This window comes from Salinicola sp. CR57 (assembly GCF_003206585.1).
GTDB classification, from domain to species: domain Bacteria; phylum Pseudomonadota; class Gammaproteobacteria; order Pseudomonadales; family Halomonadaceae; genus Salinicola; species Salinicola lusitanus.
Map to the genome: position 1 here is coordinate 114133 of NZ_PZJL01000007.1, position 57671 is coordinate 171803.

Below are 57671 nucleotides of genomic sequence, written 5' to 3' on the forward strand. Positions count from 1 at the left end.
GCGATACCCTAATAAGTGAGGGTGCCTCGCCGGCTTGCCCGCGAAGCGAAGCGAATTCATCTCTAAGGGACGCAGCATGAAGGGATCCATCCGTGTGGGGCTGGTCGGCTACGGCATGGCCAGCAAACGGTTCCACGCGCCGCTGATCGACGCTCAGGACGGCCTCTCTCTGGTTGCCGTGGCAAGCCGGGACGCCGGCAAGGTGAATGCCGACTGGCCGAGCGTGCCGGTGGAGGCGACACCGCAGGCGCTGTTCCAGCGCGCCGATATCGATCTGGTCGTCATACCCACGCCCAACGCAACGCACTATTCGCTGGTCAGCGAGGCGCTGTCGGCAGGCAAGCATGTCGTGGTCGACAAGCCCTTCACGGTGACGGCGGACGAAGCCCGCAAGCTGTGCGACCAGGCTGACAAGGCCGGACGCCTGCTGTCGGTCTTTCACAATCGACGCTGGGACTCGGATTTCCTGACGGTGCGCAATCTCATCGACAGCCAGTCGCTGGGCAGGATCGTCCATTTCGAGTCCCATTTCGATCGCTTCCGGCCCGAGGTCGCCCAGCGCTGGCGTGAGGATCCCGCTCCCGGTGCCGGTGCCTGGTTCGACCTCGGCTCACACCTGCTCGACCAGAGCCTGGTGCTGTTCGGTGTGCCGGAGTCGATCTCGCTCGATCTGGCCCGCCAGCGAGAGGGTGCCAAGGTCGACGACTATTTTCACGCCGTGCTGCACTATCGGGAGTGCCGCGTGATTCTCCACGGCGGTACCCTGGTTGCCGCGCCCGGCGCCCGCTTCACCGTTCACGGTACCCGCGCCAGCTATGTCAAACATGGTCTCGATCCGCAGGAGGACATGCTCAAGCGCGGTGATCGGCAACCGTCGCCCCACTGGGGGGAGGATTGGCGCCACGGCATGCTGACGATCGGCCAGGTACGCGAAGGCATTCAGCCGGAACTGCACGAGGTGCCGACCCTGCCCGGCGACTATCTCGCCTACTACGCGGGCGTTCGCGACGCCATTCGGGGTGACGCGCCGCTGCCCGTGACGGCAGAAGCCGCATTGGACGTGATGCGCTTGCTGGAAGCGGGAATTCGCAGCGCCGAGTCGGGGCAGGTCGTCACGCTGTCGTGAGATCGTGCTGACATCTCGACCTGGGGACAATGACATCGAGCCAGCGAATTCGCTGGCTCGATGCGTCGTGATACCGGTGGCGACCCGCGGCATGGCTCATTTCGGGATAAGATCGCCCGCCAGGCGATCGGAAGACTTGTCATGGGTGCTCGCTCTGGCGGGTATTTCCTCCGGAGATCGCAGTTCGCCATTGCGCTTGAGCAGCCACGAGGCGATCGCCGGTGCCATCAGCGCCGAGACCAGCACGCAGGCCGCGACCTGGGTCGTGGCGACACCGACGTAGGATTGCAGCGAAGGGTCGGCCGCAGCGGCGATTGCCGGTGTGGCGATGGAGTTGCCCGCGGTGGTGCCGGCGGCAAAGCCGATTCCGCTGCGCCTGCCGCGTTTCAGCAGATATCGATAGCCGAGATAGACCAGTCCACCGGTGAACGGGGCGGCGAGCAGGCTCTCGTGTAAATCTCTACACCATGCGCTTCGCGCCTAGCCATGAAGCGAAATAGACATCGTCGCGGCGATGTAATCAGCGGAATCAGCCTCCGGCCATGAACGCCATGGCGCCGTCCTTGAACAGCGCAGTGGTGAAGCTGCCGATCTCCAGCGCGGCGGGTGCGAGCGTGCCGACGATCGATCCGAGTATCAGCGGAATGATCATCAGACCGCCGGGGATGCGGTTGAGCGTGTCGTAGATGGGAACGCGCGATACCGGAATCGACATGTGATCTTCTCCATGCCAGAGCGAGAGGGGGCGCCGTCGACGACGACGCCGGTGGAGATGGCCTGCGGGGTGAGGCTATCTGGGGGCTCGATGGCCTTGCGAACTCAGGTGATGACGCCGATCTGCCAGGGCACGAACTCCTGCTGGCCGTAGCCGTGGCGTTCGCTGCGGCTGCGCTCGCCGGAAGCCAGGGTCAGGAAGCGCTGGAAGATCTGCTCGCCGAGCTGCTCCATGTCGATGTCGCCATCGATCAGCGCGCCACAGTTGATATCCATGTCGTCCGACTGGTGGCGCCACAGCGCGCTGTTGGTGGATAGCTTCATGGACGGCACCGGCGCGCAGCCGAAGGCACTGCCGCGACCGGTGGTGAAGGCGATCAGGTTGCAGCCGCTGGCAACCTGGCCGGTGACCGAGACCGGGTCGAAGCCGGGGGAATCCATGAACGCCAGACCGCGCTCGCGCATCGGTTCGGCGTACTCGAGCACTTCGACCAGCGGTGTGGTGCCGGCCTTGGCCACCGCGCCCAGCGATTTCTCAAGGATCGTGGTCAGGCCGCCCGCCTTGTTGCCGGCGGAGGGGTTGTTGTCGAGCGATGCGCCGCGAACCCGGCAGAACGCTTCCCACCAGTGGATGCGCTCGATCAATTTGTGGGCGACCGCCGGGCTCACCGCCCGTCGTGTCAGCAAGTGCTCGGCGCCGTAGACTTCCGGCGTCTCGGCGAGCACCGCACTGCCACCGTGGGCAATGAGGCGGTCGACGGCGGCACCCAGCGCCGGATTGGCGGTGATCCCGGAATAGCCGTCGGAGCCGCCACACTGTAGGGCGACCCGGAGATGCTCGGCGGAACAGGGTGTGCGTTCGACCTGATTGGCTTCCGCCAGCAACTGCTTGATATGGCGTATTCCCTCGGCGATGGCCTTGGTGGTGCCGCCGATCTGCTGAATCGTGAACGGGTGAAGCTTGGGCCCGGGCTTGAGGCCCTGGGATTCGATCAGGGTATCGATCTGATTGGTCTCGCATCCCAGGCCGATGACCAGTACGGCAGCGAAATTGACGTGACGCGCGTAGCCGGCGAGGGTGCGCTGGAGCATCTCCAGGGCCTCGCCATCCGCGGCCACCGCGCATCCCACGCCGTGGGTCAGGGCCACCACGCCATCCACATTGGGGTAGGGTGCCATCGATTCGGGATGGACATCCCGGCGGAAATGATCGGCGATGGCGTGAGCGACCGTGGCCGAGCAGTTTACCGAGGTGAGAATGCCGATGTAGTTGCGCGTCGCGACCCGGCCATCCGCACGCTGGATACCCATGAACGTGGCGGCAGGGGAGACCCGTTCGACGGGCGTAACCTCGCTGCCGATGGCATACTCCTTCACGTAGCCCTTCACATCGCCCTGTTCGTGGCCGTCACCCTCAAGATCGGCGATGCCGAGATTGTGGACATGAACATGATCGCCGGGTGCGATGACGCGGGTGGCGCGGCCGATGATCTGCCCGTAGCGTCGGATCATGTCGCCCGGCTGGAGCGCTCGGATCGCGACCTTGTGCGCGGCCGGCACGGCGCTGGCCAGGACGATGCCTGGCAGGATCTCGCTACCCTTCGGCAACGGGACGCGGGCGATGACCACGTCATCGCGTTCGTGCAGCCGGATGATCGAGGCGGGGGCCTCGGTGGTGTGTTCTATCAATGCCATCAATCGGCTCCTCGGGCGAGTCGTGCCACTTTGGTCTATGAGACTTTATCTTTAAGTCTTTTTGAATCAGTCGGTTATTATGATTCTCGTGTGGTTACACCCTATCCGGTCAGCCTGTATCGCACTACTGAGAGTTGCTGATCGAATGATAACGACCGCGCATTCGCCCAAAGTCTTAGGGTCCGTACGGAACGCCTGCGAGTGCGGGCAGAACGAGGCAAGAATTGGCGAAAAACGGACCAGGCCGGCGCTCCTGTTGACGGTGTGCCAATGAGCATGTGACTCGCTGCGCTCGCCCGTCGGGCCGTCCCGCGACGTTCTGAATGTCGTCCAGTGCGCCGATCGTCAACGCCGTCATGTCGAGCGTGAGCAGTTTTCGTTCCAAGCCAAATTCCCGTCATGTCGTAAGCGAGAGGAGTCGTCGATGCCCCCGACGTTGGAGACACTGATGTCGAGGCTGCGCTTGCGCCAGTTGCGGTTGCTGATGGCGCTGGATGAGTGCGGCTCGATTCACAAGGCTGCCGAGCAGGTGTCGATCTCCCAGCCGGGGGCGACGCGTGCGCTCAACGAGATCGAGACGACGCTGGGCGCGCCGCTGTTCCTGCGTAGCGCGAGAGGGCTCGAGGCCAATGATCTGGGGCGCTGTGTGGTGCGCTACGCGAGGCTGATCCAGACCGACGTGGCGCATCTGCGCGAGGAGATGATCGGCATTCAGCAGGGGCATGGGGGGCACTTGGCCGTCGGCGGTACCATGGGCGCCATCGCCGCGATCGTCGAGGCGATCGTCAAGGTGCGTGCCGAGCAGCCCTCGTTGTCATTGCAGGTGATCGAGGATACCAGCGAAGGGCTGCTGCGCCTGCTCGACCAGGGGCGAATCGACGTCGCCTTGTGTCGCTCCAGCTTCGGCAGGCGTCCCGCGGACTACCACTGTCACGGACATTTCCCCGAGCCGCTTTGGGTCGTTGCCAATCCCGGACACCCGTTGGTCGAGGTCGAGGCGCCCGATTTCACCACGTTGGCCAGACAGGCCTGGATCGTCTACCCCGTCAGCATGCCGCGAATGCTGGAACAGGAGTTCGTTGCCGCGGGGCTCTCGCAGCCGGTGCAATCGATCGAGATTTCATCGACCTACGCGATCCTGGCCATGCTGGAGCAGGATGCGGGCGTCCTGGCGCTGCTGCCGGAGCGCATTGCCCGGGAGCAGGTGAGGCGGGGGCAGGTGGCGCGGATCCGCTATCGGCTCAGAACGCAAAATCCCGCGTTCGAGTTGCTCTGGCGCCGGGACAGAGAGCTGTCTCCCGCCGCGAGGAGATTCCTCGAATGCTACGACGGTGGCGTCGAGGGCGACGCCGATATTTGCTAACCGACGATTTTTTGTCTAGGTTTTGTATAGATTGTTGAGGCAAGCTTGGTGACGCAAACGGAAAGAACGGATTCCGTTGGATCGGCGTCACACGTCAAGATGAATTAAGGAGGATTCACATGAAGACATTGAATGCAGCCATTTTCGCCGCGCTCATCGCACTTCCCACTGCCGGCGCGTTCGCTCAGGACGGGGCGCCCAGCGTGAGCCCCGAGACCGGCTCCGCCAATACCCAATCCGGCGGTGCGTCGCCGACGATGGCCGAGGGGGCGACCGCATCGGACAGCGCCGACAAGAAGCTGCCGACCGAGAACAACCTGCCCGATGAAGACAATGGGCAGACCGGTTCTGCCAACACCCAGCCTGGCAGCATGAAGGTCGAAGGCGCTACCGCTCAGGACACGTCCGCAGCGCAGGGGCCGATGGCCGATGACATGGAAGGCAACCACGGCGTCGATTCCGCCCAAGACGTCAATCCCAACTGATCGGGTCGCTACTCGCGATAGACGTTTCGCAAGATCGGTCCTGCCGTTCGATCGCCCCGCCCAGCGGGGCGATCGTCGTTTGCCACTCGCGGTTCTCCGGTGCACGCCGAAGTGGTCCTCACCACCAGCTTCCGGAGATTTGCTCGCTGCGCAGTTTTTCACGTGCGATGAACAGGGCGGCGATGGCCCTCCCTTCGTGAAAATCATCCCGCGCCAGCAGTCCAGAGATATCGTCGATGGCATGGGTCTCCACGATCAGCGGCTCGGGCTCATCGCCCTCCAGGCGCTTTTCGTAGAGATCGCTGGCCAGCATTACCTGAATACGGTGGTTCATGTAGTTGGGTGCTAGCGATAGCTCTACCAGTGGCTCGATGCGATTGGCGCCGTAGCCGCACTCTTCCATGAGCTCTCGATTGGCCGCGGTGATGATGTCTTCGCCGGGATCGACCAGCCCCTTGGGTAGCGTCAGCGTGTACTCATCGAAGCCCGCCGCGTATTCCCGAATCAGCAACACATGATCGGGGTCGGGCATGGCGACCAGCATCACCGCGCCGCGACCCTTGCCCTTCAAGCGTTCGAAAGTCCGTTCGGCGCCGTTGGCGAAGCGCAGGTCGAGCGATTCGATGGCAAACAGTTCGCTCTGGGCGACGTTGCGCCGCGCGAGAAGCGTCGGCCTGGTCAAGACGGGCGGGGGGGAATCAGTCGGCGCCATGCGGCCTCCGTGCATCGGGCGGGTTGCACTGGGTACAATAATCGACGCTTGTCTCCGTGGGAAATGCCCCGATACCTCCTCGCGCTGGGAGGGGCGTGACGTGAGACGATTTCCTTTACTAACGGCCGGGGTTTTTTCGATGATCGACTGGAGCGCCATCGACACCGTTTTTCTGGACATGGACGGTACGCTGCTCGATCTCCATTTCGACAGCCACTTCTGGCTCGAGCATCTGCCGCGCCGCTATGTCGAGCTGCATCGGCTCGACGACACTCATCGCACGGCACTGGAGTCGCGTATCCGCGATGCCAGAGGAACGCTGGATTGGTACAGCCTGGCCTACTGGAGTCGCGAGCTGTCGCTGGATATCGTCGCGCTCAAGCGCGAGGTCGCATATCTGATCGGATGGCGGGCCGATGCCCTGGCCTTCATGGAGTGGCTGAAGGCGTCGCCGCTGGATGTGGTCCTGGCGACCAATGCCGATCGTGAGAGCCTCGGTCTCAAGTTGCCGTTGACCGGGCTGGATCGCTATGTCGATCGGATCGTGTCATCAGCGGATGTGGGGGCTCCCAAGGAGCAGCTGGCGTTCTGGTCGGCCATGCAGACGCTGCACCCCTTCGAGCCGGCACGCAGCCTGTTCATCGACGACAACGCCGACGTGCTCGAAAGTGCCCGGCGATATGGCATTCGCCACCTTCTGGGCATCCATCAACCGGACAGCCGCAAGGTCGGTAGCGCCCATCCGTCGTTCACCGTCGTCGAGCAGTTTGCATCGCTAATGCCCGCGCGGCCGGGTTGAAGCGGGAGCTGCCCACCCCCATCTAGGTCGGTCGAGGTAATTGACCCATGAGTGAAACGGTACGTATCGACAAGTGGCTATGGGCGGCGCGCTTCTTCAAGACGCGTCAACTGGCCAAGAAAGCGATCGAGGGCGGCAAGGTCCGTTACAACGGCAACCGCGTCAAGACCAGCAGGTATGTCGAGGTCGGCGCGCTGATCGAGCTGCCGCAAGGCTGGGACAACGTGACCGTCGAGGTCGTGGCGCTCTCGGCCCAACGCCGCGGCGCCCCGGAGGCTCGAGAGCTCTACGCCGAGACGGCCGAGAGCCTCGATCGGCGGGAGCGGGAGGCGCATCAGCGCAAGCTCGCCAATCAGGTGATGCAACCGCCGATCAAGCGGCCCGACAAACGCCAGCGTCGCGATATCCATCGATTCCAGCGCCAGCACACCGATGATTGACGCCCCACGCTCGTGACGTCGCCCACTACCTGCCCTCACCGGGTGATCCTGTGACTCGCCCGGTGCCCGACGAGATCCGATCCATGAACGATGAAATCCAACGCTTCCTGTTTGACGACACCAACGTGCGCGGCGAGATCGTGCAACTGGAAACCGCCTACGGGGAGGTGCTCGCCCGCCAGGACTATCCCGCGCCGATTCGCCACCAACTGGGTGAACTGCTGAGCGCCGTCGCCTTGCTGACCGAAACCGTCAAGCTCGATGGCACCGTCAGCCTGGAGGTGCGCGGCAAGCAGGGAGTCGACGTGCTGATGGCGGAATCCAACCCCGGCGGTCAACTGCGGGCCATCGCGCGGTACGACGAGAACCAGATCTTCGCCGACGATGCCTCGCTGCGGCAGCTGGTGGGCGACGGGCAGATCGTGATCACCCTCGATCCCGCCGAAGGCAATCGCTACCAGGGGATCGTGGCGCTGGAGCATGACCAGCTCGCCGGCTGCCTGGAAGCCTATTTCGCCCAGTCGGAACAGCTGGCGACGCGACTGTGGCTGAGCGCCGACGGCCAGCGCAGCGCCGGACTGCTGCTTCAGCAACTGCCGGACGATGCGTCCAACCAGGATCCCGATGCCTGGGACCGGGTGGTTCATCTGGCGGCGACGATCACTGCCGACGAGATGCTGACGCTACCGGCGCAGGACGTGCTTTACCGTCTTTTCCACGAAGAGACCACGCGCGTCTTCGACCCCAAGGCGCTGGCGTTCGGCTGCACCTGCTCGCGGGAGCGCATCGCCAACGCGCTGCACACCTTCGGTGCCGACGAGCTGCGAAGCATTCTGAACGAGCAGAAAGCGGTCGATACGCAGTGCCATTTTTGTCATACGCAGTACCATTTTAGTGCGGCAGACATCGAGGCGATCATCGACTCCCCCGAGGCGCCATCGCCGACGCTTCACTAGGAAAGCCGCCACTCGCCGAGTGGCGCGGGTTGCTGGGGAATAAGCGGAGCTTTGATCAAAGCCGAATTGACATCGAGCGTCCAGCGTTTGCGCGCTGGGCGCTTTTTGCCATAATGGCGATCCTTTTTCGCCTGCCATGGCGCCGAGGTCGCCGGTCCCATCGAGAACGGTGTCGTCGGGGTGGCGGGTTCCCAACGCTGTGAAACGACACGAAAACAGAGGCCTTAGAGCCCAGGATTGGATAATGACCACCTCTCAAGCCATCTCCCAGGCTGCTGGCGCGAAAGCGCACACTCATTTGACCGCGGCCGAGCTGGTCGAATATGCCCTGGCGAGGGGCGAAGGCGTGCTGGCGGACAATGGCGCGCTGGTGGTGGAAACGGGCGAGCGCACCGGCCGGTCCACGCTGGACCGTTTCATCGTCGAGGAGCCCTCGACCTCGGATCTGATCGACTGGGGCCAGGTCAACCGTCCGATCGGGCCGGACGTGTTCGATGCGCTTTGGGAGCGAGTCGAGGACTATCTTGCAGGGGGCGAGACCTTCGTTTCCGAACTCCACGTCGGTGCCGATCCTGAATACTATCTGCCGATTCGCGTCATCACCCAGAAGGCGTGGCACAACCTTTACGCGCGCAATCTGTTCGTGCGTCCCGAAAACTGGAACACCAAGGACAAGAGCGAGTGGACGGTGCTGAGCGCACCTGACTTCGTCTGCGAGCCACAGCGCGATGGCACTCGCTCCGAAAGCACGGTGATGATCAACTTCGCCCGTCGCCGGGTACTGCTGGCCGGCATGCGCTATGCGGGCGAAATGAAGAAAGCGATGTTCTCGGTTCAGAATTTTCTGCTGCCGGAGAAGGACGTATTGCCGATGCACTGCAGTGCCAACGTCGGAGAGGATGGCGAAACCACGCTGTTCTTCGGCCTGTCCGGCACCGGCAAGACCACCCTGTCGGCGGACCCCGAGCGCTATCTGATCGGCGATGACGAGCATGGCTGGGGAGAGGGCACCGTCTTCAACTTCGAAGGGGGGTGCTACGCCAAGACCATCGACCTGTCGCGCAAGAACGAGCCGATCATCTGGGATGCCATCCGGTTCGGCACCGTGCTGGAAAACGTGGTTCTGACGGAAGGCCGTGTTCCCGATTATACCGATGACAGCCTGACCCAGAACGGCCGGGCAGGGTATCCGCTCGAGTTCGTCGCCAAGCGGGTAGATGAGAATCGTGCCGGCGAACCCAGCGCGATCATCTTCCTGACCTGCGACATGAGCGGGGTACTGCCGCCGGTCTCTTTGCTTTCCAAGGAAGCGGCTGCCTATCACTTCCTCTCCGGCTACACGGCCAAGGTCGGGTCGACCGAGATGGGCTCCACCAGCGGCCTGGAGGCGACTTTCTCGACCTGTTTCGGGGCGCCTTTCTTTCCACGCCCGGCCCACGAATATGCCGAGTTGCTGATCAAGCGTATCGAAGCGTTCGAATCCCGGGTCTATCTGGTCAACACGGGTTGGAGCGGCGGCGCCTACGGTCAGGGCGGCAGCCGCTTCAGTATTCCCACCACCCGGGCGATCATCCGCGCCATCCAGGAGGGTGACCTGAAGGACGTCGAGACGCGCCATATCGAAGGGCTGAATCTGGATGTACCGGTGGCGGTTGAGGGCGTCGATGCCAAGCTGCTCGACCCGCGCGATGCGTGGGAGGACCGGGAAGCCTATCGAGAGCAGATGAACGCGCTGATCGCCAAGTTCACCGACAACTTCACCAAGTTCGACGATGTCGATTCGGCGATTCTGGCCGCTGGCCCGCAGCGACTCTGACAGCACGTCGAAAGACGATTTCCAGCCGCCAGTGTGGTCCCGGACCACCCGGCATCGCATCAGGGGGATGGCCATCGGCCATCCCCTCTTCGTTTCCGGCGCCGCAACGCCCCGGAGAGTGAGCCCTGCGCGTCGCTGTGCTAACGTGGCGCGATCTTGTCCATCGTGATGATTTTCATGTCCAACACCCAATCCGCAATCATTGCGCTGATCGCCGACGAGCTCGGTGTTCGGCCCCCTCAGGTCCATGCCGCCGTCGAACTGCTGGATGGCGGCGCCACCGTCCCGTTCATCGCCCGCTACCGCAAGGAAGTCACCGGCGGGCTCGATGATGGCCAGCTCCGCACGCTGGAAGAGCGCCTGCGCTACCTGCGTGAAATGGAAGAACGGCGCGAAGCGATTCTGCAGGCGGTCGAGGAGCAGGGGCAGATGAACGAGGCGCTCCGGGCCGAGCTGCTGGCGGCGACCACCAAGCAGCGGCTGGAAGATCTCTATCTGCCTTATCGGAAGAAACGCCGGACCAAGGCCCAGATCGCCCGGGAAGCCGGGCTGGAGCCCTTGGCCGATCGGCTGCTGGCCGAGCCGCATCTGGATCCGGAGCGCGAGGCGGCGGCGTTCGTCGATAGTGCGACCGGCGCCAACCATGTTATCGAGGACGCCAAGGGCGCGCTGGACGGTGCCAAGCAGATCCTGATGGAGCGCTTCAGCGAAGAGGCCGAGCTGGTCGGACGGTTACGCGAGCGGCTATGGGAGGATGGTCAGCTTCGTGCCCGGCTGGTCAAGGGCAAGGAGGCGGAAGGTAGCAAGTTCTCGGATTATTTCGAGCACGACGAGGCGCTGGCCAAGACGCCTTCGCACCGGGCGCTGGCGATGTTCCGGGGTCGCAAGGAAGGTGTGTTGGCCCTCTCGCTGGTCATGGCCGGCGAGGACGACGCGCCCATTCACCCTGCCGAAGTGGCGATCGCCCGGCACGTCGGTGTCGACCTGGGGGCCGAGCAGGCCGCTTCCCGATGGCTGAAGGAGGTGGTGCGCTGGACCTGGAAGGTGAAACTCTACACCCATCTGGAAACCGAACTGATGGGGCGACTGCGCGAGCGGGCCGAGCAGGAGGCGATCGATGTCTTCGCCGCCAACCTAAAGGATCTGTTGCTGGCGGCACCCGCCGGGCCGCGCACCACGCTGGGGCTCGACCCCGGCCAGCGCACCGGCTGCAAGGTTGCCGTCGTCGATGCCACCGGGCGTTTTCTGGAGCAGGCCGTCATCTATCCGCATGCGCCGCAGAAGCTCTGGGACGAGGCGCTGGCGACGCTGGCCGGGCTGGTCGAGCGCCATGACGTGTCGCTGGTGGCGATCGGCAACGGTACCGCCAGCCGTGAAACCGACAAGCTGGCTGCCGAACTGGTCAAGCGCGTGGCGCCACGCCAGCTGACCAAGGTGATGGTGAGTGAAGCCGGCGCCTCGGTCTACTCGGCTTCGGAACTGGCGGCCAGGGAGTTTCCCGATCTCGATGTCTCGATTCGCGGGGCGGTGTCGATCGCCCGGCGCCTGCAGGACCCGCAGGCCGAGCTGGTCAAGATCGATCCCAAGTCGATCGGCGTCGGCCAGTATCAGCACGACGTCTCCCAGGTGAACCTGTCCCGGAGTCTTGAGACGGTGATCGAGGACTGCGTCAACGCGGTGGGGGTGGATCTCAACACCGCTTCCAGCGCGCTGCTCTCCCGGGTATCCGGCCTCAGCACCATGCTCGCCGATAACATCGTCGCGCGGCGTGACCGTGAGGGGCCGTTCCGCACCCGCCAGGAACTCCTCGGCGTCGACAGGCTCGGCCCCAAGACGTTCGAACAGTGCGCGGGGTTCCTGCGCATCATGGGCGGCAACAATCCGCTCGATGCCAGCGCGGTGCATCCGGAGGCCTATCCGCTGGTGGCGCGTATCGCCGAACGCAACGGGCGTGAACTGGCCGGGCTGATCGGGGACAGCCGCTATCTCAAGACGCTCAAGCCCTCTGACTACGTCGACGAGGCGTTCGGGGTGCCGACGGTCATCGATATCCTGGCTGAGCTCGACAAGCCCGGCCGCGACCCGCGTCCCGAGTTCAAGGCAGCGACCTTTCGTGAGGGCGTGGAGAAGATCGGCGATCTCGAGCCGGGCATGCTGCTGGAGGGCGTGGTCACCAACGTGACCCATTTCGGCGCCTTCATCGATATCGGCGTGCATCAGGATGGGCTGGTGCATATCTCCGCACTGGCCGACAAGTTCGTCGACGACCCGCGGCAGGTGGTCAAGGCCGGCGATATCGTCAAGGTCAAGGTGCTGGAGGTCGACGTGACGCGGAAGCGGATCGGTTTGACGATGCGACTCGGTGACGCACCCGGCGAGAGAACGGCTCCCGGCCAGCGCCGGTCGAGCGGCGGCAAGCCTGATGGCGCGGCACGGGGCCGTCAACCGCGGCAGGGCAGCGGTGACCGCCAATCCGCGCAGCCGGGGGGCGCGATGGCCGAGGCCTTGCTCAAGGCACAGCGACGACGCTAGGGGCTATTGACGTTTCACGCACGAGCCCGGATCTCGGGCCACGAAGTCGTTAGCCTTGAAAGCGCTATCGTCGGCTCCATAATGAGGTTTGGCTCGCGGCGGCTCCGGCGACAGCAATGGCGTCCGGAGCCGTCGACGCACGGACAAACGGGGGAGCAGAGCTCTTCCCACGAAATAAGGTGTTGAGCGTGTCTGATCAACTCGCCACGAACGTCGGCCAACTGATGGCGCCGGCCCAGAAGGGATTGCTTGGTCGTCTACGGCGGGGCGTCGAAAAGGAGGGGCTGCGCGTCGACTCGAAGGCCGCCATTGCGCAGACCCTCCATCCGCACTCGCTCGGCTCGAAGCTGACCCACCCCCACATCACGACCGACTACTCGGAAGCCCTGCTCGAGTACATCACTCCGGTCTACTGCCGTCCCGCCGATGCGCTCTCCTTCCTGGGCGACCTGGTTCGCTTCACCTACCGCCAGCTCGACGACGAGTGGCTGTGGCCGGCCAGCATGCCGGCGCGGCTCTCCGGCAACGACAGCGTGCCGATCGCCGACTACGGCACGTCCAACGTCGGCACAATGAAGCATGTCTATCGCAAGGGTCTGGATGTGCGTTACGGCCGCATCATGCAGTCGATCGCCGGCATCCACTACAACGTCTCGCTGCCGGACGACATCTGGCCGCTGCTGCAGGCACAGGAAGGCCGGCAAGGTGAGTCGCTGCAGGGGTACCGCTCGGCTCGCTACTTCGACCTGATCCGTAATTTCCGCCGCAACAGCTGGCTGCTGCTCTATCTCTTCGGTGCATCACCGGCGCTGGATCGCAGCTTCCTCGGCGAGGAGGGGGGCGATAATCGTTGCGACAAGCTTGAGGCGATGGGGCGTGAGACGCTCTATGCGCGCTACGCGACCAGCCTGCGGATGTCCGATCTCGGCTACCAGAACAAGGTCCAGGAGCAGTTGAAGATCTGCTTCAATTCGCTCTCCAACTATGTCGGCACGCTTCGCCACGCGATCTCTGCCGAGTGGCCGGATTACCGTCGGATCGGGGTGGAGGTCGACGGCGAGTGGCGACAGCTCAGCGCCAACATCCTGCAGATCGAGAACGAGTATTACAGCGATATCCGCCCGAAACGAGTGGCGCGACACGACGAGACGCCCACGCAGGCGCTGGAGGCGCGCGGTGTCGAATACATCGAGGTGCGCTGTCTGGATTTGAATCCGTTCCTGCCGCTGGGAATCGACGAGCCGCAGATGCGGTTCATGGACACGTTCCTGCTCTGGTGTCTGCTCTCGGAAAGCCCCTGGATTCCGGACGAGGAGTGCGATCGGCTGGACGACAACCGCCGGCTGGTGGTCGAACGGGGACGCGATCCGGATCTGAAACTGCGAATCGGCGATCGTCACGTGCCGTTGCGGACTCGGGGGCACGAAATCGTCGACGGGCTGCGCGAGGTTGCCGGGCTGCTCGACGCCATCGAGGGTGACAATCTTCACGCGGCCGCCATCGAGACGATCGCCCGGCGGCTGGACGACCCGGAACTCACGCCCTCGGCACAGATGCTGCGGGCGCTGGAGGCGCATGGTGGGGAGTGGGCCGACTTCATCGCCGACTTGGCCAAGGAGCAGGGGCATCACTGGCGTTCGACACCGATGGACGAGTCGCGCGCCGAACTCTTTTCCCAACTGGTCGAGACCTCGCATCAGCAGCAGCACGACATCGAGGCCGAGGACCGGGTATCGTTCGCTCGGTTCATCACCGATTATTTCCAGCGGGCGAGGGAACCTCGTTCGGCGGCGTGAGTCAGTGAATCGTTAACGTTCGGCGAGAGTCCTGCGGTCGACTGTCGTGAAATGGAAGCAAGGCCAGTGCTGGACCGAATTGGCCCTCAGTGGAAATGAGATATGCAAATCAAGCGTTGGGTGGCCACAACCAGTATGCGTCAATGGTGCCTGCTGGGGCTGTTGATGTCCTGTTTCATGATGGCGGTCGCGCTCTACCTGCAGTACGGCGTTGGCCTCGAACCCTGCCCCTTGTGCATCTTCCAGCGCGTTGCGGTGATCTCGGCGGGTGTCATCTTCCTGATCGGGGCGATTCACAATCCCGCGAAATCCGGGGGCCTTGTCTATGCCCTGCTCGCGCTGGTTGCCGTGCTGGCGGGCATCGGCGTGGCGGGGCGGCATGTCTGGCTGCAGACCCTGCCGCCGGATAGCGTGCCCAGCTGTGGGCCGGGCCTGGACTACATGATGGACATATTGCCGTTGTGGGACGTCATGGCTCGCGTGCTCCACGGCTCCGGCGAGTGCGCGGCCGTCGAGGGGGCGCTGTGGGGCGTCACGCTGCCGCAGTGGACACTGCTGGGTTTCGTCGTCATGGGAGCGATTCCGGTGATGATATTGATATCCCGATTGCGCTACAGTGGCAGAACGGGTCGCGAACCGGCAGCGCAGACCTCTTGAGAGCGCACCTTACGGTTCGCACGGCAATGCCGGCTGACGGCGCTGGGGGATCTGACGACGGTGCCGCCGGCGCCGGCATCCGGGGCCTGATCTGGTAACAGGTGACGCAGTAGCGCGGGTCGTGCTGAAACGTCAGCATCCCCAGGAGGAGAGTGATCATGCTGGAAGATTGCAAGACGGCTCGGGAGCGGTGGGGCGGTGTGCACGCGCTGATCGATCGATGGCTGGAGCAGCGCTACGACATGCTCGTGACGCTGGTCGATCTCCGTGAGTTCTGCGATGCCGATCTCTCGGCGGTGCCCAAGGCGAGAATCGATGCTTTCAGCGAAGCACTGATGGATTACATCAGTGCCGGTCACTTCGAGATCTACCCGCAGTTGCGGGAAGAAGCCAAGGCCTTCGATGACCAGGAAGCCCTGACGGTGGCCGACAAGCTCCTGGCCCGCGTCGATGCCTCGACCCAGCTGGTGCTCGATTTCGACAACGAGTACGCGACCCCGTCGCGCTGCCAGCACTATATCGATCGGCTCCCCGGCTGGCTGGAAAAACTGGGTGCAACCATGACCGAACGCTTCGATCTCGAGGATCAGTTGATCGGCCGGCTGCACGCGGTGCACGCCCCCTCGTCGGAAGTGGCAACGCCCCCCGATGGTCAATCGCTGCGAACGGAGTGAGTGCCCCCTTCCCGCGCCGCCATCCGCTCGTCTCGTTTCCCTGACGCCCTGGCTCTCGCCAGGGCGTCGCCATCTGCTCTGCCCTCAGACAGCTATGCCGATGGCGTTCGCAAGGAGAGCACGCGCCAGCCGCGCTCGCGAGCCAATTTCTCGAGTTCGTCGTCGGGGTCGACGGCCACCGGCGCGGCGACCTCATCGAGCAGGTAGCGATCATTGATCGAGTCGCTGTAGAACCAGGCATCATCCAGCGTCAGGGTGGGGTTCTGCTCCAGCCATTGCCTGACCCGCGTGACCTTGCCCTCGCGATAGCTGGGGACACCTTCCACGCGGCCGGTGTAGCGTCCGTTCTCCCGCTCCGCCTCGATCGCGATGAGATCGTCGACACCGAGCCGTGAAGCGATGGGGCCGGTGATGAAACGGTTGGTGGCGGTCACGATCAGCAGGAAATCGCCGCGCTGGCGATGCCACGCCAGCAGCTCCTCGCCCCGGGGCAGAACGTGAGGCTCGATCTTGCAGGCCATGAACTGCTGGTGCCAGGCATTGAGCTGCTCTTCGCTATGCTCGGCCAGCGGCTTCAGCGCCATCGAGAGGTAGGCCATGATGTCCAGCTCGCCCGCCCGGTAGTCGCGGAGATACTGGTCGTTGGCACGCCGGTAGGCTTCGCCATCCACCGCGCCCTGTTCCACCAGGAATTCGCCCCAGGCGTGGTCGCTGTCACAGCTCAGCAGGGTGTTGTCGAGATCGAAGATGGCCAGACTCAAGGTTGGCTCCTGTCTTGTACGGGTGTCGTTGGGGCAACAGCGTTGCCGTTCGGATCGTGAGGCGAGCGGTCGGCAGTATCGCAAACTCCCGCCGCTTTGCCCACGATGAAGCCCCTGGAGGTTGCCGGACAATGGCGCCCTGTCGTCAAGGGCCTGGCTGCCAGCGCCGGTGTCGAGGCATGGCGATGGCGAGGTTTTATCGCTGGTTGGCCTAAGGCGTATTGATGCCCTTTCTCGCTTTGTGGAAGAATGATCCCAACGACGATTGAGCTAAGGTGAACGCTGTGATAGACGCCGATGGCTTTCGGCCGAACGTTGGCATCATCATCGCCAACTGTGAGGGCCAACTGCTTTGGGCGCGTCGGGCGGGTCAGGAGGCGTGGCAGTTCCCGCAGGGAGGGATCAAGGCATGCGAGACGCCAGATCAGGCGCTCTTCCGGGAACTCGAGGAGGAAATCGGGCTGACGTCCAACGATGTCGATGTGGTCGCCTGTACGCGAGGCTGGCTGCGCTACCGTCTCCCCCGACGCATGGTCCGAACGCATTCGAAACCGCTCTGCATCGGCCAGAAGCAGAAGTGGTTTCTACTGAAAATTCGCTGTCACGACAGTCAGGTCTGCGTCGACAGCACGCCCAAGCCTGAATTCGATGGCTGGCGCTGGGTGAGTTACTGGTATCCTCTGGGACAGGTCGTGTCCTTCAAGCGCGAAGTCTACCGGCGCGCGCTGCGGGAATTAGCGCCCGAGTTCCATCGGTTGTCGCTGGAGGAAATGGCCAGGCTCTAAGGCCGGCAGCACGATTCATGGCGGAATGACTCCATCGCTGATGGCGACGCTCGCTGCAAGGCGTTCAGGGATGGCGTCATACCGGCCGACTGATGCCAAGACGAGGATCTCCTCGCCCACAAGAAAAGGCCCATGCTCGATACCCTTCGCCGCATCGTTCAGGAAGTCAATGGCGCTCGTAGCCTGGATGCCGCGCTGGCAACCATGGTGCGCCGAATTCGCAAGGCGATGCGCACCGACGTCTGTTCCATCTATCTGTTCGATCGCGAGCGCGATCGACTGGTGCTGATGGATACGATCGGCCTGCGGACGCAGGCCGTGGGGGTCGTGACCCTGCGTCTGGGGGAGGGGCTGGTCGGGCTCGTCGGGCAGCGTGAAGAGGCGCTGAATCTGGAAGACGCGCCATCCCATCCGCAATTCCGCTATTTTGCGGAGACGGGAGAGGAGCGCTTCTCGAGCTTTCTCGGCGTGCCGATCATTCACCAGCGTCGAATGCTCGGGGTTCTGGTTGTCCAGCAACAGGAGAAGCGCCGTTTCGACGAGGGTGACGAGGCGTTTCTGGTCACGATGGCGGCGCAACTGGCGGGTGTTCTGGCGCATGCGCTGGTGTCGGGTACGCTCAGTCGCCCCACGGGCCCGGACGGGCAGGCAATGTTCTCGGGCGTGGCGGCTTCGCCGGGCATGGCGATCGGCGAGATCGTGGTGGTCGCCCCGCCTGCCGACCTGGATAGCGTGCCGGACCTGATTCCGACCGACCCGGATGCCGAGGTGGTCCGTCTCCATGCCGCGCTGGCCCATGTCCGCGAGGATATCCGCAAGGCGGGTGCCCGCCTGGCCAGCCGCATCTCCACCCAGGAACTCGCGCTCTTCGACGTCTACCAGCAGATGCTGGGAGACGCGGCGCTGGGCAACGAGGTGGAGAAGCGGATTCGGGAGGGCCAGTGGGCGCCGGGTGCGCTGGCCGATGTGGTGCGTCGGCACACGCAATATCTGGAACGGGTCGACGACGGCTATCTGCGCGAACGGGCGGCGGATATCCGGGACCTGGGACGTCGAGTGCTGGCCCATCTGCAGGAGGGCAACGAGCGCACGCCCTCGACCTATCCCGACAACGCCATTCTGGTCGGCGACGAGATCAGCGCGGCAACGCTGGGCGAACTGCCCAGGAAACGTCTGGCGGCGCTGGTCTCGATTCGGGGGTCCAGCAATTCCCACGTCGCCATCCTGGCCAGAGCCATGGGCATCCCCACGGTGCTGGGGATGGTCGACCTGCCTCTGCCCAGGATCAACGGGGCCAAGGCGATCCTCGATGGCCACCGGGGGCGGCTTTTCGTGCGGCCCGAGCCCCAACTGGCCAAGCGTTACGAACGCCTGATAAAGGAAGAGCGAGCCTTGGCGGAGGTGCTCGAACACGAGCAGCATCTGCCCAGCGAGACCTCGGACGGACATCCCATGCCGCTGCTGGTCAATACCGGTCTGGCGGTGGATGCCGTTGCCCAGCTCAAGCCACGTGTCAGCGGGGTGGGGCTCTATCGAACGGAAGTCCCGTTCATGATGAACGAGCGCTTCCCCAGCGAGCAGGAGCAGACCCGGCTCTATCACGAGCAACTGGCCAGCTTCGCCCCTCTGCCGGTGGTCATGCGCACGCTCGACATCGGCGGCGACAAGGATCTGCCCTATTTCCCGATCAACGAGGCCAATCCGTTTCTCGGCTGGCGCGGCATTCGCGTCACGTTGGATCATCCGGAAGTGCTGATGGTGCAGATGCGAGCCATGTTGATGGCATCGCGAGAGCTGGACAATCTGCGCATCCTGTTGCCGATGATTACCAGCGTGGACGAGGTCGATACCGCGCTACGCCTGCTGGCGCGCGCGCGCGAGGAGCTTGCCGAGGAGGGGATCGAGGTCGCGTCGCCCAAGGTTGGCGTCATGATCGAGGTGCCCGCGACACTCTACCAACTGCCAGCCCTGGCGGAGCGGGTCGACTTCTTCTCGGTGGGAAGCAACGACCTGACCCAGTACCTGCTCGCGGTGGATCGCAACAACGCCCGCGTGTCCGGGCTCTACGATGCCTGCCATCCGGCGGTGCTCAACGCCCTCTCGCGCCTTGCCCAGGAGAGCCGGCAACTCGCCGTGCCCGCTTCCGTCTGCGGTGAGCTTGCCGGGGATCCCGCCGGTGCATTGCTGCTGATGGGCATGGGGTTCGATGCGTTGTCGATGAATGCGCCCAGCCTGCCACGGGTGCGAGCCGCGATCCGGCGGGTCGGCATCGGCGACGCTCGCGCGCTGGTGTCGGAAACGCTGTCGTTGCCGACCACGGCAGTGGTGAGGGCACACCTGCGTCAGCGGCTGACGGACTGGCAGATTGGCCATCTGCTGCCACCCCAGGACTAGCCCGTCGGCGGTGTCGTCAGCCGTGTCACGTCGCCGGCCGGGATGCCGTTCGCCGCGAATCGCTGCTCCTCCAGCGTCGTTGCCGTCGCCGAGACCGTCACCAGGGTCGTGGCTCGTGTCCCGTAATCCTGCCCCACGATGAAAGCAGACGAGAGCACGCGCTCCAGGTCTGGGCCAACCCCGGTGTGGGGGAGTTCGGAGGGCGGTGCCTGACGCGTATCGGCCATGGCCGAGCGCATGCCGACCCGCCAATCCGGCGTCGTCAGCGCCCGTCGCAGCGTGTCTCGCGCCTGAATGACCTTGGGCCAAGGCGTATCGAGGCTGGCATTGGACAAGCCGTGCAGGCCGGGTGGTACGAGCTGGCGACGAGTGCCCTGACGGCTGTGATGCAGCGTCCACAGCTGCATGTCCGACATCACCAGCAGGTTGAATCCCGCGTAGGCCTTGGCGCCACCCGCTGCCAGCGTGTCCAGCCAGGTGGCCAGATCGTCGACCTCGAGAGCTTGACGCACGAGCTCGCCGCGACTGGGGGCAGCGGCTGGCGGGGAACTCCGCCCCTCCCTGACGTTGGTCAGGGCGGCCACCCTCGTGGGCGTTGCCGCCAGCCAGGTTCCCCCTCCCACCAGGTCGCGACCGCCGATCAGGTCGCTGCCTGGCCAGCGATGCAGCGCGTCGGCCGGGCGGGCGTGAAATTCGTCGCGATTGGCGGCGAGACGCAATCTCGTCGTGGCCTGCGGCTGCCAATCGAACACGATCAAGCACATGCGGCGACCTCCAGCAGGGGGCGTAAGAGTGAGCGGTCGGGGCCCGCCATGACACGGCCCCGTCGGCAGCGTACCATAAGCGCGCTAGCGACCCGGGCGAGCTTTCCGCCGTTGCCTCGCGCTCTACAGGACCGTCACATGCTCATTGTCCCACTCTCCACCACCGCCACACCGGCGGCAGGGCCTGCTTTCCTTCCCCTTCCTCCATTCGTCAGGTGGGGAGGTGCCCGATGCTGACGGCTATTGCGATCTATCTGCTGGTTGGCGCCGCGGCGGGCTTGATGGCGGGCGTGTTCGGGATCGGCGGGGGTATCGTCATCGTTCCCGCGCTGGTATTCACCTTTCTCGCCCAGGGTTTCGATCCGGCGGTGGTCGCCCATCTCGCCGTCGGGACATCGCTGGCGACCATCGTGGTCACCGGCGCCTCCTCGGCCTGGGGACACTGGCGCCGGGGTGGCGTGCGTCAGGACTGGCTGCGGTTGATGATGCCGGGATTGCTGGTGGGCGGGATTCTCGGCGTGCTGCTGGCCTCGGTACTGCCCGGTCATGCGCTGACGCGCCTGTTCGGGATCTTCGCGGTCGTGATGGCGCTGAAAATGCTGTTGACTCGCCCGCCCGCGACCCTGGGGCGGGAACCGCGGCGCTGGCCGATGACCGCGGCCGGGGCAACGATCGGCGGCGTCTCGACGCTGTTCGGCGTTGGCGGCGGGGTAATGTCGGTGCCGTGGCTGTCGCGTTTCACCAGCCGCATGACGGAGGCGGTGGGCACCTCCTCGGCCATCGGCCTGCCAATCGCACTGATCGGTACCGCGACCAATGTCGTCGTGGGCTGGGGCGAGATGACCCTGCCGGCGGGGGCGACCGGCTATGTGATGTGGCCAGCGTTCCTTGGCTTGATGGTGACCAGCGTTCCGATGGCTCGAGTCGGCGTCAAGGTGGCCCATGCATTGCCTGCCAGGACGCTGCGACGTATCTTTGCCCTCCTGCTGATCGTGGTAGGGATCAAGCTGATGATCGGCTAAGGAAACACGGTACGACTGTCTGCCCGGGTGAAGTGGCTCATTGATGCGATGCTGGCGCGCGTCCGGTCAGAAACCATGATATGTCGATCCTGTGCTCCGTGCGCCTTGCGACGGAGTGCCGCCCACTTCATCCTGCTCGTCAATGGATTCGGCGTTTCCCCTAACTCTTTCCTGGCCAAGGAGAATGCATGCTGGCTTATCCCGAGATCGACCCGATCGCCGTTTCGTTGGGCCCGCTCAAGGTACACTGGTACGGGCTGATGTATGTCGTCGGCTTCGTAGGGGCCTGGTGGCTGGGGCGTCTGCGTGCCGATCGCCTGGGGCTCAAGCGCGACGACATCGGCGACATGCTGTTCTACGGGGCGCTCGGGGTCGTGCTCGGTGGCCGTATCGGCTATGCGCTGTTCTATGGTCTCGACCGATTCGTGGATAACCCGTTGTGGATATTCCAGGTCTGGGACGGCGGCATGAGTTTCCATGGCGGGTTGCTGGGGGTGCTGCTGGCGGCATTGCTGTTCGCGCGCAAGCACGGTCTGGCGTTCTTCCAGCTCACGGATTTCATCGCGCCACTGGTGCCGATTGGCCTGGGGGCAGGGCGTATCGGGAATTTCATCAATCACGAATTGCCGGGGCGCGTGACGGATGTTCCCTGGGCGCTGGTCTTCCCCGGCATGGGCGGCCAGGGACGCCATCCCTCATCGCTCTACCAGTTCTTCCTCGAGGGTGTCGTCATGTTCGTCGTGCTGTGGATAGCCTCCCTGACCCCGCGTCGACGCGGCTTCATCTCGGGGCTTTTCCTGGTCTGCTACGGCGCGTTTCGGTTTCTCTCGGAGTTCTTCCGTCGGCCCGATCCGCAATTGGGATTCATCGCCTTCGACTGGCTGACCATGGGGCAGCTGCTGTCGCTGCCGATGGTCGTTGCGGGTGTCGCGTTGATTGCCTGGTCGCGTCACAATGCGGTAGATGACGCTCGTCAGGGGCAGCCCGCGACCTGAGCGGACGACGTCGAGTGACTGGCCACTCGGTCTCCAGCGGCCTCGAAATGGAAAGTGTTTCGACGGGTTCGTCGCACGCGATGCGCCCGTCACTATAAAGGAGCGTGCCCATGCGGCCTTATCTCGACTTGATGCAGCGCGTGCTGGATAGCGGCGTCGAAAAAGCCGATCGGACCGGCGTTGGTACGCTTAGCGTCTTCGGTCACCAGATGCGCTTCGACCTGGCCGAGGGTTTTCCCCTGGTCACCACCAAGAAGCTGCATCTGCGTTCGATCATTCATGAGCTGCTATGGTTTCTCCGTGGCGATACCAATGTTGCCTATCTCCACGAACACAACGTCTCGATCTGGGACGAGTGGGCGGATGCCAATGGCGATCTCGGTCCCGTCTACGGCTACCAGTGGCGAAGCTGGCCGACGCCTGACGGCGGTCATATCGACCAGATTGCCAGACTGGTCGAGCAGATACGCCGCAACCCGGATTCCCGCCGGCATATCGTCTCGGCATGGAACCCCGCCCTGGTCGATGAGATGGCGCTGCCGCCTTGCCACGCGCTGTTCCAGTTCTACGTCGCCAATGGCAAGTTGTCCTGCCAGCTCTATCAGCGCAGTGCCGATATCTTTCTGGGCGTGCCGTTCAACATCGCCAGCTATGCGCTGCTGACTCATATGGTTGCTCAGGTCTGCGGGCTCGCGCCCGGCGAGTTCGTGCATACCCTGGGCGACGCCCACCTCTACCTCAATCATCTCGATCAGGCCCGGCTGCAGCTTTCGCGTGAACCGCTGGCGTTGCCGACCCTGAAACTCAACCCGGCGATCGACGACCTGTTCGCTTTCCGCTTCGAGGATATCGCCATCGAGGGATACGAGTCCCACGCTTCCATCAAGGCGCCCATTGCCGTATGAGTGACGTGACATCGACCGTGAAGCCGGAAACGCCGATCACCCTGATTGCGGCACTGTCCCGCAATCGCGTCATCGGCGTGAACAATCGGCTGCCCTGGTACCTGCCGGAGGATCTCAAGCGATTCAAGGCGCTGACGCTAGGCAAGCCCCTGGTCATGGGGCGCAAGACGTTCGAGTCGATTGGTCGGCCGCTGCCCGGGCGTTTGAATATCGTGATCACGCGCGACCGGCACTATCGTCGGGAGGGGACAAGAGTGTGTCACTCTCTGGACGAGGCGCTGCAACTTGCCGATCATCAAGCGGTGATCGACGACGCGGCCGAAATCGTGGTGATGGGTGGCGGGGAGATCTACCGGCAGGCGCTGCCCTTCGCTGACAGCCTCCAGCTTACCGAGGTGGATGTCGAGATCGAGGGGGATGCATTCTTCCCCGACTTCCGGAGTGACGAGTGGCAGGAGGTCGAGCGTACGGTGATGTCGCCGCAGCCAGGTCAGCCGGATTATGCTTTCGTCCAGTACCACCGGGTGGCCAGTTCTGGCTGAGTCTCGGCAGGGCGTTGCAGCCAAGAGGGGTCGCGTGCCAGTCGTCAGGATGAGCGACGGCATGTCCCGACGTTGATTGAGAGGACTTGAGAGGAGTTGTGCCGTGTTGACGGATCGAACACAGGCGCTCCTGGCTGCCATCGAGCACCAGGTCGAAGCGGGTCAGGCCGCTTTGGAAGCCGAGAAAGAGCGGTGCAAGGCCTTGGAGGCCGAGAATCGAGCCCTCAAGGAGCGTCTACTCGCATTGGCCGAACTGGACCCCATGGTGGTTAAGGGCCAGGATCACAGCGAGGACCCCGATGGCGGCACGCGTGCACGCGGCCTAGGCAATCTGGCATTTCGACGACCTCGGCCAAAACCGGATGGCGATGCCGGAACGGCCCGTCACGGTCAGGTCTCTCCGCTGCAGCGCCTGACCTCTTCCCCCTCTCATGACAAGGGAGGCTCCGAGATCGCCAGGTCACTGGCAGTCGAGCGCACCGAGCCGGAGCGCTCCGCGCCCCCGGAGGGGGAGGCCGACTCTTCATCCACTCGAACCCGCCCCGAGGTTCCTACCGACACCTCCACGCCCGTAGCGCCGCCCACCGGTGGCGAGTCACCTCCCCAGAGTTCACTGGCGTTCGGCGCCGAACATGAAGTGCCGTCGCCGCAGGCGCTGCTCGCCCAGTGGTACAAGCGCTATCCCAGGACCTTCTTCAAGGGGCATACGCGGCCGCTGAAGACCGGCATTCATCTCGATCTGTGCGAGCTCGAACCCTGGCCCGAGAAGCTGGTCCGTCGGGCATTGGCCTGCTATGTGCATCTGCCGCGCTACCTGAAATCGGTTCGTGAAGGCGCGAATCGCGTGGATCTGGTGGGAGAAGATAGCGAGGTGGTGACCGCCGAGGAGGCCAAGCACGCCAAGCGTCAGTTGGAAGCGTTACAGAAGAAGCAGAAAGCTCGCGAGACACAGGAGCGATCGGCAAAGCTGGATCGCAAGATCGGGGCGTTGCTGGCCAAGCATGGTCAGTCTCCGCAGGATTGACGAGTCGCTGCGAGGTCCGTTCGTGTCGACTTGAACTTTGGTATCGAAAGGCAGGTAAGAGGGGCTAGGGGAAGAATAATCGTGTCCGATTCCTTGCCTGGAGGGCCGTGTCATGAGAGTGTCATGCCCCGTGGCTAGGCTGCCGGCAGCCGGTTTATGCCGTCGATGCCATGAATCCCGGTTGCGACGAGAAGCGAAACCGGTGAGAAAAGCAGGGAACGAAAACAGTGTTTTTTTCTTGTTGCGTTCCTCCAACGTCCGGTATAAGGTTTCCGGGCGAGCATTGGACAATAACAAGGCTTCTAAGTTCCACAGCCGTCATTCGTTCGCGTGACGAAGCTGGTTGAAGGTGCTGAAGCCGACTGCATCTGCAGACACGATCGAACAGTAAGCTAGTTAAGGAACCTATCGCGATGAAAAAGACGCTCTTAGCGACTGCTATTGCTGGTGCCCTGGGCGCCTCCGCCGCTGCCCAGGCAGCGACTGTCTACAACCAGGACGGCACGCAGCTCGATATCTACGGCAACATCCAGATCGCCTACAAGTCCATCGAGACTGGTAGCTATAACGATGATGGTCGCATCACTGGCGCCGACTCCGAAGACGAGCTGTTCGACAACGGCTCGACCGTCGGCTTCTCCGGTCAGCACATCATCAACCCGGGCTTGACCGGTTACTTCAAGGCCGAGTTCGAGCACCGTGCCGACGAAGAGAAAATCGGCAACGGTCTTGGCAACGGCGACCAGGCCTACCTGGGTCTGAAAGGTAACTTCGGTGACGCACGCCTGGGCTCCTGGGATCCGCTGATCGACGACTGGGTCCAGGATCCGATCTCCAACAACGAATACTTCGACAACACCGACTCGACTCGCGATCTGGGCGGCCTGTATGGCTATGCATCATCCAGCCGTATCGATCGTGAAGGCGACAAGTTCCAGTACATGTCTCCGGTTTGGGCCGGTCTGCAGTTCGCCATCGGTACTCAGTACAAGGGCGATGCAGAGTGGGACGGTTCTAACGCTGACTTCAACGTTGACGGTTACGAGAACAACGGCGATTCCAATGCCTCGTTCTTTGGTGGTCTGAAATACGCCGTTGGCGCGTTCTCCGTCGCAGCCGTCTACGATGACCTGAACAACTACAAGCTGCAGAACACCACTACTGGCGACTACTCCGAAGCCAAGGCCTACGGTGTGACCGCGCAGTACACGATCGATACCCTGCGTCTGGCAGCCAAGGTCGAAAACACTGACATGAAGGTCGACGGCGAAGACGGCGACATCATGCGCTACGCTATCGGCGCCCGCTACGGCTACGCGCTGTCCGACAACTTTGCTGGTGATATCTACGGTTCTTACCAGTATGTCGACGCTGACAAAGAAGTTGCTCTGGCCACCAACCGCGGTGCGGTCAACTCAAACGGCGACTACGCTGGCGATGATAACTTCAACGAGTTCATCCTCGGCGCGACTTACAACATCTCTCCGGCGATGTACACCTTCGTCGAAGGCGCGATGTATGGTCGTAGCCACGATGTCGGCGACGGTGTTGCCGTCGGTGCTGTCTACAGCTTCTAAGCTGATCCCGATGCGTGCAGCGACCGTTTGATGTTGCTGCACTATCGAACGAAGCCGGCCCCTCCTGGGGGCCGGCTTTTTTTATGCTTGATCGCGACGGCCCGCGAGCAACGCGTATTCGGTCGGCGAGCGCCATTCACCTCTTTCGGCTACCGGTTCTCCTTCGTCTAGATGTCATTAGGATGACAGGCTGGTAATCTCTTGTTGAGTGGACGTTCAATAACCATCGAGCGTCACGCCGTCGTAACAGGTCTGTCGTATAACAACGCTTTCCACGCCTCTTCATGACGAAGCCGAGAGTGGATCGACAAACAACAGGAGACCTTCGATGACCCTTTCCCGTCGTCGTTTCTTGCAGGGTGCCGCGGCTGTCGGCGCCGCCGCTTCGGTACCGTTCTACATCAATCGTGCCGTGGCCCAGGAGCAGGTCCTGCGCATCTACGCCTGGGCCGGTTACTTCACCGACGAGATGCTGTCGGACTTCACCGCCAAGACCGGTATCAAGGCGACCTTTACGCCTTATGGCACCAACGATGAATTGATGAACTCGCTGCGGGCCACCGACGGCTCTGGCTTCGACGTCATCATGCCGACGGTGGATCGGGTGCCCGGTTATCTGGATTATCAGTTGATCCAGCCGCTGGATACGTCGCGTATCCACTGGGATGGTTGCCTGGATACCGCCATGAAGGGGTCGGAAGTCGGTGGCGTGATCGATGACAAACGCTACTTTGCGCCTTCCGATTGGGGCACCGAGGCGATCGCCTACAACACCCGCTATACCGACATCGACCGTTCCAAGCTCAGCTATGGAGATCTCTGGAATCCCGACATCGGCGAGGGGGTCACGGTCCGTGCGCACTCGGCGCTGATCGGCATCGGCCTGTGGCTCGAATCCCAGGGCAAGCTGCCGCGCCCGCTGCTGGACTCGTTCAAGACCGAAGAGGCGATGCGCGCCAACTTCGACGTCATCCTGGCCGAAGCCATCAAGCACAAGGACATGGTGATCCAGTTCTGGTCCACCGAGAACGAGGCCCAGGGCGCGTTTCGCACCAATGGCGCCCTGATTGGCCAGACCTGGGACAGCACCGCATTTCGGCTTCAGAACGAGGGCGAACCCATCGCCTACGGGGCGCCCAAGGAAGGGGCGCTTGCCTGGATGGAAGGTTTCGTCATTCCCCATAACGCGCAAAATGTCGACGCGGTCTACGAACTGATCAACTGGTATTACACCCCGGAAGCGGGGGCGATGTTCGTCAAGTCCACGGGCTACAACTCGACCGCCGTCGGTGCCGAGGAGCTGTTGCCGGAAGCGACGCGTCAATTCTTCAAGGATTCCTACACGCAACAGGATCTGGACAACCTGTGGTGGTGGCCGGTGCAGGATCCCTGGTACGTGGCGTTGCGTAACGAGTATCAGGATCGATACCTGTCGGCATGAGCGTCGTCTTTGGCAACTCCCGTGCCGGCTGGCACGGGAGTTGCCACAATTCGGCGGTTTCCCGGCTCGGTTATTACGCCAAGCTCTGTCTGAAAAGTCGACGAGCGACAGCCAGGGCTAGGCGCTGTCTGAAAAGTCGACGAGCAAAGGCCAGACAAGGCAAAAATCGATGAAAGAGCGGAGTTTACGCGGTGTAAATGAGCATCTTGAGCCGATTTTCAACGCCGTGTGGTTGAACGCAGGCATTTTTCAGACAATGGGTAAGAGGACGTCATGGACGGTCGCGTAAACTTGAGCCAAGTTGCGATGCGATTCGGCGATTTCACAGCGATTCAGCCGACCTCCCTGGAGATAGCGTCGGGCGAATTCTTCAGTTTTCTTGGCCCTTCCGGTTGTGGCAAGACCACGCTCCTGAACATGATCAGCGGGTTCCTCACGCCCAGTGAAGGTTCGGTCGCCATCGGCGGTGTCGACATGACGCGAGTGCCGGTCAATCGCCGGCCCACCGCAATGATCTTTCAGAATCTGGCGCTTTTTCCGCTGATGAGCGTCTATCGGAACATCGAATTCGGGCTGGAAGTCCGTGGCGTCGATCGCAAGAAGCGCCGGGAAAAAGCTGACGAATTGCTGGACCTGGTGGCACTGGGCGGTAGTGGTGACAAGCCGGTCGCGGAACTGTCCGGAGGCCAGAAGCAGCGGATCGCGATCGCCCGTGCGCTGGCCGTGGAGCCCCGCGTCTTGCTGCTGGACGAACCGCTCTCCGCTCTGGATCTCAAGTTGCGCCAGCACATGCGCACCGAGCTCAAGGCGATTCAGCGCAAGACGGGCATCACCTTCATCTATATTACCCACGATCAGGGCGAGGCACTGACCATGTCCGATCGGGTTGCGGTGATGTGTGATGGCCGTATCCAGCAGGTCGCCGATCCGATGACACTGTACCGACAACCCCGGACCGATTTCGTGGCCGGCTTCGTGGGTGAGAACAATCGTTTTCCGGGGCGTGTCACGGCCGTGGATGGCGGGATGGTGACATTGGATGCGGGGCTGCCCGCACCGTTGCGCGGGGCCGCCGCCTCGCCGCTCGTGCCTGGCGACGAGGCCACGCTCTATGTGCGACCGGAGCAGTGGCGAGTCGGTAGCGCCAGCGATTCTTCGCTACCGTTCGGCGGAGTGATCCAGGCGGAGCACTTCGAAGGTGCCTGGTTGACGCTCGAGATCGCGCTGGAGCAGGGGAGGACGGTACGGGCGCACGTGCCGCAGGCGCTGGAGAGTGCCGGCATCGAATCTCCGTTCAAGGTGGGCAGCGGCTGCCGCCTGGATTACTCGCCGCGTGGGGCCCTGGTCCTGCCGGGCGTCGAGCGAGGGCATTCGGATGAGGAGGGCACCGATGTGGCAGCAACTGCATAACCGCTTCGGACTGCCATTGACCATGGCGATCGTCTCGCTGATGGGGATCTGGCTGATCGTGATGGTGCTGCTGCCACAGTGGCAGATGATCGATTACTCGTTTCATCCGGCGCTGCTGCCGGCCGAACGCGGCGGGGCGAAGGATGTCTGGTCGCTGACCAACTACGCCACCTTCTTCCGCAACGAGATCCATCTCGCGATCTTCTTCAAGACGATATGGTCCAGCGTCCTGGTGACCACACTGACCCTGATCGTCAGCTACCCGCTGGCCTACTATCTGGCCAAGGTGGCCACACCGGGTCAGGCGGCCCTCTGCCTGCTGCTGTTGATCATTCCGTTCTGGATCAACGAGATTCTGCGCACCTTTGCCTGGTACATCATCTTCGCGTTTCGGGGGCCGCTCAACGAACTGTTGCTGGCGGTGGGGCTGATCGATCGGCCGATCCGTTTTCTCAATGGTGACACTGGCGTCCTGGTCGGCATGGTCTATGCCTACATTCTGTTCATGGTCTTCCCGCTCTATAACGCCATCGAGAGCCTCGATACCAACCAGATTCGAGCCGCACGGGATCTCGGTGCCGGCTGGGGGCGCACTCACCGGCGTATCGTGATCCCTCATGCCAAGCCGGGGATCGCCACCGGATGCATCATGACGTTCATGCTGGCCGCGGGCAGTTACGCGGTGCCGGCGCTGCTGGGGTCTCCGGGGAGCCGCTGGTTCACGCAGATCATCTACAACTGGTTCTTCGAGGGTGGCGACTGGAACCAGGGGGCGGCCTATGCGTTCCTGTTGCTGGTGCTGTGCATCGTCTTCGTCACCGTCATCATGCGGATCTTCAAGGTCGGTCTCGGTGATATCGCCAAATAGGAACGGTACTGAATGAGCTCGTCGCGATTCTTCTCCTGGGCGCTCAAGGCCTATCTGGCGATCTTCTTCGCCTACCTCTTCCTGCCGTTGTTGATCATGGCGGCTGCGACGTTCAACGAGAGCCGCTTCCCCACCGTCACGCCCTGGACCGGAACAACCCTGCGCTGGTTCTCGGCACTGTGGGCCGACGGGGGCATGTGGGATTCGTTGGCCAACAGCCTGCTGGTCGCCGTGGGGGTGCTGTGTCTGGCCCTGCCCATTGGCGTGGCCAGCGCGCTTTTCCTGACCACAGTGGAGGGTCGTGGCAAGTCCTTCATCTATGCGCTGATCCTGTCGCCACTGCTGACGCCGGGCGTGATCATCGGTATCTCGACGCTGATCTTCTGGCGTGACTGGGGGGTGAATGGGGGCATCGCATTGACCATCATTGCCCAGAGCGCCTTCATCGCGGCTTATGTCATGCTGATGGTGGCGGCTAGGCTGCAGCGCTTCGATCGCACGCTCGAGCGCGCGGCGATGGATCTCGGTGCCAGCCAGTGGCAGGTGTTCCGCCGCATCCTGCTGCCGTACCTCAGGCCGGCCATCCTGTCGGCGGCGGTCCTGGCATTTCTCCAGTCGTTGGAGAACTACAACACCACGCTCTTCGTTGCCGGCTACGACACCACGCTGACCGTCTACATCGCCTCCAAGGTGCGTACCGGCCTGACCCCGGCGGTCAATGCGCTGGCGCTGGTGATGATCCTGTTCACGGTGGGGCTGGCGGTGATCTACGAACTCAAGCGCCGTCGCGAGGCCGCCAGGCGAATTGCCTGAGGCGGCTCGCGCGGTGCAAGCCGCTTACTGACGGGTCAATCTGACCAGTCGATGGCGCAGCTCCGGGTCGAACAGGGCCCGACTGCGCATCTGCGTTAGTCGCAACGACTCGTCGTAGAACAGTCTTTCGTTCTCGACGCGTAGCCAACCCTGCTGTTCGAGCGTCTCCAGCATGCCGCTGAAAAGTCGCTTGTCGAAGAACTCCGGTGCGTTGAGCCCCGACAGCAGTGTCAGGCGCTCGGCCAACTGACGGCTGTGCTCCTCGAGCGCCTGGCGGGTCAATTCGCCGCTGGGGTAGCGCAACAGCGACGCCAGCAACAGGTAGGCACGCTCCAGGGTGGGTTGCACCGGCTGCCCCAGCAGCCTCAGGTGCTCGCTGGATTCGAGGTGACCGGGCTGCCGGCGCCAGCCGTTGTCGGTGACCTGCAGCAGGCCCTCCTCGGTCAGTACGGCAAGCGTGGCCTTCAGACGCTCGCGGGGATCGACGGGGGGAGCGAAATAGAGCTCATTGGCCAGCAGCGGCCAGGCCGGCGACAGCAGCGCATCGAGATCGTCCAGCGTGAAGGCCGCGTTATTGCGAAAGGCGAACGCCACCAGTCCCAGGTGCATGAACAGGTGCAAGACGTTGTTGCGATACCAGGTCAGCAGCGTCGCTTGTTCCGGGCGGGCGGTGACCAGTTCGCCCAGGGCCTGTAGCTGTCGTGTCACGAAACCCAGACTCGCCACGTGCTCGATCCAGTCGGCCGGTTCGCCTGCCGGCAGTTGACAGTGCCGGCTGCCCGGCAGGCTGCGCTGCAGCCTGACCAGCAGGCCGATGTGATGGGCCAGAAGATCGGACTCGATGGTGTGATGGGGCGTCGCCAGCAGGGTCATGGCGACCAGCGAGACGGCATTCAGGCTGGCAGCATCGTTGATTCGCCGGGCCAGCGTTTTCCCCAGCAGCGGTACCGCGCGATTCAACCAAGCCGGGCGCGCCGAAACCGAGTCGTCCTGCCAGTCCGGAACGGTCTCGTTCAGGAAGTCCGTCAGCGACAGCGGTTCGCCAACGCTGACGGTGACCCGGCCATGGGGCTCGCGCAGATGCTTCAGCACGCGGAGCAGGTCGAGGGGCGACTCCTTCTTTTTCTGGCCGCCCCGCAGCTCGCGGAGATAGCTGTTGCTCTCCAGGACCCGCTCGTAACCGACGTGGACCGGCACGAAGGCGACGTCCCGGATGGCGTCGCGAGCGAACGAGCGCAGCGTCATGGCCAGCATGCCGGGGCGTGGCGACAGCATTCTCCCGGTGCGCGAACGGCCGCCTTCGATGAAGTACTCCACCGGGTGACCGCGCGCGATCAGGCGGTGCAGGTATTCGTTGAAGACCGCGGCGTAGAGCCGGTTGTCCTTGAAGCTCCGGCGCAGAAAGAAGGCGCCGCCACGGCGCAGCAGCGCGCCGATCACCGGCATGTCCAGATTGCGACCGGCGGCGATGTGTGGCGGCATCAGCCCTTCCCGATAGAGCACGTAGGAGAGCAGCAGGTAATCGATGTGACTGCGGTGGCAGGGGACATAGATCAGTGTCCGCTCGCCGGCTATCGCCTTGACCGCGTCCAGACCGTACACGTCGACGCCCTCGTAGAGCCGGTTCCACAGCCGTTTGAGCAACTCGTAGAGGAAGCGCATGACCGGATAGGACATGTTGGAAGCGATCTCGCGGGCGTAGCGTTCGGCCCGCCGCCGCTCGCGGGCCGGGGTGCTGCCGTCGGCCGTGACGGCCTCCTGAATGGCCTCCCGCACCGGACGGCTGTCGACCACCCCGCGCATCAGCGTCCGGTGATGGGAGATATCCGGGCCCAGCACGCGTGCGCGAATGCGCCTGAAGTGGACCCGCAGCACGCGGGCCACCTTGCGTTGGGTCAAGCTGACCTCGGGGTCGTCGATCAGCGGTCGCAGTCGGATCGGCTCGCCGAAGTGCGCTTCCAGGTGACGGCCGTTGACAATCACCGACAGCAGGCGCCGGAGTCGCCCGCTCCAGGCCCAGTCGTCGGCGGCCAGCATCTTCCAGAAGCCGAAATCCTTGCCCGGTGCGCGACTCCAGAAGACGCTCACCGGCACCAGTTGCGCGTCCAGTGTGGTGTCGGCCTCGAGCGCATCCAGCAGATGCTGCAGGTGAGTCGAGTGCTGGCCCTGGATCGCGCCTCGGCTGCTTCGCAGACGGGGCAGCGCAAAGCAGCCGGGGAGCGAGGCGTGGCCGAATTGATGCCTCTGGCTGGCATCGGGGAGATCGAGGTCGCGGCACAGCCGGTCGATGGCGATCTCGTCGGTCAAGGCGGGGCGGGCAATCACGTAGAGCGTGGGGCACGTGGCGTCGAGCCGGAATGCCTCCGGCTCGACCAGGCGAAAGGCGAGCCAGCGATCGAGCAGACGGCTGGCCAGACGGTGCCACAGCCGTTGAAGTCCCATGGATGCCTGCATCGACGCCATTTCCCCCGCAAATCCCCGAGTATAGCGATATCGCCGCGGCGCAGCGACGACAGGATCGGCAGGCTTTCCCTGAAACGCCAAACGTGCGTCAATCGGCAGCGACCAGGGAGGCGCGGTTCATGCAAGCGACATGGAAGGATGGTAACCGATTCGAACTGCTGCCGGAGGGCAAGCGCTTCTGGCCGGCCATGCGGGAAGCCATCGAGGGCGCCCGCCACCATTTGTGGGTCGAACTCTACTTGATGGAGTCGGGAACGCTGGCAGACCGCTTCATCGAGCTGCTGGTCGCGGCGGTGTCCCGCGGTGTCGAGGTCAAGCTGATGCTCGACGGCGTGGGAAGCATGGGGTTGTCGCGCAGCGATCGACAGCGGTTGCGCGAAGGTGGCGTCGAGCTGCGGTTCTTCAACCCGCTGTCGGTGACGCGGCTGGGCGGCAATCTGATGCGCGACCATCGCAAGCTCGTGATCGTCGACGGCGGCACCGCCTTCACCGGCGGGTTCGGGATCGTCGACGAGTTCATCGACGCCTGGTACGAGGTCGCGATGCGCATCCAGGGGCCGGTCGTCGAAGACTGGATGCGGCTGTTCGTCCACGTCTGGGACTCGCCGTTGACCCGGGGGGAAGGGGCCAGAACGCGCCTGGCATCGTCTCTGCAAGCCCTGCCGCCGCCTGCGCCGTCGGCCGACGGCATGCGCGGCCGAGCCATCTGGGGCCGGGGGCATCGCTACCAGGCCATTCGTGTCTCGCTGCAGAGCCGGATCGGCACCTCCCGCCGCCGGCTATGGCTGTGCACCCCCTACTTCGTGCCGACGCTCAGTCTTCGCCGCGCGCTGGCACGCGCGGCGCGGCGCGGTATCGATGTGCGCCTGCTGCTGGCCGGTGGCCATCACGACCATCCCGGTGTTCGTTACGCCGGTCAGCGATTCTACGGCCGGCTGCTCAAGGCGGGGGTAAAGATTTACGAGTTTCAGCCCAATTTCATTCATGCCAAGTTCAGCGTGATCGACGATTGGGTTTCGCTGGGCTCGTGCAATTTCGACCATTGGAGCCTCCAGTGGAATCTCGAAGCCAATCAGGAGATCGACGACGCGGCGTTTGCCACCGAAGTGGCTCGGCTCTTCGAGCGCAACTTCGCTACCAGCCGGCGCATCGATGCCGCGAGCTGGGCGCAGCGCCCATGGTGGCAGCGGGCGAAAGAGTGGCTGTTCGGAACCCTCAACGCCTGGGTGACGCGTCTCAAGTAGGCCTCGACGAATTCAGCGCTTGCCGCCGCGCTTGCCGCTTCCTGCACGCTTCTTCGTGGCACTGCCCTTGCCTTTCGGCGGCTCCGGCGGGACCCGGAAATGCAGGTAGAGATCGAGCGTCAGCTCGGCCAGTTGCCCGGCAAGGGCGGAAAATTGCGCTTCGTCGGCCACCAATTCCGCCATTTCGGGCTCGTCGTCGAACAGCCCCGACAGCGCCATGAACGGCAGCAGCAGGGCGGCTACATGGGCTTCGTCCTGGGAGAACCATGCCGCCTCGTCCACGAACACGCCTTGCATGAAGCCCGCGCACCAGTCCTCGATGGCGGCGGCCATCTCTCCATCCTCGTCCAGCTCCGTATCGAAAGGCAGTTCGATCCGGTGGCCACGCTCCATGATGCTGCCGGCGTTGGCCTTGAGCGCTTCGAGCAGGCCCCGAATCTCGTCGCGCTCGGCGGCATCCGCGAACGGCGGTTCGCCCTCGAACAGTTCTTCGAGCCAGACGTCCGGTGGCATTTCGCCGGGAGAGACCGCCAGCGCGACCAGATAGCCGTGGGCGCCTATCAGGTCAGGCGCTTCCTCGCCGAGGCGTTCGGAGGCCAGATAATCGTCGAGCCTGGCCAGGGCGTCATCGTCCAAGGGCGACTGGCTGTCGATGGCGTCATCCTGGGCTTCGGGCATGTCACTCTCCGGGACGTGATGGGGTTGGCGGGCTGGACGCCCGTGACTGTCGTCGGCATTCTATCACCCCATGACGAATCTGCGTTCCTCCTCTCCCGCCCCGGCACTCGGGGAAAGTGATGCCCAGGCGCTGGATGCGCTCGACCCGGCCGCGCTCGAAAGACGGCTCTTGCGCCAAGCGGATGCGGCCTGGCAACTGGCGCGGGAGGTACACCCGGCGCTGCCTCGGCCGCGGATCTGGTTCGATCTGCGCGGACGCAGCGCGGGGCAGGCCCATTACCAGCGTGGCGGGCTACGCTTCAACCGGACACTACTGCAGGAAAATCGGCAGGCTTTCATCGACGAGATCGTGCCACACGAGATGGCCCATTGGCTGGTGTTCCATCTCGAGGAGGGGGCGCAGGCCCGCCCCCACGGGCACGAGTGGAAGACAGTGATGCGAAACCTCTACGGTCTGGCACCAGTCGTCACCCATCGCTTCGACGTGGCACGTGCCAGTCCCGCGCCCTATCTCTATCGCTGCCGTTGCGAGACAGTGCACCGCTTTACCGGTCGGCGCCATTCTCAGGTACTGAAGGGCAGCCGCTATCGTTGCCGTCACTGCCGGGCGCCGCTGCGCTTTGCCCATCGGGAAACGCCCGAGTAGCGCGGCCCTTGTCCGGACTGGCGCGAACCGCCTCTCTCAATCTCCTTGCCATCGTCAGGCCGACGGGATTGGCGCGATGGCGCAAGTTGATCGAAACTCGGTGATACGAAGGTCTAATAGGGGGTGGCCGGTCCCGCCGTTATATGCTGACTGACCGCGCAGGCGTGGGTCTATCACATTGAGTCGACTAGGCTTTCATCGTCGAATGGGTTCGAACGAAGGGGGATTGGAGCATGAGCGAACAGCAGCGCATATATCCTGTCGATGAGCGCTTGGCAGCCGATGCCTGGATCGATCGCGATCGTTACCAGAAGCTCTATCGCCAGTCGGTGGAAGACCCCGAGGGGTTCTGGCGGGAACAGGCCGACAGCCTGAGCTGGAGCAAGAAGCCTGCCACCATCAAGAATACGTCGTTCGCCTCCGATAACGTCGATATCCGCTGGTTCGAGGATGGCGAGCTCAATGTCGCCCATAACTGCCTCGATCGACATCTGGATTCCCGCGGCGATCAGCCGGCGATCATCTGGGAAGGCGACGACCCCGAAGATCACAAGACCATCTCCTATCGTGAGCTGCATCAGCGCGTGTCGCAGCTCGCCAATGGCCTCAAGTCCCTGGGCGTCAACAAGGGCGACACGGTCACGCTGTACATGCCGATGGTACCGGAAGCGGCGATGGCGATGCTGGCGTGCGCCCGGATCGGCGCGGTGCATTCGGTGGTATTCGGCGGGTTCTCCCCGGATGCCTTGGCGGGACGCATCGTCGACTCCCAGTCCCGCGTCGTGATCACCGCCGACGAGTCGGTACGCGGTGGCAAGCAGGTGCCGCTCAAGGACAACGTCGACGCGGCGTTGACCCGGGAGGGTACCGAGGTGGTCGAGTCGGTGCTGGTCGTCCGGCGCACCGGGGGTGACATCGAGTGGCAAGAAGGCCGCGATCGTTGGTTCGACGATGTCGTCGATCAGCAGTCCACCGATTGCCCCGCCGAGACGATGAACGCCGAGGACCCGCTGTTCATCCTCTATACCTCGGGCTCGACGGGAACGCCAAAGGGGTTGAAGCACACTTCAGGCGGTTATCTCCTCTATGCGGCACTGACCCATCGCACGGTCTTCGACTACCACGAGGGTGAGGTCTACTGGTGCGCCGCCGATGTCGGCTGGATCACCGGGCACAGCTATATCGTCTATGGACCGCTGGCCAACGGTGCCACCACGCTGATGTTCGAGGGCGTGCCGACGTATCCGTCCCATGGGCGCATCGGCCAGATCGTGGACAAGCACAATGTCTCGATCCTTTACACGTCGCCGACCGCGATTCGTTCGCTGATGGCGCATGGCGAACACATCATGGACGACAGCCGGCGCGACTCGCTGCGGATTCTCGGCTCGGTCGGGGAGCCAATCAATCCGGAGGCCTGGGACTGGTTCTATCGTGTCGTCGGCAACTCTCGTTGCCCGATCATGGACACCTGGTGGCAGACCGAGACCGGCGGCCACATGATCACGCCGATGCCGGGCGCGACCGACCTCAAGCCGGGGTGTGCGACCAAGCCGTTCTTCGGCGTTCAGCCGGCACTGGTCGACAACGACGGCAAGCGTCTGGAAGGCGCCACCGATGGCAATCTGGTGATTCTCGACTCCTGGCCTGGACAGGCTCGCTCGATCTGGAACAACCACGACCGCTTCGTGCAGACCTACTTCTCGACCTACGAAGGCGTCTACTTCACCGGTGACGGCTGCCGTCGCGACGAGGATGGCGACTACTGGATCACCGGGCGCATCGACGACGTCCTGAACGTGTCCGGTCACCGCATGGGCACGGCGGAGATCGAATCTTCCCTGGTCGCGCACCAGGATGTGGCGGAGGCGGCCGTGGTCGGTTACCCGCACGACATCAAGGGCCAGGGTATCTATGTCTACGTCACGCTCAATGACGACGTCGAGCCCAGCGACGAATTGAAGCAGGAGCTCAAGCAGTGGGTGCGCAAGGATATCGGTCCCATCGCCACCCCCGACGTGATCCAGTGGGCTCCGGGGCTACCGAAGACCCGTTCCGGCAAGATCATGCGCCGTATCCTGCGCAAGATCGCCGCGAACGAGTGCGACGGCCTGGGCGATACCTCGACACTGGCCGATCCGGGGGTCGTGGAGGACCTGATCGAAAATCGTCATGTTCGCACCTGAGACGATCTGCCCGGGATTAGAGGCGCGTGGCTTTTTCGATCAGCAAGGTAACAACTATATGACTAGTTGATATGAGGCATGATCGCTGATTTTGACTGATGATTATCGTTCGGTCGTCTTGAAAGAGGCTTTCCTCACGGTGCTTTTGCTGCCACTCCTGAGGGAGGGAAGCGCGCCAGCTTTCCGAGACGACCGAACTTTTTTTAGCCGCTCTGCACGTTCCTACCTACCGATTATCGAGGGATTTTTTCCGCGTTGATTTGAGGCTTGGGATTCCACGATCGCATGGGGTAACATGCCGTTAATCGATAGTTGGATTATTTTGTCCAGATGGCGATAGTGAACCGGCTATCTCGCCACATATCTCGACAGCGCCGGAGGAGAATCAATGGCTTTTGCCCAGAAATTCATCGTTGCCGATGACCACCCACTCTTCCGGGCGGCGCTCAATCAGGCATTGCGTCAGGTGTCGCCGCAAGCGGAAATCGTCGAGGCGGATACCATGGAAGCGACGACGGAGGTCGTCACCCGCCATCCCGATGCCGATCTGATCCTGCTTGACCTGCACATGCCTGGCGCTCACGGATTTTCAGGCCTGATCCAACTTCGCGGGCAGATGCCGGATATTCCGGTAACCGTGGTATCGGGCAGTGAAGAGGTGGATGTCGTTCGTCGCGCCATCGACTACGGTGCCTCGGGCTTCATTCCCAAGTCCGCTTCGCTGGACACCATTGCCGAAGCCATTGGCGAAGTGCTCAAGGGGGAAGTCTGGTTGCCCCCGGAACTGGCCGATGCCATGGGGGAGGGGAGCGAGGAAGATGCCCGCTTCGCCGAGGCGATCGCGTCACTGACGCCGCAGCAGTTTCGGGTGCTCAACATGTTGACGGAAGGTCTGCTCAACAAGCAGATCGCCTACGAGCTCAACGTGTCGGAGGCGACCATCAAGGCACACGTGACCGCGATACTGCGCAAGTTGGGGGTTCACTCTCGAACTCAGGCCGTCATCGCCGCCCAGAAGTTGGAGATCGAACCGCCCAAGGTGACCGACAACTGAGACCCTTGTCTTCCGGGTTTTTCCGAGGCCGTCGCATCCCCTGGTGGGATCGGCGGCTTTCTCGTTTCAGAGCGAATTCCCTAGGCCTGGGCTAGCGGGCGTGGGGTGCGTGGGATGGCAAGTCGTTGCCATCACGGCTCCGGTCTTGCCGCCTTCAATCGAGACTCTTGATCGCTCGGCGGGGATCGCCCGAGCTCGATAGAGTGCTCTTCCCATCAGCAGCAGTTCGATGCTCGCGAACAGCAGCAGACTGTAGCCGGTCAGCTCCGTTATCTCTTCCGCCGCATCCTTGACGATCCGTAGATAGTGCTCGCCCATCAAGGCGTGCCACAGCTCGCTGCGCCCGTAGAGACGCGAGAAAACGTAGGTGGTCAGGAAACCGCCCGCGAACAGTCCGAATCCCAGGCTATTGCTGACTTGTGCGAACTCCTCGAGAAAGTCGTGGCGAGCCCGGATCGTGGCGAAGATCGCCGGCAGTCCGACCAGCGCAACCAGGCACTCCCATGCCCCATCGAAAACGTAGGTATCCAGCCACAGGTCGTTTTCGCGAATCAGCGACATCGTGAAGAACGCCCCCATCAGCAGGCTGATGGAGCGCAGCACCCGGTAGCGATAGCGTAGGTACCCCATTGCGATGGCGCAGATCAGCAGCAGCAGCGCCTGGGTCAGTTCGGTCAGTGATGTCTCGCTGAAGTTGGGGGCTCCAGCATGCCTGGCATCGATCATCAGTACCGCTTGCATGAGCCCCGCGAGGAGAATGATGTAAGCGCCCGCTCTTGCAGAAACGGCGCCAAAAGAGAACTTGGTCATATTCCATGCCTGCCAGAAATTGATAGCCGGCTAAGAATATCAGGCTTAAGTTTTTTAAGAAACGGCGTTTGACCGGTTTTTTAAGGCTCCCTTAATCTTGTGGAGCGAGTCCCACGCCCAGATCGGCGGCTTCGATACCCGCGATGGCGGCTTTCTCATCATTCTCGGAGCTGTCCCCGCTGACGCCGACCGCGCCGATGACGCGCTCCTGCGGGTCGAGAATCAGCACGCCCCCGGCAACGGGAATGAATTCCCCCTGGGAGGCCGCCGCAACGGCCGAGAGGAACGCCGGGCGCGACTCGTTGCGCTGACCGATGGTTCCGCTGGATACACCGTAGCCCAGCGCCGCCCTGGCTTTGCCATGCGCTACCGCCAGGCGCAGCGTGGCGCAGCCGTCGGCTCTGTCGCAGCTCAGCGGGTGTCCGCTGGTATCTATCACCGTTACGGTGATGGGATTCATCGCCTCTGACGCGGCATAGGCCAGAGCGGCGTCAATGATGCGACGAGCCTGGGTCAGCGACAGGGTCTGGTGAGTCGGGTAGACGTTACGCATTCCATCGTTCTCCTTTTTCTGTTTTGTATTCATAATTCATTTCGGGTGGCGCTATCCATGCGCCATTGGGAGAATAGGGAAAACGAACCCGTCATGAGCGCCCCATGATCAAGATTCAGCAGAGTACGCTATACGGCGAGGCGGCAGCCCGCATCCGGGACATGATCAATGAAGGTCAACTGCTTCCCGGCACCCGCATTCCCGAGAAAAAATTGTGCGAGCAGTTCGGCATTTCCCGAACGCCACTCCGGGAAGCGCTGAAGGTCCTGGCGTCCGAGGGCATGGTCGAACTCCTGCCCAACCGCGGCGCGCGAGTGGTGCGGTTGACCCGGCAGATGCTGGAAGAGACCTACAGCGTGATGGGGGCCCTGGAGGGATTATCCGGGGAGCTGGCCTGCCGCTACATCTCCGAAGCGGAGGTCGCCGACATTCAGGCGCTGCATTACCAGATGATGGCGCACTACAAGCGCAGGGAGATTCGTCCCTATTTCGAGTTCAACCAGCGGATTCACGACGCGATCATGCTGGCGTCTCGAAACGAGGTGCTTCGGGAGACTCACGCCAGCTTGAACTACCGAATTCAGCGCGTGCGATATGCCACCAACATGACCGATGAGTACTGGAAGCAGGCCGTTGCCGACCACGAGGCCATGATCGACTGCTTGCTGGCCCGTGATGGCGAGCGCCTGGGCAGCATTCTCAGGGAACACCTGCGTCACAAGCTCGTGGTGGCGGCGGCGAGCGGTGTGATCGACGACGATCGCGTCGATTCCTACTGAGTAGCAGCTCCACCGGGGCGCGATAGCTGCCGGTACCCGGTCGGTGGCACTGAGAGCCGGCCTCATCCGTTCCCTACGGTGGTTCGCACCGCCATCCATGCTGGCCCGCTCCCTCCGTCGGTCGGCTTTCATGTCGCGCTGTTTCCGCCGCCCATCGAGGTCTCACCCGAGCCCTGGGTGGGGCGCATCCGATTCTGCTGCCGGTCTTCTTTTCTTCCTCTGTTGGCTCTCTCCCGACCCTGATCCCGATCCCGACCCTGATCGAGGGTAGGTGAGTCGAACGGGCTTGCCGCGAGTGTCGGCGTCGTTCATGACGAGCGCTCGAATTGAATTCATTGCATCGGTGACTTCGCGTCAGGTCGACGCCTCCCGGCGGCCAGAACCGTTGCGGCGGTGAGACTTTACGCCAATAGACAAATGTTGGATTGGTTGCAATTGAATTATGAATTCATAATTCGACGGCGGGATCCCGAGGTGCTCGCATTGTGGGGTATCGGCCGAGCGTTGCCAGCAGTCGGACGGCGCTTTCTCGGTCCATCGTTCAGGCGAGCCAATATAAAAAGACAGAAGGACGCCAGTGATGAAAAGTCTCAAGGTTGGACTGGTAGCGCTCGCGCTGTTGGCCGGGGTCGGCCACGCCAGCGCTCAGGAAATCCAGGTCAAGTTTGCCCATGTCGGCGAGCCGGATTCGCTCTTCGCCGATGTCGCTCAGGAATATGCCAAGCGCGCCAACGAGAAGCTGGCGGGCGAAGCCAAGGTGGTCGTCTACGGATCGAGCCAGCTCGGCGGCGACTCCGAACTGTTGAAGAAACTCAAGTTGGGCACCGTCGATCTGGCGCTTCCCTCGACCGTGATGAGCAGCGTGGCGCCGCAGTTCGCGCTGTTCGAGATGCCGTATCTCATCGCCGATCGCGATCATATGGCCAAGGTCCGCGACGAGGTGGTGAGACCTCAGCTCTACCCGGTCGCGGAGAGCCGTGGCTACCACATCATCGGCGTCTGGGAGAACGGCTTCCGCCAGATCACCAACAACGTGCGTCCGATCAATACGCCGGCCGATCTTTCCGGCATCAAACTGCGCGTGCCGCAGGGCGTGTGGCGAGTCGAGATGTTCAAGAGCTACGGTGCCAACCCATCACCCATGGCGCTTTCCGAGGTTTTCGTCGCCCTGCAGACAGGCGCGATGGATGGCCAGGAGAACCCGCTGGTCCAGACCTACGCCTCGCGCCTGCAGGAAGTGCAGAAGTATCTCTCGCTGTCCGACCACATCTATACCCCTGCCTTCGTGACCGCCGGCATGAGCTGGAACCGGTTGCCCCAGCATGTCCGTGACGTACTCAAGGAGACGGCCGTGGAGATGGAACCCTATGCGCTGGAGCAGGGGGCGAAGCTCGACGAGGAGACGCTCGCCAAGATGCGTGATGCCGGCCTGCAGATCAACGAGGTCGATCGCCAGGCCTTCATCGACGCCTCCAAGCCGGTCTACGACAAGTTCATCAAGGACGTCGACGGCGGTCAGGAGATGCTCGACAAGGTGCGTGAACTGCAACCCGCCAGTTAACTCGCGCGTCCGGTCGCGCCCGCCAGACCGGGCGTGGCCGGGCGGCGGACGAAGGAGCCGCCTGTGAAAACCCTGAATACGCTGCGCGATGGTTTCAGCCGCCTGCTAGAGGTCATCGTCGTCATCAACATGCTGATGCTGGCGGGCATCGTCATCGTCGGCTTCCTCTCGCGGCTGGTGGGGTCGCCCTTCACCTGGTACGACGAGGCCGCCTCGATCAGCCTGGCCTGGTTGACCTACTACGGGGCGGCGCTGGCTGCGGCCAAGGGCGCGCACATCGCCTGCCCCAGTATCGTCAATGCCTTTCCGCCGAAGGTGCGGCTACCGGTCGCGCTGATGGGAGAAGCGGTGACCATCGCCTTCTTCGTGCTGCTGGCGGTGACCGGCTGGCAGGTCGTCCACATCCTGGCGGGCTCCACCATGATCAGCCTGACCAGCGTCTCGTTGCAGTTCACCCAGTCGGCGCTGCCGATCGCCTCGGTCCTGTTCATCGTCGCCGAGCTGCTGCGGCTGCCGGAAGTCATCCGTCAGGCGCGTGGCGAAGGCTTCGTCGATCACGAGCTGGAGGAGGTGGGCCTGAGCCCGAACATGGCAAGTCAGTCCGATGCGGGGAGTGCGACACGATGATTCTGGCTCTGATGTTTGCAGGACTGCTGCTGTTGATCGTGCTCAACGTGCCGATCGCCATCGCGCTCGGGCTGGTGGGCGCCGTTGCGGTGTACTCCAGCTACGGCGTCTATGCGCTGCCCAATATCGGGCTGACCATGTTCGAGGGGGCGACCAACTTCCCGCTGATTGCCATTCCCCTGTTCATCCTGGCCGGGGCGATCATGAATGCGTCGAGCATCTCGCGTCGCCTGATCGATTTCGCCGCTTCGCTGGTCGGCTTCGTCAAGGGCGGCCTGGCCATGGTCACCATCGGCTCCTCGATCTTCTTCGCCGAGATCTCCGGCTCCGCGGTCGCTGGCGTTTCCGCGCTGGGCAGCCTGCTGATCCCGGCGATGAAGAACCGGGGATACTCCAAGGAGTTCGCTGCGGCGATCTCCTCGTCCGCCGCGAGCCTGGCGATCATCCTGCCGCCTTCGATCCCGATGATCCTCTACGCGGTGATGTCGGGAGAGTCGGTGGTCAAGATGTTCGTCGCCGGCATCTTCCCGGGGCTGCTGGGGGCGCTGGGCCTGGCTGTCGTCTGCTACTTCCTGGCACGCAAGCACAATTTCCCTTCCGAAGGGCGCTTCCAGGCCAGCCGGGTGTGGAAGTCGTTCAAGGAGGCGATCTGGGCATTGCTGATCCCGGTGATCATCCTCGGCGGGATCTTCGGTGGCATCGTCACCGCCACCGAGGGTGCGGCGCTGGCGGTGGTGGTCGCCATCTTCATCAGCGCGGTGATCTATCGCGAGTTCTCGTTGAAGACGCTGTGGAAGTCCTGCCTGGATGCGGGCGTCCAGACCGCCGTGGTGATGCTGCTGGTCGCCAGCTCCGCGCTGGTGGGACTCTATCTCACCGAGTCCCAGTTGCCGCAACAGCTGGCTCACTCGATTGCCGGACTGACCGACAACAAGTACGTGATCCTGGCGCTGCTCAACATCATCTTCCTGATCCTGGGGATCTTCCTGCACTCGGCAGCGGCGATCATCCTGGTGGTGCCGATCGTGCTGCCGCTGATCATCCAGGTGGGTATCGATCCGCTCCACTTCGGCCTGATCGTCACCCTCAACCTGGCCATCGGCCAGCAGACCCCGCCGGTGGCGAGCGTACTGATCGCGTCGTGCTCCATCGCCAAGGCCGATATCTGGCGCACCACGCGGACCAATCTCTGGTTCCTGGGTGTGCTGTTCGTCGTCCTGCTGTTCAACACCTATGTCCCGGATTTCGCACTGCTGCTGGTTAACCTGATCTACGGCAGCTGAGACCGGAAACCGACCAAGCTGGAGACCCGTCACCATGACCCGAGAGGATTCGATTCGCTGTCACAAGCGCGGCGCGATCGGCTGGATCCGCTTCAACCGGCCCGAGGCTCGCAACGCGATGACCTGGCACATGTACGAGACCATGCATCAAGCCTGCCGGCAGTTCGACGAGGATGAAGAGGTCAGGCTGATCGCCTTCCGCGGTGAGGGTGGCGAAGCCTTCGTGGCGGGCACCGATATCAAGCAGTTCGCCGAGTTCGAGGGGCCAGAGGATGGCATCGACTACGAGCGCCGGATCGACCGCATGATCGGCGGCCTCGAACAGCTCGCCACGCCGACGGTGGCGCTGCTCGATGGTTACTGTATCGGCGGCGGCGCGGCCATCGCCCTGGCCTGCGATTTCCGTTACGCCAACGACAATCTCAAGTTCGGGATTCCCATCGCCAGGACCCTGGGCAACTGCATGTCGATCACCAACGTGTCGAGGCTGGTCGACCTGATCGGGATTCCGCGCACCAAGCGGGTGCTGATGCTGGCGCAGACGATCGAGGCCGAGGAGGCATCGTCCATCGGCCTGATCGACGCCGTCGTCGGGAGTGAAGCCCTGGACGAGGCGGCGGAGAAACTCGCCGAGAAGCTCTCCGGCCATGCGCCGTTGACGATGCGAGCCGCCAAGACCTGCATCAACCGAATCCTGGAGGCGCGTCGACCCGCGCATGACGCCGCCGATGACCTGATCGCGCTCTGCTATACCAGCGACGACTTTCGCGGTGCCGTCAGGCGTTTCGTCGACAAGACACCGTACACCTGGCAGGGCCGCTAGGCGCCACAGCGACGGCATCCCGTTTCCACACGCCGACAAGCGCGGATGCCGAACCCGTCCGCGGTGGGAACGTGCGCGCCCGACCTGCCACGCCATTCGCAGCCGTGCTGCTCGCCATTCGAAGGCCGTTAGGGGGAATCGCCATGTTACCGTTGGAAGGCATGAAAGTACTCGACATCTCGCAGATCATGGCCGGCCCGTACTGCACCATGGTGCTGGGAGACATGGGCGCGGACGTGATCAAGGTGGAGAAGACCAATGGCGGCGACGACAGCCGTCAGATGGGTCCTTACGTCAATGACGAATCCACCTGTTTCGCGCAGATCAATCGCAACAAGCGCAGTATCTCGCTCAATCTCAAAGAGCCCGACGGGCTGGCGCTGTTCTACCAGTTGGCGAAGGAAGTGGACGTCGTGGTCGAGAACTATCGGCCCGGAGTGACCCAGTCGCTGAAGATCGACTACGACACGCTCAAGGAGATCAATCCCGGCCTGGTCTACTGCTCGATATCCGGCTACGGCCAGACCGGGCCGTATCGGCGCAAGGGCGGCTTCGACCTGGTCGCCCAGGGGATGACGGGGCTGATGTCGATGACCGGCGAGCCGGGGCGACGGCCGTTGAAGACCGGGGTCGCGGTCTATGACATCGGGGCCGGGATCACCGCGATCTACTCGATACTGGCGGCCTACATCCACAAGCAGAAGACCGGCGAAGGGCAACTGGTCGATGTCGCGATCGCCGAGTGCGGCCTGCCATGGTTCACCTGGGAAGCGGCCGCTTACTTCGCGGAGGGGCGGGTCCCGCAGCCGACCGGGTGGCGACACCGTGTTTCCGCGCCTTATCAGGCGGTCAAGGTCCAGGATGGCTACATGATGCTGGGGTGCGCCAACCAGCGTACCTGGGAGCGGTTCTGCCACGACGTGCTGGCACGTCCCGACTTGACCGAGGATCCTCGCTTCCTCACCAACAGCGATCGCGGTCGCAACGTCGACGTCCTGGAATCGTTGCTGGAGGAGCTGATGTGCACGGCCGACACCCAGCACTGGCTGAGCCGGTGCGACGAAGCCGGGGTGCCGGCGGGGCCGATCAACGACTTCGCCCAGGCGATGGACGACCCGCACTACCGGGAGCGGGGAATGGTCCAGGAGCTCGATCATCCCGTGATCGGGCGCATGCAGACCATCGGCTTCGCCAGCAAGCTGTCGGCGACGCCTCCCCAGATCCGACGCCCGGCGCCGGTGTTCGCGCAGCATACCGAAGAGGTCCTGGCCACGCTGGGCGTGGGAGGGGAGCGTCTCGCCGCCCTGCGCGAGCGTGGCGTCGTCCGCTGACGCCGGGCTCGCGCCTCTCTCAGTCGACAGCGCCGGAGAGTGAGGCGGTCTCCTGGGATCGCCTCGCCTCCTCCTCCAGCCAATCGTGAACCGCCTGCACCCGGCGGTCGTCCAGGGCGCCTTGCTGGTAGACAAGCCCGTAGCGCTTGCCAGTGGCGACCGAGCCGGCGAACGGCGCGATCAGGCGGCCGCTGGCCAGTTCATCGCCGATCAGCGTGCGCCGGGCGATCGCCACCCCCATGCCGGCGATCGCCGCTTCCACGGTCAACTGATTGCGGTTGAAGGTGTAACCCCGCCGGACATTGACCCGCTCGCCGCCGATCGCCCCCAGATAGTGCTCCCACTCGGCATAATCGTGGCTGCCGCGCCAGGCCGTCACGTCGTGCAGCAGGGGGTAGTAGCCCAGCGCCTCGGGATGCGTGAGCGGGGGCCTTCTCCTGAGCAGCTGCGGCGAGCAGACGGCAAAGATTTTCTCGTCGATCAAGGCGGTTGTCTGGAGGCCGGGGTAGTGGCCGTCGTTGAGATCGATGGCCAGATCGTAGCCGCCGTCGAGCAGCGAGAGGTTGCTGTCCTCGGCGGTGATGTGCAGATCGATATCGGGAAAGCGGGCCTGCAGGCGCGGCAGCCTCGGCATCAGCCACTTGGCCAGGAACGAGGGCAGACAGCGCAGCCGCAGCACGCCGCTCATGACACCGCCGCGCAGGCGGTCGACCTCCAGGCCGACGGCTTCGTAGGCCTGCGACACCACGCCCGCCAGCCGTTCGCCCTCTTCCGTCAATGCCAGCTGTCGCGGCAGGCGTCGAAACAGCCGGAACCCCAGGCGCTCCTCCAGCTGCTTGATCTGCTGGCTGACCGCGCCGGTGGTCACGTGCAGTTCCTCCGCCGCACGGGTGAAGGAGAGGTGCCTGGCGCTGACGGCGAAGACCTTCAGCCAGGCATGGGTTTGAGCGTTGAGAGACTGAGTCATGATTTAGCCTGGCTAAAACCCTGGGCAGATATATTCGATTGAGACCGGTGTAACCGGCGAGCACACTGAAGTCAAACTACACCAAGCATCGGTTCTCGTAACGACGCTTTCTGACTCCAGTGCGACGCCTCCAGGGGGGACGACCATGACCTTCAGCGTGTTTGACCTGTTCAAGATCGGCATCGGGCCCTCCAGCTCGCACACCGTGGGGCCGATGCAGGCCGCCCACACCTTCGTCACCACGCTGCGCGAGCAGGCGCTGCTGCAGCCGGTCAAGCGGGTCACGGTCACCCTCTATGGCTCGCTCAGTGCCACCGGCAAGGGCCACAACACCGACAGCGCGGTACTCGGCGGGTTGATGGGCGAGCAGCCGGTGAGCGTCGATCCCGACGAGCTGGCGCTCAAGCTCGCCGCCGTCGACCGCGATCACCAGCTATCGCTGGCCGGCTTGCACACTATCGATTTCGATCCCGCCCGCGACGTCGAGTGGTGCGACGAGATCCTCGAGTACCACACCAATGCGCTGCGGCTGGTGGCCAGCGATCGCCGCGGCGCGACGGTCTACGCCAACACCTACTACTCGGTCGGCGGCGGCTTCGTGGTCGACGAGGAGCAGGCCGAGCACGGCGAGAGCGCCACCCGCGGCGTGCGCCTGCCGTTTCCGTTCCGCAATGCGGTGGAGCTTCTGGAGATCTGTCGCCGCGAGGGGCTGTCGATCAGCGAGGTAATGCTCGCCAATGAGGGCGCCTGGCGTGGCGAGGCCGAGACCCGTGCCGGCCTGTGGCGCATCTGGGAGGCGATGAAAGCCTGCGTCGACAGCGGCCTGGATCAACAGGGCGTGCTGCCGGGCGGTCTCAACGTGCGTCGGCGGGCACCGAATCTGCACCGGCGACTGATGGCGCTCGACGACGACAAGGGGCTGATCGCCAGTACCTTCTCGGCGATGGATTGGGTCAACCTCTTCGCGCTGGCGGTCAACGAGGAGAACGCCGCCGGACGACGCATGGTCACGGCCCCCACCAACGGCGCTGCGGGGATCGTGCCGGCGGTGCTGCACTACTACATGAAGTTTCAGCCCGGGGCGTGCGAGAAGGATGTGGTGCGCTTTCTGCTGGCGGCCGCCGCGATCGGCATTCTGTGCAAGACCAACGCCTCGATCTCCGGCGCCGAGGTTGGCTGTCAGGGGGAGGTGGGGTCGGCCTGCGCGATGGCCGCGGCGGGGCTGGCCGAGCTGCTCGGGGGTAGCCCGGCGCAGGTCGAGAACGCCGCCGAGATCGGCCTCGAGCACAATCTGGGGCTGACCTGCGATCCGATCGCGGGGCTGGTCCAGGTGCCCTGTATCGAACGTAACGCCATCGCCTCGGTGAAGGCGATCAATGCCGCCCAGATGGCGCTGCGTGGCGACGGCGAGCATTTCGTCTCCCTCGACAAGGTGATTCGCACCATGCGGGATACCGGGCGTGACATGCAGGACAAGTACAAGGAAACGTCCCGTGGCGGTTTGGCTGTCAATACGATCGAGTGTTGAAAGGCCGGGGTGAGACGGACCGGTATCCCGGCCCTGTACCAGGCCGTTCACCCTAATGCGTGATAACGACAATCGCCTCTGGCTGTGCCAATATCGACGTCCTGAATCAGGGCCTGACACGGTGGCCCAGGAAGCACGTAACAAGGGCAAGGGTCATGAGCCAAGACAGTTGCATTATCTGTCATTTCAAGCACTACGGTGAGCTTTCCGATAACGACGAGGCCCTGCTGGCCGAACTCGAGCAGAGCCCGACGGAAATCAAGGGCGACCAGATACTGTGGCAGGAAGGTGATGTCGCCCGTGAGTTCTGTACCCTGAGCAAAGGCTGGGCCTACTCCTTCCGTCACATGGAAGATGGCTCCCGTCAGATTCTCGAGATCTACCTTCCCGGCGATATCATCGGGCTGAGAGAGTTCGCCTTCAAGGAGCGGCTGACCGGCGTCGCCATGCTCGAGGATGGTGTCGTCTGTCACTTCCCGCATCGCCGGTTGATCAATGTCTTCCGGGAATCGCTGACCCTGTCAGCCATCTTCTTCGCCATCTCCTCGCACCAGCAGGCGCTGCTGACCGAGCGGCTGGTCAACCTGGCCCGGCGCAGCGCGCGCCAGCGCCTGGCCCATCTGATCTACGAGATGTATGTGAGACTGGAGCGTACCAAGGCGCGGGACGGCAACAGCATTCGCCTGCCGCTCTCCCAGCAGCACCTCGGCGACGCCCTGGGATTGTCGTCGGTGCACGTCAGCCGCACGCTGACCGCATTCCGGGAAGAGGGGTTGCTGTTGCGCTCGCGCCAGCGTGTGGAGCTGCCCGATCCCGAGGCGCTGGCGCGTGAAGCGGAATTCGGCGATGCCTACCTCAACGACGGTATCGATCACTTCTTCCATCACTGAATCGATGGTTCACGAGGTACCGGGTCGGGACGTTGCCGGCCCGGCTGGCAGTCACGGCGCGAACGGCTAGCCGGCGGCAATCGCCTCCGGCAGCCGTGCGGCCAGGAAATCGACCAGCAGACGTATCTTCGAGGAGAGCTGGCGGTGACGGGGATATACCGCCCACACCGCGGTGTCGGTGAACTGGTAGCGGTCCAGCACGGCCGTCAGCAAACCCTGGCGGATTGCCGTTTCCACATAGTAGTCCGGCAACTGGGCCAGGCCGATGCCCTTGCACGCGGCGTCCAGCAGCGCCGGCCCCGAATTGCCCCGCCAGTTACCCTCCACGCGAACCTCCCGCTGTCGGCCATCGACGCTGAACAGCCAGCTGTCCCGCGATCCGACCAGGCAGTTGTGGTGCGGCAGCTCGGAAAGACTGTGCGGCGTCGGATAGCGCTGGAAATAGGCGGGGGCGCCGACGACGTATTCGCGACGCTGGCACAGCCGCCGCGACAACAGGCTCGAATCCCTGAGCACGCCCATGCGAATCGCCACGTCGAAACCCTCGTCGATCAGCTCGACCGTACGATTGGTGAAGTGAAGACGCACGTCGAGCTGCGGATAGCGACAGTGGAAGTCGTTGACCAGCGGCGCGATGAAGCGCTCCCCGAACGTGGTGGCGCAACTGATGGCGAGCCGCCCCTGGGGCTGGGACTGAAGTTCGTTGAGTGCGGCCTCGGCTTCCTTGAAGCCGTCCAGCAGCGAGCGGCAGTGTTCGTAATACACGGCGCCGCCATCGGTCAGCCGAATCTGGCGCGTGGTCCGGTAAAGCAGCGGCGTTCCCAGCTCCTGCTCGAGTTGGCTCACCAGTCGGCTCACATGGGAGTTGGAGACCTTCAGCGACTGGGCGGCGCGCGAGAACGTGCCCAGCCGGACCACGGCAACGAATGCCTCGATACCATCCCAGCGTGACATGCCGAGTTCTCCCTCCGCGTTGCAGACCCATTATTGTTACATGGCAACAATCATCTGCGAAATGCCTGGTTTATTGCCTGGCGGCGTGCGCCTAGACTGAGACCATGAGAGTCGCCATGGCGCCGGCCGGCTGTCGAGCGATCCATCGAAGTTCCTCAAGCTCATAGTGGAGACCTGATATGAAATCGCGTGCCGCAGTCGCCTGGGAAGCAGGCAAGCCGCTCTCGCTGGAAGAGATCGATGTAAAGGGCCCCAAGGCGGGCGAAGTAATGGTGCGCATGGTCGCCACCAGCGTCTGCCACACCGACGCGTATACGCTCTCCGGCAAGGACCCCGAGGGCCTGTTCCCGTCGGTGCTGGGCCATGAGGGCGCCGGGGTCGTCGAGGAAGTGGGCGAGGGGGTCACCAGCCTGAAGCCGGGCGATCATGTGATCCCGCTCTATACCGCCGAGTGCGGCAAGTGCAAGTTCTGCCTCTCGGGCAAGACCAACCTGTGTGGCGCGGTGCGTGCGACCCAGGGCAAGGGGCTGATGCCGGATGGCACGACCCGGTTCTCGAAGGATGGTACGTCGCTGCATCACTACATGGGCTGCTCGACCTTCTCCGAGTACACCGTGCTGCCGGAGGTGTCGTTGGCCAAGGTTTCCAAGGAAGCCCCGCTGGACAAGATCTGCCTGCTCGGCTGTGGCGTCACCACCGGGATCGGCGCGGTGCTCAATACCGCCAAGGTCGAGCCGGGCTCCACCGTTGCCGTGTTCGGGCTGGGGGCGATCGGGCTGGCGGTGATCCAGGGCGCGCAGATGGCCAAGGCGTCGCGGATCATCGCGATCGATGTCAATCCTGACAAGTTCGAGCTGGCGCGGCAGTTCGGCGCCACTGAGTTCGTCAACCCGAAGGATTACAGCGATCCGATCCAGCAGGTGATCGTCGATCTGACCGACGGCGGCGTCGATTACTCCTTCGAGTGCATCGGTAATGTCAACGTGATGCGCTCGGCACTGGAGTGCTGCCACAAGGGTTGGGGCGAATCGATCATCATCGGTGTCGCCGGTGCCGGCGAGGAGATATCGACCCGCCCGTTCCAGCTGGTCACCGGTCGGGTCTGGAAGGGCTCCGCCTTCGGTGGCGTCAAGGGCCGCAGCGAGCTGCCGGGCTACGTCCAGCGCTACATGGATGGCGAAATCAAGATCGACGAGTTCGTTACCCATGACATGCCGTTCGATCAGATCAACGAGGCGTTCGAACTGCTGCACGCGGGCAAGAGCATTCGTACGGTGCTGCACTTTTGATACGGGCCCGAAGCCGCCCGAATGACACGGGTCTGAAACTGGACGTGATGCGCGTCCGAAGCCGTGCGAAAGGCATTTGAATTATCGCGCCCGAAGCCGCGCGAACCGCGTCCCATCCGCCGGCGCTGATACCGCCGGCGCTGCAAGGAGAAAACCATGTCGATGAGCGAGCAGTTGGAGCTGGTCTCGGCCACCAAGAGTTTCGGTGGCTGGGTCAAGCGCTACAAGCATTACTCCCGGGCGCTGGATTGCGACATGATCTTCGCGATCTACCTGCCGCCGCAGGCCGAGGAAGGGCGCGTGCCGCTGATGTGGTGGCTCTCCGGCCTGACCTGCAACGACGAGAACTTCATGCAGAAGGCGGGGGCGCAGAAGACCGCCGCCGAGCTGGGCATCGCGATCGTCTGTCCGGACACCAGCCCCCGCGGGCTGGACCTGCCCGGCGAGCACGAGAGCTACGATTTCGGCTCCGGCGCGGGCTTCTACCTCAACGCCAAGCGCGAGCCGTGGTCGAAGCACTACCGGATGTACGACTACGTGACCGAGGAGCTGCCCTCGGTGGTGCGGCTGCACTTTCCGGTCAACGGTCGCGAATCGATCAGCGGGCACTCCATGGGCGGCCACGGTGCACTGGTGCTGGCCCTGCGCCAGCCTGGACGCTATTCGGCAGTGTCGGCGTTTGCGCCGATCGTCAACCCGACCCAGGTGCCGTGGGGGCAGAAGGCGTTCGAGAACTACCTGGGCGACGATGTCGGTCTGCGCACTCAGTACGACGCTTGCGAACTGGTCGCCAAGGGTTCGTCGCGCCAGCCGCTGTTCATCGACCAGGGGGAAGCGGACAACTTCCTCGAAGAGCAGCTCAAGCCCGAGCGGCTGGAAGCGGTGTGCGAGGAGCACGACCACCCGCTCACGCTGCGTCGCCACCCCGGTTACGATCACAGCTACTTCTTCATCGCCAGCTTCATCGACGAGCACCTGCGCTATCACGCCGAGAGGCTCTACGCCAAACGCTGAGCGGGATCGCGGTTCCGTTGATTCGTCGGGACCGAGAGTCGATCGTTTCGCGGCACGCCCCAGGCGTGCCGCTTTTTCGTTGGCCGGCCTGGGACGGCGGCCCGACTGGAGGCGTCGCGGTGGACTCCCGTCAAGCGGGTGCCGGTATGTCGATCGACTGCTGCAGGGTGGTGGCTCCATGAAACCAGTGAACGTGATGAATCCTGAGGCCGACTCGATGCCCTACGTCGAGTGCCAGCGCCTTGAAAGCCTGTCGCGTCAGTTCAATCGTGATCCTGCCACTCTCGGTCTCGGGGCCAGGTCCGCCACTGGCATCGGTGACGGGGACGGCTTCGAGATGATAGCGGCTGCCCATGGGTTGGACGTGACGAATGCTCACCTGCCAGTCAGCCGCCGGACCCCGGAGAATCTCGATATCGTGGGGCCGAATGTAGGCGTTCTGTTCGGCCAGATGGAGCGTATCCAGCGTCCGGGGTAGTGGCAGACGCCAGCTACCACTGTGGAAAGCGCCATTGCGAACGCAGCCCCTGAACACATTGACGTTGCCAATGAAGGTGGAGACGAACGGGGTGCGGGGGGCGTCGTAGATTTCCGCGGGCGTGCCCAGCTGTTCGATTCGGCCATGATTCATGACCACAATGCGACTCGCGACCTCCATGGCCTCCTCCTGGTCGTGGGTGACGAACAGGCTGGTCACGTGGAGCTCCTCGTGCAGGCGACGCAGCCAGCCGCGCAACTCCTTGCGAACGTTGGCGTCCAGCGCGCCGAAAGGCTCATCGAGGAGCAGGTATCGAGGTTCCACCGCCAGCGCTCTGGCCAGCGCGATGCGCTGACGCTGGCCGCCGGAGAGCTGTGGCGGAAAGCGCCTGGCCAGCCAGTCGAGCTGTACCAGGTCCAGCAGTTCGTGGACCCGACGACGGATCTCGGCTTCCGGCGCGCGTTGAGCGCGCGGCTTGACCCGCAGCCCATAGGCGACGTTCTCGAACACGCTCATGTGATTGAACAGGGCGTAGTGCTGGAAAACGAATCCGACCTGGCGGTGGCGGATGGGCTCGAATGTCATGTCCCGTCCCTCGAGCAGGATGTTGCCGCTGTCGGCGAACTCCATGCCGGCGATGCTGCGCAGCAGGGTGGTCTTGCCGCAGCCGGAGGGGCCGAGCAGCGCCACCAGCTCGCCATCGTCGATGGACAGCGAAATGTCGTCCAGTGCCGTGAAGTTGCCGTAGCGTTTGGTCAACTGGTTAACGTGGATGCTCATGACGATGCACTCTCCCATTGGCGCTGCTGGCGCCACTCGACGATCGACTTGGCGATCAGGGTCACGATGGCGAGGCCGGCCAACAGCGTGGCAACGGCGAAGGCCGCGCTGAACTGATACTCGTTGTAGAGAATCTCGACGTGCAGCGGCAGGGTGTTGGTCGAGCCCCGGATGTGACCGGAGACGACCGACACCGCGCCGAACTCGCCCATGGCGCGCGCGTTGCAGAGAATCACGCCATACAGCAGTCCCCACTTGATGCGTGGCAGCGTGATCGTCCACAACATCCGCCACGGGCTGGCCCCGAGCATGATCGCTGCCTCTTCCTGTTCCGCGCCCTGCTGCTGCATCAGCGGTATCAGCTCTCGGGCGACGAACGGCAAGGTGACGAACATCGTGGCCAGGACGATACCCGGCAGGGCGAAGAGGATGGGAAAACCGTTAGCGGCGAACCAACCGTCGAACCAGCCCTGCGCACCGAAGATCAGAATGAAGACGAGGCCGGCGATGACCGGCGATACCGAAAAGGGCAGGTCGATCAGCGTGGTCAAAAGGCTTCTGCCCGGGAACTCGAACCGTGCGATACACCAGGCGGCGGCAACGCCGAAAAGCGTATTCAGCGGCACGCAGACGAGCGCCGTGAATAGTGTCAGCCCAATCGCGTGGCGCGTGTAGCGATCGGTGATGGCGGTCATGTAGGTCTGCCAGCCATCCCGGAAGGCTTCGACCAGCACGGCGACCAGGGGCAGGATCAGGAACAATCCGATGATCGCCATTGCCAGCGAGCTCAGCAGGTAGCGGACGAGAGGCGTTTCATCTGCCTGCGGTCGAGCCACGATTTGGCGGTGGGAGGGGCTGTTCACGAGGCTCTCCTCAATCCTGTCCGGTGCGCTGGCGTGTCCAGTGCTGCAGGCCGTTGACGACCAGCAGCATGATGAAGGCCACGACCAGTGACGCCAGCGCAATGACGGTGGCGCCGGCGTAGTCGTACTGCTCCAGCTTGGTGACGATCAGCAGGGGCACGATCTCGGACTTCATCGGCATGTTGCCGGCGATGAAGATGACCGACCCGTATTCCCCAAGTCCTCGCGCGAAGGCGAGCGAGAACCCGGTCAGAATGGCCGGCACCAAGGGCGGTAGCAATACGCGGTAGAAGGTCTGCCAGCGCGATGCGCCCAGACTGGTCGAGGCTTCCTCCTGCTGTCGGTCCAGCTCCTGAAGTACGGGTTCGACCGTGCGCACGACGAACGGCAGTCCGATGAAGATCAAGGCCACGACGATGCCCAGTGGCGTGAAAGCGATACGAATCCCCCAGTCCGTGAAGAACCGTCCCAGCCAACCGTTGGGGGCGTACAGCGTCGTCAGCACGATCCCGGCGACAGCCGTGGGGAGTGCGAACGGCAGATCGATCAGGGCATCGAGGCTGCGCTTGAAAGGCAGCGGATAGCGCACCAGCACCCAGGCGACGACCAATCCCAGCAGCACATTGGTGAAGGCCGCGGCAAAGGCGGTCGAGAAGCTGACGCGAAATGCCGCCAGCACTCTGCGATCCGCCAGCGCGTGCCACATGCCGCCGAGACTGAGCTCGGCGGATTGGGTCACGAGAGCCGATAGCGGGATCAGCACCAGCAGCGAGAGCGTGAATACCGTGATGCCCAGGCTCAGCCCGAACCCCGGTAACCGTGTCTTTCGATGGCTCATGAGCGGTCGGCTTCCACGCGGTCAGGGCTGATAGATCTTGTCGAAAACACCGCCATCGTCGAAGTAGGTCGCCTGCGCTTCGCGCCAGCTACCGAAGACTTCATCGACCGTGTGCAGCTCCAGTTCGGGGAAGCGCGCGAGATCCTCTTTCGAGGCAGCCTCTGGATCGACCGGACGATAGTAGTTGGCGGCGACCAAGGCCTGGGCTTCTGGAGAGTAGAGGTGTTCGAGATAGGCGCGAGCGGCTCTCTCTGCGGCCTCGCCCTTGTTCTCGACGTTGCCCTCGACGACCGCCACCGGCGGTTCGGCAACGACGCTGACCGAGGGCACCACGATATCGAACTGACCGTCGCCCAGCTCTTCGGTGGTCAGGAACGCTTCGTTCTCCCACGCCAGCAGCACGTCGCCGATACCCCGCTGGACGAAGGTGTTGGTGGCACCACGGGCGCCGGAGTCGAGTACCGGCACATGGCGGTATAGGTCGCCGACGAATTGCCGCGCTGCCGCTTGTGCGGCGCTGACCTCATCGGTGTACCGGGGGTCGTCGAGCTTGCCCAGGTCGCCCAGCTGTTCCTTCAGGACGTAGATCCAGGCGGCCAGGAAGTTCCAGCGCGCGCCGCCGGAGGTCTTGGGGTTGGGCGTGATCACCTCGATGCCATCCTTCGTCAGGTCATCCCAATCCCGAATGTGCTTGGGGTTACCCTTGCGAACCAGAAACACGATCGTCGATGTGTAGGGAGCGCTGTTGTGCGGCAGCGCGCTCTGCCACGCCTCGGGTATCTTGCCGGTGCGATCGGCGATGGCATCGATGTCGTAACCCAGCGCCAGCGTCACCACATCCGCCGGTAGGCCGTCGATGACGGAACGCGCCTGCTTGCCGGATCCCCCATGGCTCTGCTCGATGGTGACGTTGTCGCCGGTCTGCTCGCGGTACCAGTGGCTGAACAGCGGGTTGTAGGCCTGGTA

At 63.4% G+C, this 57671-nt stretch carries 53 protein-coding genes (1 of these 53 running past the window's edge); 38 read left to right on the forward strand and 15 right to left on the reverse strand.

Going from position 1 to position 57671, the window contains the following annotated elements:
* Positions 1-76 precede the first annotated feature (76 nt).
* Together DOM56_RS13335 and DOM56_RS19945 are read left to right on the forward strand one after the other, a co-directional pair.
* Positions 77-1126, forward strand: coding sequence for an oxidoreductase (locus DOM56_RS13335; protein ID WP_110709546.1), 1050 nt, complete (start codon positions 77-79; stop codon positions 1124-1126).
* 136 nt (positions 1127-1262) lie between these two features.
* Entirely contained in the window at positions 1263-1409 is a 147-nt protein-coding gene (locus DOM56_RS19945) for a hypothetical protein (protein ID WP_232822292.1), read from the forward strand.
* Between the two features lie 246 nt (positions 1410-1655).
* Here DOM56_RS19945 and DOM56_RS13345 read toward each other — a convergent pair whose 3' ends face one another.
* Together DOM56_RS13345 and DOM56_RS13350 are read right to left on the reverse strand one after the other, a co-directional pair.
* Positions 1656-1841: a 2-keto-3-deoxygluconate permease gene (locus DOM56_RS13345; protein ID WP_110709550.1), complete on the reverse strand. Its 186-nt coding sequence runs from the start codon at positions 1839-1841 to the stop codon at positions 1656-1658.
* Between the two features lie 104 nt (positions 1842-1945).
* The gene (locus DOM56_RS13350; protein WP_110709552.1) at positions 1946-3535 is read right to left on the reverse strand and encodes an altronate dehydratase family protein; all 1590 of its coding nucleotides are present in this window, start codon (positions 3533-3535) and stop codon (positions 1946-1948) included.
* Positions 3536-3959: 424 nt separating this feature from the next.
* On the opposite strand from DOM56_RS13350, the gene DOM56_RS13355 reads away from it, so the two are divergent.
* Both DOM56_RS13355 and DOM56_RS13360 read left to right on the forward strand, forming a co-directional pair.
* On the forward strand, positions 3960-4898 hold the full coding sequence (locus DOM56_RS13355) for a LysR family transcriptional regulator (protein WP_110709554.1): 939 nt from the start codon (positions 3960-3962) through the stop codon (positions 4896-4898).
* Between the two features lie 119 nt (positions 4899-5017).
* A complete protein-coding gene (locus tag DOM56_RS13360) occupies positions 5018-5383 on the forward strand; it encodes a hypothetical protein (RefSeq protein ID WP_110709556.1) in 366 nt (121 codons plus the stop codon).
* 118 nt (positions 5384-5501) lie between these two features.
* Here DOM56_RS13360 and nudE read toward each other — a convergent pair whose 3' ends face one another.
* On the reverse strand, positions 5502-6095 hold the full coding sequence (nudE, locus tag DOM56_RS13365) for an ADP compounds hydrolase NudE (protein ID WP_110709558.1): 594 nt from the start codon (positions 6093-6095) through the stop codon (positions 5502-5504).
* A 139-nt stretch (positions 6096-6234) separates the two neighbouring features.
* Between nudE and DOM56_RS13370 the strand changes: the two genes are divergently transcribed.
* From DOM56_RS13370 to rsd, 8 genes are all read left to right on the forward strand, one after another.
* Positions 6235-6894, forward strand: coding sequence for an HAD-IA family hydrolase (locus DOM56_RS13370; protein ID WP_110709560.1), 660 nt, complete (start codon positions 6235-6237; stop codon positions 6892-6894).
* 47 nt (positions 6895-6941) lie between these two features.
* A complete protein-coding gene (locus DOM56_RS13375) occupies positions 6942-7334 on the forward strand; it encodes a S4 domain-containing protein (RefSeq protein WP_110709562.1) in 393 nt (130 codons plus the stop codon).
* Between the two features lie 83 nt (positions 7335-7417).
* Entirely contained in the window at positions 7418-8290 is an 873-nt protein-coding gene (hslO, locus tag DOM56_RS13380; RefSeq protein WP_110709564.1) for an Hsp33 family molecular chaperone HslO, read from the forward strand.
* 244 nt (positions 8291-8534) lie between these two features.
* Positions 8535-10106 carry a phosphoenolpyruvate carboxykinase gene (locus DOM56_RS13385; RefSeq protein ID WP_110709566.1) on the forward strand — a complete coding sequence of 524 codons (1572 nt, stop codon included), beginning with the start codon at positions 8535-8537 and terminating at the stop codon, positions 10104-10106.
* Positions 10107-10283: 177 nt separating this feature from the next.
* Positions 10284-12638, forward strand: a complete 2355-nt coding sequence (locus tag DOM56_RS13390; RefSeq protein ID WP_110709750.1) for a Tex family protein — start codon at positions 10284-10286, stop codon at positions 12636-12638.
* A 224-nt stretch (positions 12639-12862) separates the two neighbouring features.
* A complete protein-coding gene (gshA, locus tag DOM56_RS13395; RefSeq protein WP_232822307.1) occupies positions 12863-14434 on the forward strand; it encodes a glutamate--cysteine ligase in 1572 nt (523 codons plus the stop codon).
* A 102-nt stretch (positions 14435-14536) separates the two neighbouring features.
* Positions 14537-15091 (forward strand): disulfide bond formation protein B, encoded by a 555-nt coding sequence (locus DOM56_RS13400; protein ID WP_110709570.1) that lies wholly within the window; start codon positions 14537-14539, stop codon positions 15089-15091.
* Positions 15092-15249: 158 nt separating this feature from the next.
* Positions 15250-15765, forward strand: coding sequence for a sigma D regulator (gene rsd / locus DOM56_RS13405; protein WP_110709572.1), 516 nt, complete (start codon positions 15250-15252; stop codon positions 15763-15765).
* A gap of 92 nt (positions 15766-15857) precedes the next feature.
* Here rsd and DOM56_RS13410 read toward each other — a convergent pair whose 3' ends face one another.
* Positions 15858-16526, reverse strand: a complete 669-nt coding sequence (locus tag DOM56_RS13410) for an HAD family hydrolase (RefSeq protein ID WP_110709574.1) — start codon at positions 16524-16526, stop codon at positions 15858-15860.
* Between the two features lie 284 nt (positions 16527-16810).
* On the opposite strand from DOM56_RS13410, the gene DOM56_RS13415 reads away from it, so the two are divergent.
* Both DOM56_RS13415 and ptsP read left to right on the forward strand, forming a co-directional pair.
* Positions 16811-17311, forward strand: coding sequence for an RNA pyrophosphohydrolase (locus tag DOM56_RS13415; protein WP_110603111.1), 501 nt, complete (start codon positions 16811-16813; stop codon positions 17309-17311).
* A 132-nt stretch (positions 17312-17443) separates the two neighbouring features.
* Positions 17444-19705, forward strand: a complete 2262-nt coding sequence (ptsP, locus tag DOM56_RS13420; protein ID WP_110709576.1) for a phosphoenolpyruvate--protein phosphotransferase — start codon at positions 17444-17446, stop codon at positions 19703-19705.
* Here ptsP and DOM56_RS13425 read toward each other — a convergent pair.
* Positions 19702-20469, reverse strand: coding sequence for an NRDE family protein (locus DOM56_RS13425; protein WP_110709579.1), 768 nt, complete (start codon positions 20467-20469; stop codon positions 19702-19704). The two genes, ptsP and DOM56_RS13425, sit on opposite strands and share 4 nt — an antisense overlap.
* Positions 20470-20699: 230 nt before the next feature.
* Between DOM56_RS13425 and DOM56_RS13430 the strand changes: the two genes are divergently transcribed.
* The 10 genes from DOM56_RS13430 to DOM56_RS13475 all read left to right on the forward strand — a co-directional run bounded on the left by DOM56_RS13430 (position 20700) and on the right by DOM56_RS13475 (position 31066).
* On the forward strand, positions 20700-21491 hold the full coding sequence (locus DOM56_RS13430) for a sulfite exporter TauE/SafE family protein (protein ID WP_110709582.1): 792 nt from the start codon (positions 20700-20702) through the stop codon (positions 21489-21491).
* Positions 21492-21679: 188 nt separating this feature from the next.
* Entirely contained in the window at positions 21680-22486 is an 807-nt protein-coding gene (lgt, locus tag DOM56_RS13435) for a prolipoprotein diacylglyceryl transferase (RefSeq protein WP_110709585.1), read from the forward strand.
* Positions 22487-22596: 110 nt separating this feature from the next.
* Positions 22597-23391, forward strand: coding sequence for a thymidylate synthase (locus DOM56_RS13440; RefSeq protein ID WP_110603039.1), 795 nt, complete (start codon positions 22597-22599; stop codon positions 23389-23391).
* Complete coding sequence (locus DOM56_RS13445; RefSeq protein WP_110709588.1) at positions 23388-23933, forward strand: dihydrofolate reductase; 546 nt, start codon at positions 23388-23390, stop codon at positions 23931-23933. The genes DOM56_RS13440 and DOM56_RS13445 overlap by 4 nt, the downstream gene beginning before the upstream one ends.
* A 103-nt stretch (positions 23934-24036) precedes the next feature.
* Entirely contained in the window at positions 24037-24957 is a 921-nt protein-coding gene (locus DOM56_RS13450) for a ProQ/FINO family protein (protein WP_232822293.1), read from the forward strand.
* Between the two features lie 413 nt (positions 24958-25370).
* Positions 25371-26534, forward strand: a complete 1164-nt coding sequence (locus DOM56_RS13455; protein ID WP_110709591.1) for a porin — start codon at positions 25371-25373, stop codon at positions 26532-26534.
* A gap of 328 nt (positions 26535-26862) precedes the next feature.
* Complete coding sequence (locus tag DOM56_RS13460) at positions 26863-27975, forward strand: extracellular solute-binding protein (RefSeq protein ID WP_110709594.1); 1113 nt, start codon at positions 26863-26865, stop codon at positions 27973-27975.
* 273 nt (positions 27976-28248) lie between these two features.
* Complete coding sequence (locus DOM56_RS13465; RefSeq protein ID WP_110709598.1) at positions 28249-29385, forward strand: ABC transporter ATP-binding protein; 1137 nt, start codon at positions 28249-28251, stop codon at positions 29383-29385.
* Positions 29366-30253, forward strand: a complete 888-nt coding sequence (locus tag DOM56_RS13470; RefSeq protein ID WP_110709600.1) for an ABC transporter permease — start codon at positions 29366-29368, stop codon at positions 30251-30253. The genes DOM56_RS13465 and DOM56_RS13470 overlap by 20 nt, the downstream gene beginning before the upstream one ends.
* A 12-nt stretch (positions 30254-30265) precedes the next feature.
* The gene (locus DOM56_RS13475; RefSeq protein ID WP_110603050.1) at positions 30266-31066 is read left to right on the forward strand and encodes an ABC transporter permease; all 801 of its coding nucleotides are present in this window, start codon (positions 30266-30268) and stop codon (positions 31064-31066) included.
* 24 nt (positions 31067-31090) lie between these two features.
* Here DOM56_RS13475 and plsB read toward each other — a convergent pair whose 3' ends face one another.
* On the reverse strand, positions 31091-33520 hold the full coding sequence (plsB, locus tag DOM56_RS13480) for a glycerol-3-phosphate 1-O-acyltransferase PlsB (protein ID WP_232822294.1): 2430 nt from the start codon (positions 33518-33520) through the stop codon (positions 31091-31093).
* Positions 33521-33648: 128 nt separating this feature from the next.
* On the opposite strand from plsB, the gene DOM56_RS13485 reads away from it, so the two are divergent.
* Positions 33649-34773, forward strand: a complete 1125-nt coding sequence (locus tag DOM56_RS13485; protein WP_110709603.1) for a phosphatidylserine/phosphatidylglycerophosphate/cardiolipin synthase family protein — start codon at positions 33649-33651, stop codon at positions 34771-34773.
* A 12-nt stretch (positions 34774-34785) separates the two neighbouring features.
* Here DOM56_RS13485 and DOM56_RS13490 read toward each other — a convergent pair whose 3' ends face one another.
* Positions 34786-35451 (reverse strand): YecA family protein, encoded by a 666-nt coding sequence (locus DOM56_RS13490; RefSeq protein ID WP_110709605.1) that lies wholly within the window; start codon positions 35449-35451, stop codon positions 34786-34788.
* Between the two features lie 70 nt (positions 35452-35521).
* On the opposite strand from DOM56_RS13490, the gene DOM56_RS13495 reads away from it, so the two are divergent.
* The 3 genes from DOM56_RS13495 (at position 35522) to DOM56_RS13505 (ending at position 39337) form a co-directional block, all read left to right on the forward strand.
* Positions 35522-36097 (forward strand): SprT-like domain-containing protein, encoded by a 576-nt coding sequence (locus DOM56_RS13495; protein WP_110709608.1) that lies wholly within the window; start codon positions 35522-35524, stop codon positions 36095-36097.
* Positions 36098-36330: 233 nt separating this feature from the next.
* Complete coding sequence (gene acs, locus DOM56_RS13500) at positions 36331-38283, forward strand: acetate--CoA ligase (RefSeq protein WP_110709611.1); 1953 nt, start codon at positions 36331-36333, stop codon at positions 38281-38283.
* 388 nt (positions 38284-38671) lie between these two features.
* On the forward strand, positions 38672-39337 hold the full coding sequence (locus DOM56_RS13505) for a response regulator transcription factor (RefSeq protein ID WP_110603058.1): 666 nt from the start codon (positions 38672-38674) through the stop codon (positions 39335-39337).
* Positions 39338-39403: 66 nt separating this feature from the next.
* On the opposite strand, the gene DOM56_RS13510 is transcribed toward DOM56_RS13505, so the two are convergent.
* Both DOM56_RS13510 and DOM56_RS13515 read right to left on the reverse strand, forming a co-directional pair.
* Positions 39404-40147: a hypothetical protein gene (locus tag DOM56_RS13510; RefSeq protein WP_198655780.1), complete on the reverse strand. Its 744-nt coding sequence runs from the start codon at positions 40145-40147 to the stop codon at positions 39404-39406.
* Between the two features lie 91 nt (positions 40148-40238).
* Positions 40239-40700, reverse strand: coding sequence for a heme-binding protein (locus DOM56_RS13515; RefSeq protein WP_110709613.1), 462 nt, complete (start codon positions 40698-40700; stop codon positions 40239-40241).
* 104 nt (positions 40701-40804) lie between these two features.
* Between DOM56_RS13515 and DOM56_RS13520 the strand changes: the two genes are divergently transcribed.
* The 6 genes from DOM56_RS13520 (at position 40805) to DOM56_RS13545 (ending at position 47104) form a co-directional block, all read left to right on the forward strand.
* Entirely contained in the window at positions 40805-41479 is a 675-nt protein-coding gene (locus tag DOM56_RS13520; protein ID WP_110603061.1) for a GntR family transcriptional regulator, read from the forward strand.
* 580 nt (positions 41480-42059) lie between these two features.
* Entirely contained in the window at positions 42060-43040 is a 981-nt protein-coding gene (locus DOM56_RS13525) for a TRAP transporter substrate-binding protein (protein WP_110603063.1), read from the forward strand.
* A 63-nt stretch (positions 43041-43103) separates the two neighbouring features.
* A complete protein-coding gene (locus DOM56_RS13530) occupies positions 43104-43667 on the forward strand; it encodes a TRAP transporter small permease (protein WP_232822295.1) in 564 nt (187 codons plus the stop codon).
* Entirely contained in the window at positions 43664-44950 is a 1287-nt protein-coding gene (locus DOM56_RS13535; protein WP_198655781.1) for a TRAP transporter large permease, read from the forward strand. Before DOM56_RS13530 ends, DOM56_RS13535 begins: the two co-directional genes overlap by 4 nt.
* A gap of 34 nt (positions 44951-44984) precedes the next feature.
* Positions 44985-45773, forward strand: coding sequence for an enoyl-CoA hydratase/isomerase family protein (locus DOM56_RS13540; protein ID WP_110709616.1), 789 nt, complete (start codon positions 44985-44987; stop codon positions 45771-45773).
* Between the two features lie 143 nt (positions 45774-45916).
* Positions 45917-47104 carry a CoA transferase gene (locus DOM56_RS13545; protein ID WP_110603066.1) on the forward strand — a complete coding sequence of 396 codons (1188 nt, stop codon included), beginning with the start codon at positions 45917-45919 and terminating at the stop codon, positions 47102-47104.
* A gap of 19 nt (positions 47105-47123) precedes the next feature.
* Here DOM56_RS13545 and DOM56_RS13550 read toward each other — a convergent pair whose 3' ends face one another.
* The gene (locus DOM56_RS13550) at positions 47124-48071 is read right to left on the reverse strand and encodes a LysR substrate-binding domain-containing protein (protein ID WP_110603067.1); all 948 of its coding nucleotides are present in this window, start codon (positions 48069-48071) and stop codon (positions 47124-47126) included.
* Positions 48072-48216: 145 nt separating this feature from the next.
* Here DOM56_RS13550 and DOM56_RS13555 point away from each other — a divergent pair, with 145 nt between their 5' ends.
* Both DOM56_RS13555 and DOM56_RS13560 read left to right on the forward strand, forming a co-directional pair.
* Complete coding sequence (locus DOM56_RS13555) at positions 48217-49599, forward strand: L-serine ammonia-lyase (protein ID WP_110603069.1); 1383 nt, start codon at positions 48217-48219, stop codon at positions 49597-49599.
* A gap of 155 nt (positions 49600-49754) precedes the next feature.
* Positions 49755-50489 (forward strand): Crp/Fnr family transcriptional regulator, encoded by a 735-nt coding sequence (locus DOM56_RS13560; protein WP_110603070.1) that lies wholly within the window; start codon positions 49755-49757, stop codon positions 50487-50489.
* Between the two features lie 66 nt (positions 50490-50555).
* On the opposite strand, the gene DOM56_RS13565 is transcribed toward DOM56_RS13560, so the two are convergent.
* The gene (locus DOM56_RS13565; protein ID WP_110603071.1) at positions 50556-51443 is read right to left on the reverse strand and encodes a LysR family transcriptional regulator; all 888 of its coding nucleotides are present in this window, start codon (positions 51441-51443) and stop codon (positions 50556-50558) included.
* Positions 51444-51622: 179 nt separating this feature from the next.
* On the opposite strand from DOM56_RS13565, the gene DOM56_RS13570 reads away from it, so the two are divergent.
* Together DOM56_RS13570 and fghA are read left to right on the forward strand one after the other, a co-directional pair.
* Positions 51623-52732, forward strand: a complete 1110-nt coding sequence (locus tag DOM56_RS13570; RefSeq protein ID WP_110709619.1) for an S-(hydroxymethyl)glutathione dehydrogenase/class III alcohol dehydrogenase — start codon at positions 51623-51625, stop codon at positions 52730-52732.
* Between the two features lie 156 nt (positions 52733-52888).
* Entirely contained in the window at positions 52889-53746 is an 858-nt protein-coding gene (gene fghA / locus DOM56_RS13575; RefSeq protein WP_110603074.1) for an S-formylglutathione hydrolase, read from the forward strand.
* A gap of 130 nt (positions 53747-53876) precedes the next feature.
* On the opposite strand, the gene DOM56_RS13580 is transcribed toward fghA, so the two are convergent.
* The 4 genes from DOM56_RS13580 to DOM56_RS13595 form a co-directional block, all read right to left on the reverse strand.
* Complete coding sequence (locus tag DOM56_RS13580) at positions 53877-55004, reverse strand: TOBE-like domain-containing protein (RefSeq protein WP_110709622.1); 1128 nt, start codon at positions 55002-55004, stop codon at positions 53877-53879.
* Complete coding sequence (cysW, locus tag DOM56_RS13585; protein WP_348627117.1) at positions 55001-55798, reverse strand: sulfate ABC transporter permease subunit CysW; 798 nt, start codon at positions 55796-55798, stop codon at positions 55001-55003. The genes DOM56_RS13580 and cysW overlap by 4 nt, the downstream gene beginning before the upstream one ends.
* A 79-nt stretch (positions 55799-55877) precedes the next feature.
* Complete coding sequence (gene cysT, locus DOM56_RS13590) at positions 55878-56705, reverse strand: sulfate ABC transporter permease subunit CysT (protein WP_110709626.1); 828 nt, start codon at positions 56703-56705, stop codon at positions 55878-55880.
* A gap of 21 nt (positions 56706-56726) precedes the next feature.
* On the reverse strand, positions 56727-57671 hold the 3' portion of the coding sequence (locus DOM56_RS13595) for a sulfate ABC transporter substrate-binding protein (RefSeq protein ID WP_110709628.1). 126 nt of this gene lie beyond the right edge of the window; 945 of the gene's 1071 nt are visible here — the last part of the coding sequence; its start codon lies off the right edge, out of view; its stop codon occupies positions 56727-56729.

Coding starts and splice junctions, on each gene's coding strand:
- DOM56_RS13535 (WP_198655781.1), top strand. CDS start 43,664: ATGATTCTGGCTCTGATGTTTGCAGGACTGCTGCTGTTGATCGTGCTC.
- DOM56_RS13565 (WP_110603071.1), bottom strand. CDS start 51,443: ATGTCACGCTGGGATGGTATCGAGGCATTCGTTGCCGTGGTCCGGCTG.
- DOM56_RS13555 (WP_110603069.1), top strand. CDS start 48,217: ATGACCTTCAGCGTGTTTGACCTGTTCAAGATCGGCATCGGGCCCTCC.
- plsB (WP_232822294.1), bottom strand. CDS start 33,520: ATGCAGGCATCCATGGGACTTCAACGGCTGTGGCACCGTCTGGCCAGC.
- DOM56_RS13505 (WP_110603058.1), top strand. CDS start 38,672: ATGGCTTTTGCCCAGAAATTCATCGTTGCCGATGACCACCCACTCTTC.
- DOM56_RS13425 (WP_110709579.1), bottom strand. CDS start 20,469: ATGTGCTTGATCGTGTTCGATTGGCAGCCGCAGGCCACGACGAGATTG.
- DOM56_RS13390 (WP_110709750.1), top strand. CDS start 10,284: ATGTCCAACACCCAATCCGCAATCATTGCGCTGATCGCCGACGAGCTC.
- DOM56_RS13370 (WP_110709560.1), top strand. CDS start 6,235: ATGATCGACTGGAGCGCCATCGACACCGTTTTTCTGGACATGGACGGT.
- DOM56_RS13515 (WP_110709613.1), bottom strand. CDS start 40,700: ATGCGTAACGTCTACCCGACTCACCAGACCCTGTCGCTGACCCAGGCT.
- DOM56_RS13485 (WP_110709603.1), top strand. CDS start 33,649: ATGCAAGCGACATGGAAGGATGGTAACCGATTCGAACTGCTGCCGGAG.
- DOM56_RS13360 (WP_110709556.1), top strand. CDS start 5,018: ATGAAGACATTGAATGCAGCCATTTTCGCCGCGCTCATCGCACTTCCC.
- DOM56_RS13520 (WP_110603061.1), top strand. CDS start 40,805: ATGATCAAGATTCAGCAGAGTACGCTATACGGCGAGGCGGCAGCCCGC.
- DOM56_RS13350 (WP_110709552.1), bottom strand. CDS start 3,535: ATGGCATTGATAGAACACACCACCGAGGCCCCCGCCTCGATCATCCGG.
- DOM56_RS13570 (WP_110709619.1), top strand. CDS start 51,623: ATGAAATCGCGTGCCGCAGTCGCCTGGGAAGCAGGCAAGCCGCTCTCG.
- cysT (WP_110709626.1), bottom strand. CDS start 56,705: ATGAGCCATCGAAAGACACGGTTACCGGGGTTCGGGCTGAGCCTGGGC.
- DOM56_RS13460 (WP_110709594.1), top strand. CDS start 26,863: ATGACCCTTTCCCGTCGTCGTTTCTTGCAGGGTGCCGCGGCTGTCGGC.
- DOM56_RS13355 (WP_110709554.1), top strand. CDS start 3,960: ATGCCCCCGACGTTGGAGACACTGATGTCGAGGCTGCGCTTGCGCCAG.
- DOM56_RS13475 (WP_110603050.1), top strand. CDS start 30,266: ATGAGCTCGTCGCGATTCTTCTCCTGGGCGCTCAAGGCCTATCTGGCG.
- DOM56_RS13490 (WP_110709605.1), bottom strand. CDS start 35,451: ATGCCCGAAGCCCAGGATGACGCCATCGACAGCCAGTCGCCCTTGGAC.
- DOM56_RS13445 (WP_110709588.1), top strand. CDS start 23,388: ATGAGTGACGTGACATCGACCGTGAAGCCGGAAACGCCGATCACCCTG.
- DOM56_RS13560 (WP_110603070.1), top strand. CDS start 49,755: ATGAGCCAAGACAGTTGCATTATCTGTCATTTCAAGCACTACGGTGAG.
- DOM56_RS13510 (WP_198655780.1), bottom strand. CDS start 40,147: ATGACCAAGTTCTCTTTTGGCGCCGTTTCTGCAAGAGCGGGCGCTTAC.
- DOM56_RS13525 (WP_110603063.1), top strand. CDS start 42,060: ATGAAAAGTCTCAAGGTTGGACTGGTAGCGCTCGCGCTGTTGGCCGGG.
- lgt (WP_110709585.1), top strand. CDS start 21,680: ATGCTGGCTTATCCCGAGATCGACCCGATCGCCGTTTCGTTGGGCCCG.
- ptsP (WP_110709576.1), top strand. CDS start 17,444: ATGCTCGATACCCTTCGCCGCATCGTTCAGGAAGTCAATGGCGCTCGT.
- acs (WP_110709611.1), top strand. CDS start 36,331: ATGAGCGAACAGCAGCGCATATATCCTGTCGATGAGCGCTTGGCAGCC.
- DOM56_RS13540 (WP_110709616.1), top strand. CDS start 44,985: ATGACCCGAGAGGATTCGATTCGCTGTCACAAGCGCGGCGCGATCGGC.
- fghA (WP_110603074.1), top strand. CDS start 52,889: ATGTCGATGAGCGAGCAGTTGGAGCTGGTCTCGGCCACCAAGAGTTTC.
- DOM56_RS13550 (WP_110603067.1), bottom strand. CDS start 48,071: ATGACTCAGTCTCTCAACGCTCAAACCCATGCCTGGCTGAAGGTCTTC.
- DOM56_RS13545 (WP_110603066.1), top strand. CDS start 45,917: ATGTTACCGTTGGAAGGCATGAAAGTACTCGACATCTCGCAGATCATG.
- nudE (WP_110709558.1), bottom strand. CDS start 6,095: ATGGCGCCGACTGATTCCCCCCCGCCCGTCTTGACCAGGCCGACGCTT.
- gshA (WP_232822307.1), top strand. CDS start 12,863: ATGGCGCCGGCCCAGAAGGGATTGCTTGGTCGTCTACGGCGGGGCGTC.
- rsd (WP_110709572.1), top strand. CDS start 15,250: ATGCTGGAAGATTGCAAGACGGCTCGGGAGCGGTGGGGCGGTGTGCAC.
- DOM56_RS13400 (WP_110709570.1), top strand. CDS start 14,537: ATGCAAATCAAGCGTTGGGTGGCCACAACCAGTATGCGTCAATGGTGC.
- DOM56_RS13385 (WP_110709566.1), top strand. CDS start 8,535: ATGACCACCTCTCAAGCCATCTCCCAGGCTGCTGGCGCGAAAGCGCAC.
- DOM56_RS13455 (WP_110709591.1), top strand. CDS start 25,371: ATGAAAAAGACGCTCTTAGCGACTGCTATTGCTGGTGCCCTGGGCGCC.
- DOM56_RS13335 (WP_110709546.1), top strand. CDS start 77: ATGAAGGGATCCATCCGTGTGGGGCTGGTCGGCTACGGCATGGCCAGC.
- DOM56_RS13495 (WP_110709608.1), top strand. CDS start 35,522: ATGACGAATCTGCGTTCCTCCTCTCCCGCCCCGGCACTCGGGGAAAGT.
- DOM56_RS13465 (WP_110709598.1), top strand. CDS start 28,249: ATGGACGGTCGCGTAAACTTGAGCCAAGTTGCGATGCGATTCGGCGAT.
- DOM56_RS13345 (WP_110709550.1), bottom strand. CDS start 1,841: ATGTCGATTCCGGTATCGCGCGTTCCCATCTACGACACGCTCAACCGC.
- DOM56_RS13375 (WP_110709562.1), top strand. CDS start 6,942: ATGAGTGAAACGGTACGTATCGACAAGTGGCTATGGGCGGCGCGCTTC.
- DOM56_RS13580 (WP_110709622.1), bottom strand. CDS start 55,004: ATGAGCATCCACGTTAACCAGTTGACCAAACGCTACGGCAACTTCACG.
- DOM56_RS13440 (WP_110603039.1), top strand. CDS start 22,597: ATGCGGCCTTATCTCGACTTGATGCAGCGCGTGCTGGATAGCGGCGTC.
- hslO (WP_110709564.1), top strand. CDS start 7,418: ATGAACGATGAAATCCAACGCTTCCTGTTTGACGACACCAACGTGCGC.
- DOM56_RS13470 (WP_110709600.1), top strand. CDS start 29,366: ATGTGGCAGCAACTGCATAACCGCTTCGGACTGCCATTGACCATGGCG.
- DOM56_RS13430 (WP_110709582.1), top strand. CDS start 20,700: ATGCTGACGGCTATTGCGATCTATCTGCTGGTTGGCGCCGCGGCGGGC.